52 protein-coding genes, 1 tRNA gene and 1 pseudogene (1 of these 54 cut by a window edge) are annotated in these 56296 nt (G+C 71.7%); 35 read left to right on the forward strand and 19 right to left on the reverse strand.

Annotated elements, in window-relative coordinates; translation table 11 throughout:
• The 3 genes from BM064_RS24155 to BM064_RS27140 form a co-directional block, all read right to left on the reverse strand.
• On the reverse strand, positions 1 to 275 hold a 275-nt coding region (locus BM064_RS24155; protein ID WP_143103436.1), incomplete at its 3' end, for a transposase.
• Positions 276 to 307: 32 nt separating this feature from the next.
• Positions 308 to 1309, reverse strand: coding sequence for an ATP-binding protein (locus BM064_RS24160; protein WP_143103437.1), 1002 nt, complete (start codon positions 1307 to 1309; stop codon positions 308 to 310).
• Between the two features lie 39 nt (positions 1310 to 1348).
• Positions 1349 to 2026, reverse strand: a complete 678-nt coding sequence (locus tag BM064_RS27140; RefSeq protein ID WP_143103438.1) for a hypothetical protein — start codon at positions 2024 to 2026, stop codon at positions 1349 to 1351.
• A 292-nt stretch (positions 2027 to 2318) separates the two neighbouring features.
• On the opposite strand from BM064_RS27140, the gene BM064_RS24170 reads away from it, so the two are divergent.
• The 10 genes and pseudogenes from BM064_RS24170 to BM064_RS28530 form a co-directional block, all read left to right on the forward strand.
• The gene (locus BM064_RS24170) at positions 2319 to 2777 is read left to right on the forward strand and encodes a hypothetical protein (RefSeq protein ID WP_092865315.1); all 459 of its coding nucleotides are present in this window, start codon (positions 2319 to 2321) and stop codon (positions 2775 to 2777) included.
• Positions 2778 to 2919: 142 nt separating this feature from the next.
• The gene (locus tag BM064_RS24175; RefSeq protein WP_092865318.1) at positions 2920 to 4131 is read left to right on the forward strand and encodes a hypothetical protein; all 1212 of its coding nucleotides are present in this window, start codon (positions 2920 to 2922) and stop codon (positions 4129 to 4131) included.
• Positions 4128 to 4658 (forward strand): hypothetical protein, encoded by a 531-nt coding sequence (locus tag BM064_RS24180; RefSeq protein ID WP_092865321.1) that lies wholly within the window; start codon positions 4128 to 4130, stop codon positions 4656 to 4658. The genes BM064_RS24175 and BM064_RS24180 overlap by 4 nt, the downstream gene beginning before the upstream one ends.
• A complete protein-coding gene (locus BM064_RS24185) occupies positions 4655 to 5032 on the forward strand; it encodes a hypothetical protein (RefSeq protein ID WP_092865324.1) in 378 nt (125 codons plus the stop codon). Before BM064_RS24180 ends, BM064_RS24185 begins: the two co-directional genes overlap by 4 nt.
• Positions 5029 to 5289, forward strand: coding sequence for a hypothetical protein (locus tag BM064_RS24190; protein WP_092865327.1), 261 nt, complete (start codon positions 5029 to 5031; stop codon positions 5287 to 5289). The genes BM064_RS24185 and BM064_RS24190 overlap by 4 nt, the downstream gene beginning before the upstream one ends.
• Before the next feature lie 4 nt (positions 5290 to 5293).
• Entirely contained in the window at positions 5294 to 6910 is a 1617-nt protein-coding gene (locus BM064_RS24195) for a type IV secretory system conjugative DNA transfer family protein (RefSeq protein ID WP_092865330.1), read from the forward strand.
• Complete coding sequence (locus tag BM064_RS24200; RefSeq protein ID WP_092865333.1) at positions 6907 to 7311, forward strand: hypothetical protein; 405 nt, start codon at positions 6907 to 6909, stop codon at positions 7309 to 7311. Before BM064_RS24195 ends, BM064_RS24200 begins: the two co-directional genes overlap by 4 nt.
• A 137-nt stretch (positions 7312 to 7448) precedes the next feature.
• A complete protein-coding gene (locus tag BM064_RS24205) occupies positions 7449 to 7841 on the forward strand; it encodes a hypothetical protein (protein ID WP_092865336.1) in 393 nt (130 codons plus the stop codon).
• Positions 7842 to 7936: 95 nt separating this feature from the next.
• Positions 7937 to 8254 carry a hypothetical protein gene (locus BM064_RS24210; RefSeq protein WP_092865339.1) on the forward strand — a complete coding sequence of 106 codons (318 nt, stop codon included), beginning with the start codon at positions 7937 to 7939 and terminating at the stop codon, positions 8252 to 8254.
• Between the two features lie 5 nt (positions 8255 to 8259).
• A pseudogene (locus tag BM064_RS28530) lies at positions 8260 to 9267 on the forward strand (recombinase family protein); the annotation flags it as partial.
• A gap of 499 nt (positions 9268 to 9766) precedes the next feature.
• On the opposite strand, the gene BM064_RS24230 reads toward BM064_RS28530, so the two are convergent.
• From BM064_RS24230 to hisB, 7 genes are all read right to left on the reverse strand, one after another.
• Positions 9767 to 9843 (reverse strand) — tRNA-Arg (locus BM064_RS24230).
• A 57-nt stretch (positions 9844 to 9900) separates the two neighbouring features.
• Complete coding sequence (locus BM064_RS24235) at positions 9901 to 10218, reverse strand: phosphoribosyl-ATP diphosphatase (protein WP_177236394.1); 318 nt, start codon at positions 10216 to 10218, stop codon at positions 9901 to 9903.
• Between the two features lie 68 nt (positions 10219 to 10286).
• On the reverse strand, positions 10287 to 11045 hold the full coding sequence (gene hisF / locus BM064_RS24240) for an imidazole glycerol phosphate synthase subunit HisF (RefSeq protein WP_092865351.1): 759 nt from the start codon (positions 11043 to 11045) through the stop codon (positions 10287 to 10289).
• A gap of 205 nt (positions 11046 to 11250) precedes the next feature.
• Entirely contained in the window at positions 11251 to 11883 is a 633-nt protein-coding gene (locus tag BM064_RS24245) for a hypothetical protein (RefSeq protein ID WP_143103439.1), read from the reverse strand.
• Between the two features lie 179 nt (positions 11884 to 12062).
• Positions 12063 to 12785 carry a 1-(5-phosphoribosyl)-5-[(5-phosphoribosylamino)methylideneamino]imidazole-4-carboxamide isomerase gene (hisA, locus tag BM064_RS24250; protein WP_092865356.1) on the reverse strand — a complete coding sequence of 241 codons (723 nt, stop codon included), beginning with the start codon at positions 12783 to 12785 and terminating at the stop codon, positions 12063 to 12065.
• A gap of 394 nt (positions 12786 to 13179) precedes the next feature.
• Positions 13180 to 13818 carry an imidazole glycerol phosphate synthase subunit HisH gene (gene hisH, locus BM064_RS24255; RefSeq protein ID WP_092865358.1) on the reverse strand — a complete coding sequence of 213 codons (639 nt, stop codon included), beginning with the start codon at positions 13816 to 13818 and terminating at the stop codon, positions 13180 to 13182.
• Complete coding sequence (gene hisB / locus BM064_RS24260) at positions 13815 to 14402, reverse strand: imidazoleglycerol-phosphate dehydratase HisB (protein ID WP_092865360.1); 588 nt, start codon at positions 14400 to 14402, stop codon at positions 13815 to 13817. The genes hisH and hisB overlap by 4 nt, the downstream gene beginning before the upstream one ends.
• Before the next feature lie 218 nt (positions 14403 to 14620).
• On the opposite strand from hisB, the gene hslV reads away from it, so the two are divergent.
• From hslV to BM064_RS24290, 6 genes are all read left to right on the forward strand, one after another.
• Positions 14621 to 15178 (forward strand): ATP-dependent protease subunit HslV, encoded by a 558-nt coding sequence (hslV, locus tag BM064_RS24265; RefSeq protein WP_092865363.1) that lies wholly within the window; start codon positions 14621 to 14623, stop codon positions 15176 to 15178.
• The gene (locus tag BM064_RS24270) at positions 15168 to 16292 is read left to right on the forward strand and encodes a hypothetical protein (protein WP_092865366.1); all 1125 of its coding nucleotides are present in this window, start codon (positions 15168 to 15170) and stop codon (positions 16290 to 16292) included. Before hslV ends, BM064_RS24270 begins: the two co-directional genes overlap by 11 nt.
• Positions 16293 to 16351: 59 nt before the next feature.
• Positions 16352 to 17653: an ATP-dependent protease ATPase subunit HslU gene (gene hslU, locus BM064_RS24275; RefSeq protein WP_092865370.1), complete on the forward strand. Its 1302-nt coding sequence runs from the start codon at positions 16352 to 16354 to the stop codon at positions 17651 to 17653.
• Positions 17654 to 17953: 300 nt separating this feature from the next.
• Positions 17954 to 18673 (forward strand): glycosyltransferase family 25 protein, encoded by a 720-nt coding sequence (locus tag BM064_RS24280; RefSeq protein ID WP_092865373.1) that lies wholly within the window; start codon positions 17954 to 17956, stop codon positions 18671 to 18673.
• Between the two features lie 65 nt (positions 18674 to 18738).
• On the forward strand, positions 18739 to 20211 hold the full coding sequence (locus BM064_RS24285; RefSeq protein ID WP_092865376.1) for a cytochrome P450: 1473 nt from the start codon (positions 18739 to 18741) through the stop codon (positions 20209 to 20211).
• Between the two features lie 352 nt (positions 20212 to 20563).
• The gene (locus tag BM064_RS24290) at positions 20564 to 20899 is read left to right on the forward strand and encodes a hypothetical protein (protein WP_143103440.1); all 336 of its coding nucleotides are present in this window, start codon (positions 20564 to 20566) and stop codon (positions 20897 to 20899) included.
• Between the two features lie 246 nt (positions 20900 to 21145).
• On the opposite strand, the gene BM064_RS24295 is transcribed toward BM064_RS24290, so the two are convergent.
• From BM064_RS24295 to BM064_RS24305, 3 genes are all read right to left on the reverse strand, one after another.
• Complete coding sequence (locus BM064_RS24295) at positions 21146 to 21757, reverse strand: GNAT family N-acetyltransferase (protein ID WP_143103441.1); 612 nt, start codon at positions 21755 to 21757, stop codon at positions 21146 to 21148.
• 122 nt (positions 21758 to 21879) lie between these two features.
• Positions 21880 to 23286, reverse strand: a complete 1407-nt coding sequence (gene leuC / locus BM064_RS24300; RefSeq protein WP_092865382.1) for a 3-isopropylmalate dehydratase large subunit — start codon at positions 23284 to 23286, stop codon at positions 21880 to 21882.
• Between the two features lie 477 nt (positions 23287 to 23763).
• Positions 23764 to 24663: a VOC family protein gene (locus BM064_RS24305; RefSeq protein ID WP_245779277.1), complete on the reverse strand. Its 900-nt coding sequence runs from the start codon at positions 24661 to 24663 to the stop codon at positions 23764 to 23766.
• Positions 24664 to 25189: 526 nt separating this feature from the next.
• Between BM064_RS24305 and BM064_RS24310 the strand changes: the two genes are divergently transcribed.
• Both BM064_RS24310 and BM064_RS24315 read left to right on the forward strand, forming a co-directional pair.
• A complete protein-coding gene (locus BM064_RS24310; RefSeq protein ID WP_092865385.1) occupies positions 25190 to 25603 on the forward strand; it encodes a universal stress protein in 414 nt (137 codons plus the stop codon).
• A gap of 118 nt (positions 25604 to 25721) precedes the next feature.
• A complete protein-coding gene (locus tag BM064_RS24315; RefSeq protein ID WP_092865388.1) occupies positions 25722 to 27359 on the forward strand; it encodes a BCCT family transporter in 1638 nt (545 codons plus the stop codon).
• A 355-nt stretch (positions 27360 to 27714) separates the two neighbouring features.
• Here BM064_RS24315 and BM064_RS24325 read toward each other — a convergent pair whose 3' ends face one another.
• On the reverse strand, positions 27715 to 28416 hold the full coding sequence (locus tag BM064_RS24325; RefSeq protein WP_092865391.1) for a GntR family transcriptional regulator: 702 nt from the start codon (positions 28414 to 28416) through the stop codon (positions 27715 to 27717).
• A gap of 242 nt (positions 28417 to 28658) precedes the next feature.
• Between BM064_RS24325 and BM064_RS24330 the strand changes: the two genes are divergently transcribed.
• The 9 genes from BM064_RS24330 (at position 28659) to BM064_RS24370 (ending at position 39299) form a co-directional block, all read left to right on the forward strand.
• Positions 28659 to 29429: a class II aldolase/adducin family protein gene (locus BM064_RS24330; RefSeq protein ID WP_092865394.1), complete on the forward strand. Its 771-nt coding sequence runs from the start codon at positions 28659 to 28661 to the stop codon at positions 29427 to 29429.
• A 1-nt stretch (position 29430) separates the two neighbouring features.
• Positions 29431 to 30417 carry a 2-hydroxyacid dehydrogenase gene (locus BM064_RS24335; RefSeq protein ID WP_092865397.1) on the forward strand — a complete coding sequence of 329 codons (987 nt, stop codon included), beginning with the start codon at positions 29431 to 29433 and terminating at the stop codon, positions 30415 to 30417.
• Between the two features lie 85 nt (positions 30418 to 30502).
• Complete coding sequence (locus tag BM064_RS24340) at positions 30503 to 32146, forward strand: amidohydrolase (protein WP_092865400.1); 1644 nt, start codon at positions 30503 to 30505, stop codon at positions 32144 to 32146.
• Positions 32143 to 33081, forward strand: coding sequence for an ABC transporter permease (locus BM064_RS24345; protein WP_092865403.1), 939 nt, complete (start codon positions 32143 to 32145; stop codon positions 33079 to 33081). The genes BM064_RS24340 and BM064_RS24345 overlap by 4 nt, the downstream gene beginning before the upstream one ends.
• Positions 33078 to 33998, forward strand: coding sequence for an ABC transporter permease (locus BM064_RS24350; RefSeq protein ID WP_092865406.1), 921 nt, complete (start codon positions 33078 to 33080; stop codon positions 33996 to 33998). The genes BM064_RS24345 and BM064_RS24350 overlap by 4 nt, the downstream gene beginning before the upstream one ends.
• Positions 33999 to 34084: 86 nt before the next feature.
• Complete coding sequence (locus BM064_RS24355) at positions 34085 to 35653, forward strand: ABC transporter substrate-binding protein (protein ID WP_092865410.1); 1569 nt, start codon at positions 34085 to 34087, stop codon at positions 35651 to 35653.
• A gap of 117 nt (positions 35654 to 35770) precedes the next feature.
• Positions 35771 to 37225 carry an amidohydrolase family protein gene (locus tag BM064_RS24360; RefSeq protein ID WP_092865413.1) on the forward strand — a complete coding sequence of 485 codons (1455 nt, stop codon included), beginning with the start codon at positions 35771 to 35773 and terminating at the stop codon, positions 37223 to 37225.
• A complete protein-coding gene (locus BM064_RS24365; protein ID WP_092865416.1) occupies positions 37222 to 38220 on the forward strand; it encodes an ABC transporter ATP-binding protein in 999 nt (332 codons plus the stop codon). The genes BM064_RS24360 and BM064_RS24365 overlap by 4 nt, the downstream gene beginning before the upstream one ends.
• Positions 38217 to 39299, forward strand: coding sequence for an ABC transporter ATP-binding protein (locus BM064_RS24370; protein WP_092865419.1), 1083 nt, complete (start codon positions 38217 to 38219; stop codon positions 39297 to 39299). Before BM064_RS24365 ends, BM064_RS24370 begins: the two co-directional genes overlap by 4 nt.
• Before the next feature lie 240 nt (positions 39300 to 39539).
• On the opposite strand, the gene BM064_RS24375 is transcribed toward BM064_RS24370, so the two are convergent.
• From BM064_RS24375 to BM064_RS24390, 4 genes are read right to left on the reverse strand one after another with little or no spacing between them, the layout of a single operon-like run.
• On the reverse strand, positions 39540 to 41168 hold the full coding sequence (locus tag BM064_RS24375) for a dipeptide ABC transporter ATP-binding protein (RefSeq protein WP_092865422.1): 1629 nt from the start codon (positions 41166 to 41168) through the stop codon (positions 39540 to 39542).
• Between the two features lie 2 nt (positions 41169 to 41170).
• Positions 41171 to 42064, reverse strand: coding sequence for an ABC transporter permease (locus tag BM064_RS24380; protein ID WP_092865553.1), 894 nt, complete (start codon positions 42062 to 42064; stop codon positions 41171 to 41173).
• Positions 42065 to 42069: 5 nt separating this feature from the next.
• Positions 42070 to 43095, reverse strand: coding sequence for an ABC transporter permease (locus BM064_RS24385; RefSeq protein ID WP_092865425.1), 1026 nt, complete (start codon positions 43093 to 43095; stop codon positions 42070 to 42072).
• A gap of 4 nt (positions 43096 to 43099) precedes the next feature.
• Positions 43100 to 44710 carry an ABC transporter substrate-binding protein gene (locus BM064_RS24390; protein ID WP_092865428.1) on the reverse strand — a complete coding sequence of 537 codons (1611 nt, stop codon included), beginning with the start codon at positions 44708 to 44710 and terminating at the stop codon, positions 43100 to 43102.
• 172 nt (positions 44711 to 44882) lie between these two features.
• Between BM064_RS24390 and BM064_RS24395 the strand changes: the two genes are divergently transcribed.
• Both BM064_RS24395 and BM064_RS24400 read left to right on the forward strand, forming a co-directional pair.
• Positions 44883 to 45395, forward strand: a complete 513-nt coding sequence (locus BM064_RS24395) for a hypothetical protein (RefSeq protein ID WP_092865431.1) — start codon at positions 44883 to 44885, stop codon at positions 45393 to 45395.
• Entirely contained in the window at positions 45395 to 46324 is a 930-nt protein-coding gene (locus tag BM064_RS24400; protein WP_092865434.1) for a LysR family transcriptional regulator, read from the forward strand. The genes BM064_RS24395 and BM064_RS24400 overlap by 1 nt, the downstream gene beginning before the upstream one ends.
• Positions 46325 to 46328: 4 nt before the next feature.
• On the opposite strand, the gene BM064_RS24405 is transcribed toward BM064_RS24400, so the two are convergent.
• A complete protein-coding gene (locus BM064_RS24405) occupies positions 46329 to 47021 on the reverse strand; it encodes a fumarylacetoacetate hydrolase family protein (RefSeq protein WP_092865437.1) in 693 nt (230 codons plus the stop codon).
• 116 nt (positions 47022 to 47137) lie between these two features.
• Between BM064_RS24405 and BM064_RS24410 the strand changes: the two genes are divergently transcribed.
• The 6 genes from BM064_RS24410 to BM064_RS24430 form a co-directional block, all read left to right on the forward strand.
• The gene (locus tag BM064_RS24410) at positions 47138 to 50932 is read left to right on the forward strand and encodes a P-loop NTPase fold protein (protein ID WP_092865440.1); all 3795 of its coding nucleotides are present in this window, start codon (positions 47138 to 47140) and stop codon (positions 50930 to 50932) included.
• Between the two features lie 277 nt (positions 50933 to 51209).
• Positions 51210 to 51749: a TRAP transporter small permease gene (locus BM064_RS27670; protein ID WP_177236391.1), complete on the forward strand. Its 540-nt coding sequence runs from the start codon at positions 51210 to 51212 to the stop codon at positions 51747 to 51749.
• Positions 51746 to 53059 (forward strand): TRAP transporter large permease, encoded by a 1314-nt coding sequence (locus tag BM064_RS24420; RefSeq protein ID WP_245779278.1) that lies wholly within the window; start codon positions 51746 to 51748, stop codon positions 53057 to 53059. Before BM064_RS27670 ends, BM064_RS24420 begins: the two co-directional genes overlap by 4 nt.
• 86 nt (positions 53060 to 53145) lie before the next feature.
• Positions 53146 to 54246, forward strand: coding sequence for a TRAP transporter substrate-binding protein DctP (gene dctP, locus BM064_RS24425; RefSeq protein WP_092865443.1), 1101 nt, complete (start codon positions 53146 to 53148; stop codon positions 54244 to 54246).
• A gap of 306 nt (positions 54247 to 54552) precedes the next feature.
• Positions 54553 to 55869: a winged helix-turn-helix domain-containing protein gene (locus BM064_RS27150; RefSeq protein ID WP_143103443.1), complete on the forward strand. Its 1317-nt coding sequence runs from the start codon at positions 54553 to 54555 to the stop codon at positions 55867 to 55869.
• On the forward strand, positions 55755 to 56296 hold the 5' portion of the coding sequence (locus BM064_RS24430) for a helix-turn-helix transcriptional regulator (RefSeq protein WP_092865446.1). Its footprint extends 910 nt past the window's final position; only the first 542 of its 1452 coding nucleotides appear in the window; the start codon lies at positions 55755 to 55757; its stop codon lies beyond the right edge, outside the window. The genes BM064_RS27150 and BM064_RS24430 overlap by 115 nt, the downstream gene beginning before the upstream one ends.

Below are 56296 nucleotides of genomic sequence, written 5' to 3' on the forward strand. Positions count from 1 at the left end.
GAGGCTTTCCGTAAAAAATCCCGTTCCACCACCAGCTCGCCGATCTTCGCGTGCAGCTTCGACAGCTCCGCCTCCCGGTCCGCCGTCGCCGCCTCGGCCTTGCCCGAGAACACCGTCGACATCCCCTCCACGGCCTGCCGCTTCCACGTGTGGATCAGCGTCTGATGCACCCCGTGCTTCGCCACCAACTCGGCCACCGTCAGGTCGCCCTTCAGCGCCTCAAGCGCGACCTTCGCCTTGAACTCCGCGCTGTAGCGCCGCCTCTTCCCCGTCATCCCGTTTGTCCTCGATCCTCGACGAACCAAGCTTAGCCGCCTGTCCGGATTTCGGGGACCACCTCACGGAACCAGGCCGCAGCTCCGTCGGAGGGAGCGAGCTGAAGTGGACTCTCGGCCTTATACATGCCGGTTGCATGGTCCTGGGACGGGCTGAGACCGCCCTCCGGCCAGGCTTGGCGCTCGACCAGAAGAAACCGCACCTTGTGCAGGACTTTCCGGTCCGGCCGGGCCAGCGCCTCCATGGCATCGCCGATCAGCCGCTCGATCCCGAGAACGTAGTCGAAGACCACCAGCGTCGGTCCATCAGGCGTCCAGTCCGCCCAGGTCCCGGCCAGCGCAGGCATGTCCGCCGCACGCAGGAAGCCGGAATGCCAGCCGCGCCGATCGGCGCGCCGTATCAAGTCCCAGGCGAGGCGGCTCTTGCCTTGGCCGCCGTCGCCGGCGAGCTGCATCCAACGAAAGTCCGGCGAGGCTCCGTCATCGAGGAATGCGTTCAGGATCTTCACTTCGTCGTCGCGGCCAAGCACGTCGATGATGTCTTGGGAATAGTGGTTGGGGTTGCTAGACGCCGTAGCGATTTTCAGCGGCAGACGCGGACGCTCGAACCGGGGGAGCGATAGCGCACCGGGAAGGGTCGTCTGAACGTCAATGTTGAACGCTGGGTCATCCTCGCGCGGTAGGAACTTAGCCTGAAAGGGACTTCCGAACACGAGCTCATCGATTTTCTTGGCTCGGTCCGGGTGAGTCAGATGCAGCCAGTAATAGACCATCACCAGGACGTCTCTGCTCCCCTTTCCTTGGCCCCAGCTTTCGCAGTGCCCTGGGGTGAATTTGGGGCCGGAATTCAATCCGGGCCTGAACACGTCGTTGTTGATGACCTGCGCCAAACGCTTCATTTTTTCCGGAACAGTGCCATTGCCAAGCTCAGTCCTGGCAATCTCCTTCAGCTCCTTCGCAACAGCTTTTCTTGCGCGCTCATCAATGCGCGAGGCAACTTTCGCCGTGAAATCATCAAAACCCACTTTGCGCACGTGAAACCCCTTTGGCGTGCGGAACGGATTCTGAGTGTTTTAGGGTTCCAGCGCCCGGTCAATATCTGCATGCGGCCCCCCGACCTTTTCCCCATCCCGCCAGTATTCCGTGCTTGTCACCTCCCCGCTTTCCGGGTCCCTATCAACGATGGCAGGGCCCTGAGCGGCATGTCGTTGACCATGCTTCCAATGCTCTTCGCGGTAAACGATGCCGGTGGCGCCGTCGCGATGGATGATTGCGGCTTGAGGGCCGTCGCGATGCGGGCTCCCATTCAAGAACCACTCTTCGACCGTGACCAGACCAGATATCGGGTCCCGCTCGATGACCATTGGACCGTCCTCGCAATGCAGCAGGCCGTCGAACGCACGGTCCTCCAGAGTCAGAACTCCCGATACGGGTGAGCGTTTCCAATGCGCGACGAGATGGGTCTTGCCTCGGTTGGTGTGATTATCGCGGCAATAGCGCTCCTCGATCTTTGCGCCGGTGTCAGGATCCCAGCATTCGACAGCAGGTCCGTCCCTACGGTCCATACGTCCGTGGAGGAAGTAAACCCGCCTGGCTAGCCTGCCGGTGGTGGGGTCGAACTCCTGCAACGCAGGTCCATCGTCCCGATGCAATTCGCCAGAGGCATCCACCCATTCTTCGCGAACGAGTCGTCCAGTCTCTCGATCTCTCTTGCGGCGAACCTCTAAAACTTCAACATTGAAATCACTCATTCTCAACTTATAACAGAAACTTTATGTATTTTCAATAACTCCTTTTTTACAATCGCTTATGGGCTCCAGAATGGTTCCAGAATTTCTCCGGAGCCTCCGGATTAATTCCGGTGGTTGTCCTGAACCACCTCGGGCATCTCCAACGCAGTCCCGATCGGATCTTTCGTCTGAACCCAGGTGAAGCGCTTCTCCGCCACGCCACGGAGGTGAATTCATGGCGTATCATCCCCCTGTCGCCGACTTCGGTCGGCGTGTTCGGAACGCGTGGCCGGTCCCCCTGCCGGACGGCCGCATGACCCTCGTCGACCGTCCTCTGGCCCGCGTATGCGAAGACGACGTGTGGTGCGATCCCGAAGCCATGCTGAGGGACCCCGCCTATGAACAAGGCATCGCCCTGTTCTTCGACGCCCTCGCCCGGGCCGGCTTCTGCGGTCGGTCCGCGACGAGCCGCTTTGACTGGGTGGTCGAGCAGCTCGGCGAGCGGGCGGCCGGCGACCTCTTCGACTGGAACCGGATCTTCATCGACCGGGAGGCGGTCGCTCGCCGGCCGGAGGAGGAGCGGACGGTCTGCGACGCCTTCGGGGTCGACCTGCGCCGGGCGATGAACCGGCTGCGGGCGCGGGCGGAGGCGCCGCGGGGCAAGCGGCTCGACCGGCCGCTGCTGGCGCGGATGTGCTGGCTGAGCCTGGCGCGGAAGGTCTGGCTCGCCCGCGCCGGCCATCCCGAGTTCCTCGAACCCCTGCAGCCCTGAAGCGCCGCCCGGCCCGGCTTACCGCCGGGGCGGGCGAAGCGCGGCGAAGGGCGCTCCGGAATGCGCCCGCGCCACAATCCGCTTCGGGCGAATGACCTGATGCGGCTTTCCGCGGTCCGACACCCGATCCTGGAGGTTCGACATGAGCGAATCCGATCACGACGACTGGAGCCGCCGAGGCGCGGCAGATCCGTTCGCCGGGGAGGTTCCGGCAACCCGCCGCTTCCGCAAGAAGCCGGCGCTGCACTACACGACCTGGCTCGTCCCGGTGCAGGCTCTGGCTGCCGCCGGGCTGATGGGCCTCGCGGCGCCGGCGCTGCTCGGGGCGGAGGGGCTGGTCGACCATCTCAAGTGCGGGCTGCTGACCGTCGCCGCCGCCGCGGTGGTCTTCGGCGTCAATCGGACGGCCCTCGACCGCGGCGCGCCCTATGCGGCGATGGGCAGCCGGCTCGCCATGGGCGCGAGCCTTTCGGCCATGCTGGTCGTGGGCGCGGGAACCGCGACGGCCACTTTCGGCGGGCTGACCATCGAGAAGACCGGACAGGTCCGCATGGAGGCCTTCGGCGCCGAGCAGGCGGCCTATGCGGAGGCGCAGGGCCGCGTCGCCCTCGAGGCGGCGCAGGCGGAGGCCGCGCTTCAGTCGATCATTGAGGAGATCGAGGAGACGGCGCGCTGCGAGAAGGTCTCGAGCTGCGTGAGCCGTTCGTCGCAGACCGGCGAGGGGCCCGTCCATTTCGCGCTGCACGGCGAGTGGCAGCGCGCCGGCGCGGTCGCGACCCAGCTGCGCGAGGGGCTGATGGCCGCGGACCAGCTGACCGACCAGCTTGAAGCTCTGAACGTGGACTATGCCCGCGTGGTCGCCGACGAGACGCTGGATCCGAAGACGCGTCGGGGCGAGGCGCAACGCCTCGCCTCGCGGATATCGCAGGCGGCGGCGGGCATCGGCCAGGCGGCGCCGGTCGCGCTGCTGCGCGGCTACGCCGAGGAGCTCGAGCGGGGCGTCGCCGTGCCGGGCAACCCGGAGGCGGCCGCCCGCATCGGGCGGATGATGCAGGGCCATGCCGACGGGTTGAAGGCAGTGCTGGGCGAGATCCGGCCGGTGGAGGCGACGCTTCCCACCTTCCCCTCCCAGACCGGGGTCGCGGACACGCTGTCGGAGATCGGACGCTTCCTGCCGCTCGCCATCCTGCTGCTGGCGACGGAGATCGCGCTGCCGCTGCTGCTCTGGACCCTCGCTTTCGTCAGCTTCCGCGACCGGCTGGAGCGGGAGGAGGACGAGGCCGAAGAACCCGCCCCGGCCGCGCCGCGGCGCGGGCGGCCGGCCGGGTCCCGGCGCGGGGAGGGTTCGGCATGATCGATCTGGGACGTCTCCCTGTCGACGGCGGTTTTCTTCTCGGCGTCGCGCTCTACGCGGGCGCGAGCCTGCTCGGCGGCCAGTTGGTCGCCGGGCGCATGGTCGAGCAGGCGGGCTGGCGGCCCGCCTGCGAGGCCCGGATCAAGGCCTCGGTCGTCGCCCGGACCCCGGCGGCGGAGCGGCCTCGGCCGACCGACTGCGCGGCCAAGCTCGGCTGGCTGCATCCCGACATCGCCCGCCTTTGCCATCAGTTCGGCAATCCCGATCTGGAAGGGCCGGCGGAGCAGGCCCGGAAGCTCCGGCGCGCGGCGGAGGCGCGCCGCCTGGAGTGGGAGGCAGCGGGCGCAGGCTCGCGCTGCGAATGCGCCGGCCTCGTCTACGCCCGCGAGGCGATGATCCCCTTCGCGGTCTACGCGGGCTCGGCGCGCCTGATCTCCCTGCCGGAGGTCGAGGCGATGGAGGGTGGCCTGCGGGCGGCGCTGGATGCGCCCGCCTGCCTGCCCTTTGCGGGGGAGGGGCGGCCATGATCTTCGGCTCGGTCAGCGTGTCCTCAAGCACGGTGGAGACGCATCGCGACAGCTACCGCCTCGCCGGGATCAGCGTGATCTCGGTCCGGCGGCCGCTGCTGCCCGGCGGGGTGATGCTCGCCAGCGGCGGGAGCGGGTTCGGCCTCGCCTTCGGCGACCTGCTCCATATCCACGAGGTCGTGCTCCTAGCGCTGGTCATCGCGGGCGGGCTGCTGGCGGGGACCCGGGTGGCGCGGATGCAGTTCCTGAGCCGCGACCTGCGCGGCTCGGACCTCGCGTGCGTGATCTGGGGCTCGCATGGCCGCCTCGCCCTCGTGCGCCGCGAGATCGTCGCGGCGATCCAGACGCTGGAGGGAGGAGGGGCCGCGTCGTGAAGCTATTCACCTTTGCGCTCGGCCTCGCCGCCGCCGTCGTGGCGCTGCCGCAGGCGAGCGAGGCGACGCTGCCCTGGCTGCTCGCGACCGTGGGCGACGGCTACGGCGCGGGCTCCGCCCGAACTCTGGGCCTCGTCTGGCAGGGGATCCTCGCGGTCCTGATCTTCGCGGGCGTGCGCTTCGGCGTCTCGCTCGTTGTCTCCGCCCTGTCCCTGGCGGCCGCGCTGCGCCTGCTGCCCCGATCGAGAAGGAGGTGAGCCCATGAACCGGGAAGATCGGGAATGGCATCGCCACGGCTCCGCGCGGTTCGCTGAGCGCGCCGACCTGCTGCGCGCGGGCATGCTGACCCAGACGCCGACATCGCTGTTCCCGGGGTTCTGCGGGGGGAGGCCGATCTGGTGCGATGGCGACGGCGGCCTGCTGATGGTCGCGGGGGCGCGATCGGGGAAGCTGCGGGACATCCTCGCCTACAACCTGTTCAGCGGCATCTGCAGCCTCGAGACCATTCTCCTGCTCGATCCCAAGGGCGAGCTGGCGGCGATCTCTCAGAACCAGACGCCGGACGGCAAGCACTGCCGATACTGGAACCCGCTGGCGCTCCACGGGCTGCCGCAGGACCGCGTCAACCCGGTCGGCCATCTGAAGTGGTCGAGCCCGACCCTCTTCTCCGACATGAAGGTGTTTCAGGAGCAGTTCCTGCCGCGGAGCGGCTCGGCGAACGGGGTGTATTTCGAGCTGAACGCGCGGCGCTGGGGCGAGGCCATCGGCCTCGCGCTTGTAAAACGCAACGGCGTGCTGACGCTGCCGGACTATTTCCGGGCGATCTCCTCAATCCCCGAGGGCGGGCGGGACTGGCTCGACCTCGCCTGGGAGATGCACGCCTCCGGCATCGACGCCTGCCGGAGCGTCGAGGCAGAGATCCACGCCGGCCGCGAGGATTCCAGCGGCGGCTTCCGCGGCATCCTCGGCGAGCTGCAGAAGTCGGTCGCCTGCCTCTCGGATCCGGTGCTGCGCGACTCCGTCTCCCCGCCCTTCGACTTCGACCTCGCCGACCTCTGTCGCAGCGCGCCGGCGATGCAGGTCTATCTGATGGCCCCGCCCGAGATGATCTCGCCCTGGGCGCCGGTCATCAAGGCGATCTTCACCACCGCCATGGTGCTCAAGTCCCGCGCCCCGCAGGCGCTGCGGCAGACCTGGATCCTGGACGAATGCGCTCAGCTGAAGGGTTTCGACCTCGTGCCGAAGCTCTTCGCCTATGGCGCGGGCATCGGCGTCCGCCCCTGGGCGGTGTTCCAGACCGAGCAGCAGATGAATGCGCTGGGAAAGGACGCCCGCAGCATCATCTGCTCCAGCGCCAGCGTGCAGTCCTGGTTCGGCCTCCGCGATCTCGAGAGCGCGAAGCGCGTCTCGGAGATGATGGGGGCCGAAACCCTCGACTACGACGACCCCCTTGCGCAGGGCCGCGCCGGCGTGGAGGCCCGGCGCCTGCTGGGCGACGTCCTCTCGGGCGGGGACGCCTTCCGCGCTGCCCCCCGGCTCGCCCAGCAGATGCACGCCGCCGTCCACCGCGCCGTGCAGCGGCGCTCGATCCTCACTCCCGACGAGGTCATGCACCTGCCGCCTGACCGCCAGCTGATCTTCGCCGACGGGTTGCCGGGTCCCATCTATGCCGGCCGCGCCCCTTACTGGACGCAACGCTGGCTGGCGGGGCGCTACCACCCGAACCCCTACCATCCGCCGCTCGACAGCGTGCTCGTGCAGACCCGCTTCGGCCCGCGCCGGCGGCCTGTGCTCACCGGGAACGTGCCCGCCGCCTTCGCGGACCTCCCCCAGTATCGCGACGGAACCTGGTCCTGGATCGGAGACGAGCCGACATGAGCGAGACGAACGAGCGCCTCCGCAACGACGAAGTCCGGAGCTTCGCCGCCGAACGCCGGCACGAACTGCCGGCGCGCGACCTCCCCTTCCACGCGGATATCGGCCAGGCGCGGGCGGCGTTCGACCGCGCCCGCGCCGCCGCGACCGGCCGCAGGGCCGAGGCGCGGGATCCGGACGACGGCGCCGGCCAGGAGCTGAGACGCCCCGCCTTCGGCCTTCCCGACCCCCACCCCTCCTTCGCGCCGCCGAACCGGCGGCGTGGAGACGAGCCCAAGTGGCCGGGCGAAGATGAGACTGGTCGGACTTTCAACGACGACGCGCGAGCGAAGTTTCTGCGAAGCCGCGCGGCGACGCGCGAAGTCGAGCTGCGCTCCCGCTGGGAATTCGATCGTATTCGATAGACGATATTTGCATGAATTGCTTGCGATAAGTTCATAAACCGTGATATGTTCGCGTTACGTTCGCAGTCGATGGCCTCCAGGCCGTCTTTCGAACGCCTCCCAACCCTCACCCAAAGCCTTCGAAAGGAGACACGCCCATGACCGAAGACCGTTCCACCAACGCCCCGATCCAGACCCTGCGCGACGGGCGCCTCAAGGCCGCCATCTGGCAGAACGACAGCGACAAGGGACCGTTCCACACCGTCACCCTCACCCGCATCTACGAGGACAGCGCCGGCAGGCTGCAGGAGAGCGCCTCGTTCGGCGCGAACGAGCTGCTCCGCGTCGCCGAGCTCGCCCGCGAGTCGCATGGCGTGATCCGCAACCTGCGCCGCGACCTGCAGGCCGATCGCGAGACCCTGATCGACCGGGACGACGATCATCCCCCCGCGCGCGACTCCCGCGACGCCCGTGGTCGCGAGCCCCGCGCCCCCAGAGACGAACGCCCCGCCCGGTTCCGCGACCGCCCCGCGCCCGGGCCGCAGCGATGATCCCCTGCGCGGCCGCCCGCAAGCCCTGGGCAGCGGCCGCGTCTTTCCCGCTCGCGCGGACAGGGCCCAACGCCAACCCCATCAAAAGGACGACCATGGAGCAACAGGACCGGCCAGCGCCGCCCCCCGCCGCAGCCGACGCGGATCGCATCGACGGCGACCGGCTCCTCGCGCGCTACGGCGACCTCCTCGAAGAAGAGAGCGACGCCGCGAGGAAGCGCGAGCTTCTCCTCGCGCTCTGGCGCATCCTTCAGGGCTTCGTCGACCTGGGCTTCAGCGTGAAGCCCGGCGCGCCGATCGGCCCGGGCGCGACCTTCGGGGTCGACCATGTGCTGCAACACATCCTCGATACGCCCGAGCCCGACCGGCTCGGCCCCCGCTTCGAGGCCGCCGGCAGGGAGGACCGCGAATGAGCCCCATGTCCCGCCCCGCGGTGATCTACTGCCGCGTCTCCAGCCTCAAGCAGACCACCCGCGGGGACGGCCTGAACTCGCAGGAGACCCGCTGCCGCGAATACGCCCGCTACAAGGGGCTGGAGGTCGTCCAGGTCTTCGTCGACGACATGTCCGGCAGCCTGACGGCTCGCCCCGGCATGACCGCCATGCTCGCCTTCCTCCGCTCCCGCCGGCGCGACTCTCACGTGGTGATCATCGACGACATCTCCCGCCTCGCCCGCGGGCTCGAAGCCCACCTGAAGCTGCGCGCCGACATCGCCCGCGCCGGCGGCAAGCTGGAGAGCCCCTCGATCGAGTTCGGGGAGGATTCCGACTCCGTGCTGGTCGAGAACCTGCTCGCCAGCGTCTCCCAGCACCAGCGCCAGAAGAACGGCGAGCAGACCCTCAACCGCATGCGCGCCCGCACCCTCAACGGCTACTGGTGCTTCCAGGCGCCCGTCGGCTATCGCTATCAGCGCATGCAGGGCCACGGGAACCTGCTGGTGCGCGACGAGCCTCGCGCGAGCATCCTCGCCGAGGCGCTGGAGGGCTTCGCCTCCGGCCGCTTCGAATCGCAGGTGGAAGTGAAGCGTTTTCTCGAAGCCCAGCCCGACTTCCCCCACGACCTGCCCGACGGCCAGATCCGCAACCAGCGGATCACCGAATACCTCACCCGCATCCTCTATGCCGGCCATATCGAGGTGCCCGGCTGGAACGTCTCGCGCCGCGAGGCCCGCCACGAAGGCCTGATCTCCTTTCAGACCTGGCTGAAGATCCAGGAGCGCCTGCACGGCCCCCGCAAGGCCCCCGAGCGCGCCGATCTGGCCGAGGCCTTCCCGCTGCGCGGCTTCGTGACCTGCGGCGACTGCGGCCGGCCGCTGACCGCCAACTGGTCGCGCAGCAAGACCGGCAAGCGCCACCCCTACTACCTCTGCTTCAACCGCGCCTGCGCCAGCCGCGGCAAGTCGATCCCACGCGACGCGCTGGAGGGCGACTTCGAAACGCTCCTGCAGACCCTCCAGCCCGCGCCCAGCCTCGTGCGCGTGGCGCAGGCCATGTTCCGCGACCTCTGGGACGACCGCCTCGCCCGCGCCGAGCAGGCGACGACATATGCGAAGGCCGAGACCGACCGCATCGAACGCCAGACCGCCCAGCTCCTCGACCGCATCGTCGAGGCCGACAATCCCACCGTGATCGCCGCCTACGAGCGGCGCATCGCCAGGCTCGAGACCGAGAAGCTGCTGCTGCAGGAAAAGGCCCTCGCCGCGGGCCAGCCGAAGCGAGGCTTCGGCGAGATGTTCGAACTCTCCATGCGTTTCCTCGCAAACCCCTGGAAACTCTGGGCTTCAGGGCATCTGGAGCTGCGCCGCCTGGTCCTCAGATTGGGCTTCCGGGACAGGCTCGCCTATGTACGCGGAGAGGGGTTTCGAACCCCGAAATTCTCCAGCCCGTTCAAGGCGTTGGAGGCGTTCAGCATGGCGAGAAGTGAGATGGCGCACCCGACAGGATTCGAACCTGTGACCTCTGCCTTCGGAGGGCAGCGCTCTATCCAGCTGAGCTACGGGTGCTTCGAGGGCGGTGTATAGCGTCCGCCGCGGGGCGGTGCAACGCGCGATCTGCGGGGGTCAGCCCTTCGGGCGCGAGGCCTTCTCGGCCACGCCCGAGACGCCCTCGCGGCGCTCCAGCTCGGCCAGGACCTCGCCGAAGGGGACGTCGCGCGCGGCCAGCATCACCAGCAGGTGGTAGAGCGTGTCGGCGGCTTCGGACTTCAGCTCGGCGCGGTCGTTGGCGGCGGCGGCGATCACCGCCTCGACCGCCTCCTCGCCGAACTTCTGGGCGCACTTGCGCGGACCCTTGGCGAACAGCTTCGCGGTGTGGCTGCTCGCCGGATCGGCCCCCTTGCGCGAGCGGATCACGGCGTCGAGCCGCGCCAGCACCGACAGGTCCAGGGCAGGGGCGGAGACGGACGCTTTGGGCATGGCGGGGCTCCTCGCGGGCGCAGGCGGGCGGGTCACAGGCGCACGGGGATGCCGGCCGCGGCCATCGCCGCCTTCGCCTCCCCGATCGTGTGGTGGCCGAAGTGGAAGATCGAGGCGGCGAGCACCGCCGAGGCATGGCCCTCGGTCACGCCCTCGACCAGGTGCTCGAGCGAGCCGACGCCCCCCGAGGCGATCACGGGGATCGAGACGGCGTCGGCCACCGCGCGCGTCAGGGGCAGGTTGTAGCCCGCCCGCGTGCCGTCGCGGTCCATCGAGGTCAGCAGGATCTCGCCCGCGCCGCGCCGTTCCATATCGAGGGCGAATTCCACCGCGTCGAGGCCGGTGGCGGTGCGCCCGCCGTGGGTGAAGATCTCCCACCGGCCGGGGGCGACGGTCTTGGCGTCGATGGCGACCGTGATGCACTGGGCGCCGAATTTCTCGGCGGCGGCGTCGATCACCTCGGGGGTGTTCACGGCGGCGGTGTTGAAGCTGACCTTGTCGGCGCCGGCCAGCAGCAGGTTGCGCACGTCCTCGACCGTGCGCACGCCGCCGCCGATGGTGAGCGGCATGAAGCACTGCTCGGCGGTGCGCGCGGCGATGTCGAGGAGGGTGCCGCGGTTCTCGTGGCTGGCGGCGATGTCGAGGAAGCAAAGCTCGTCCGCGCCGGCGGCGTCGTAGGCGCGCGCGGCCTCCACCGGGTCGCCCGCGTCGACCAGGTCGACGAAGTTCACGCCCTTCACCACGCGGCCGCCGGCGACGTCGAGGCAGGGGATCACGCGGGTCTTGAGCATGGGGAGGTCTCCGGGCGGGCGGCGGCGCGCCTCCCTATAGCCCGGCGGGCGGGGGAACCGAAAGGGGGCGGGCGGCCTGCGACGCAGTGCTCCGCCCGGCCGCGCAGACCCTGCGCGGCCGGGCGGCCGCGCCCCTCGGGACGGCCGCGGCGCGGGCTCCGGGGCGGGGCCCGGCCCCGGCGCCCGGGGGCGGGGCGCCCCTCTCTCAGACCGCCGCGCGGTCGGCGTGCGCGGCGGGCGCCGTGCGGCCGCGCCGGCGCGAGGCCAGGCCCAGCAGGAGCGCGCCCGCCCCCAGCAGCGGCAGCGCCGCGGGCGCCGGGACCGCGGAGGCGCGCAGGGTCAGGGCTCCCATCTCGCTGGACACGGCGCCGCTGTAGTAGGTGTCGAACGGGAACTCGTTCGGCCGCTGGTCGTTGAAGCCGATCGCCGAGCCGGCGACGTCCCACAGCAGCAGGGTTTCCGGACCCGTGGGCGCGAGGCCGGCGTAAAGCTCCTGCTCGATCCCCAGGGCGAAGCTGGCGAAGCCCTCGCCGGTCGCGTCGACCACCATCTCGGCCCAGATCCAGCTCAGCTCCGCCAGGGCGAAGGTCAGCTCGAGCCCGCTCCAGGAGACGACGAAGGACAGGTCGACCAGGTCGGCCGCCGTCAGCGTTGCGTTGGGGGCGAAGCTCGCGTCCGAGATCGCGATGTAGCCGGTGATCGGCCAGGCGTAGGTTCCATAGCCGCCGCCGTCGTAGATCGTGGGGCCGAGGTAGTCGAACACCACGCTCGCCGCGGCGGGCGCCGTGCCTGCCGCGCAAAGGGCGGCCGCGAGGGCCGCCATCCTGAAAGACTGCATCGCTGGTCCCGTTTCAAAAGCGAAAATCGACAGGGCCGTCCTGCCGAATCGCTGCGCCGCAGCCGCTCCCCCGGCAGTTCCCCCTGCGGAAAGAATAGTCACAGCGTGAAACGGTCTTCCATCATTATCTGCGGGGCGCCGTCGCCGGCCGCCCCGGAGGCCCGCGCCGGCGCCGCCGGTCAGGCGGCGAGGATCGCCGCCGCCTCGGCCGGATCCAGCCGCCCGTCGTAGAGCGCGCGACCCGAGATCACCCCGTCCAGCGGCGCGCCGCAGGCCTTGGCGGCGCGGATGTCGTCCATCGAGGAGACCCCGCCCGAGACGATCACCGGGATCGAGACCGCGTGCGCCAGCGCCGCCGAGGCGGCGATGTTGGGCCCCTGCATGGCGCCGTCGCGGTCGATGTCGGTGTGGATGATGGCGGCGACGCCGGCGTCCTCGAAGCGGCGGGCGAGGTCCACGGCGGCGATGTCGGTGGTCTCGGCCCAGCCCTCGACCGCGGCCATGCCGTCGCGGGCGTCGATGCCGACGGCCACGCGGCCGGGGAAGGCGCGCGCGGCGGCCTTGACGAACGCGGGGTCGCGCACGGCGGCGGTGCCCAGGATCACCCGGGCGACGCCGCGGGCCAGCCAGGCCTCGACCTGGGCCATGTCGCGGATGCCGCCGCCGAGCTGCGCGGGGATGGCGATTGCGCCCAGGATCTTCTCGACCGCGTCGGCGTTGGCGGGCCGCCCGGCGAAGGCGCCGTCGAGGTCGACGATGTGCAGCCAGGCGCAGCCCGCGTCCTGGAAAGCGCGCGCCTGCGCGCCGGGATCCTCGTTGAAGACGGTGGCGCTCTCCATCTCGCCGCGCAGCAGGCGCACGCAGCGGCCCTCCTTCAGGTCGATGGCGGGGTAGAGGATCATGGCGCCGGTCTCCGGGATCTGCAGCGGGGCGGGGGCGGCGGAGATTTGGACCGGCCCGCCCCCGAAGGCAAGCCACGAGCCCCGCCGGGAGCGCCTGTTCTCCGGAGCCGTCTCTCGCTGATGCCGATCAGAGCGACTCGGCCGGAGGGGTCAAGGATCGCGAAGCGACCGGCGAAGCCGGCTCGTCCTTGAGCCCTCCGGCCGAGTCGCTCAGGCATCTTCAGCGAGAGACGGATCCGAGGAACAGGCGCGGGCCCTGTTCTTGGGTGAGTCAGGAGCCCGCCGGAGGCTCCCGCCCTCCGTGATCTTCCCTGCTTTCCCCACACGCGCGACGCAGCCAGGCCCGCCCGCAGGGCGCCTGCAGACCGCCCGCGCCGCCGTCAGGCGGCGCGCTTCAGGGCTTCCAGGCGAGGAAGTTGGCGATCAGGCGCAGGCCGGTGGCCTGGCTCTTCTCCGGGTGGAACTGGGTTCCGGCCATGTTGTCCCGGCCGACCATCGCCGTCACCGCGCCGCCGTGCATCACGTGGGCGAAGCGGGCCCCGGGGTCCTGGGGCGTCATGTGGAACGAGTGCACGAAATAGGCGTGGTCGCCGTCGGAGATCCCCTCCAGCAGCGGGTGCGGCCGGTCGATGACCAGCTCGTTCCAGCCCATGTGGGGGATCTTCAGGGCGGGGTCGTCGATCTCGATCGCCGCCACGTCGCCGGCGATCCAGCCGAAGCCGGAGTGCACGCCGAACTCCAGCCCCCGGTCGGCCATCAGCTGCTGGCCGACGCAGATGCCCAGGAACGGGACGCCGGCGGCGACGCGCTCCTCGATCGTCTCCCACATGCCGGGGACGGCGCGCAGGCCGGCCGCGCAGTCGCCGAAGGCGCCGACGCCGGGCAGGACGATGCGGTCGGCGCGGCGGACGGCGTCCGCGTCGGCGGTGACCAGGATCGGGCCGCCGGCGCCGGTCTCGCGCGACATCCGCTCGAAGGACTTCGCGGCCGAGTGCAGGTTGCCGGAGCCGTAGTCGACGATGGCGGTGCTCACAGGGCCCCCTTGGTGCTGGGCAGGGCGCCCTTCTGGCGCGGGTCCTCCTCGACCGCCTCGCGCAGGGCGCGGGCGACGGCCTTGAAGGCGCTCTCGGCGATGTGGTGCGCGTTCTCGCCGTCCAGCTTCGCCACGTTCAGCGTCATGCGGGCGTTCATCGCGAAGGCGGTGAAGAACTCGCGCACCAGCTCGGTGTCGAAGGTCCCGATCTTCTCGGTCGGGAACTCGACCTTCCACACCAGGAAGGGCCGGCCCGAGAGGTCGAGGGCGGCGCGCACCAGGCTCTCGTCCATCGGCAGCAGGCAGGACCCGTAGCGGCGGATGCCGCGCTTGTCGCCCACCGCCTGGGCCAGCGCCTGGCCCAGCGCGATGCCCACGTCCTCGACCGAGTGGTGGTCGTCGATATGCCGGTCGCCCGAACAGCGCACCGTCATGTCGATCAGCGAGTGGCGCGCCAGCTGGTCGAGCATGTGGTCGAAGAACCCCACGCCGGTGGCGCAGTCGTGCGCCCCGGTCCCGTCCAGGTTCAGCTCGACCGAGATGTCGGTCTCGTTGGTCTTGCGCGTCAGGCTCGCGGTGCGCATCGGGGCCCCCTTTGCTGCGGACGGCGCCGGTATAGCCGCGCCCGGGGCGGTCGGAAAGGCGCCGAAGGCCCGCAGGCTGCGGGGCAGGGCGGGCGAGGGCGCAGGCGCCCCTTGCGTCATGCCGGGTGGCGCCGCCGGAACGCCCCGCCTATATGGCCGCTCGAACCCTGCAACGCTCCCGGTCCCCCGCGGTCGGGCGCCCGAGACCCGGAGACCCCATGAGCGCAGACGACTTTCCCGGCTGGCACGGCACCACCATCCTCGCGGTCCGGCGCGGCGGCAAGGTGGTGGTCGCGGGCGACGGACAGGTCTCGCTCGGCAACACGGTGATCAAGGGCACGGCGCGCAAGGTGCGCCGGATCGAGCCGGGCGGCGCGCCGGTGGTGGTGGGCTTCGCCGGCTCGACCGCCGACGCCTTCACCCTGCTCGAGCGGCTGGAGACCAAGCTCGAGGCCCAGCCCGGCCAGCTGATGCGCGCCTGCGTGGACCTCGCCAAGGACTGGCGCACCGACAAGTACCTGCGCAACCTGGAAGCCATGCTGATCGTCACCGACGGCGCGCAGCTTTTCGTGATCACCGGCGCCGGAGACGTGCTCGAGCCCGAGCACGACGTCGCCGCCATCGGCTCGGGCGGCAACTTCGCCATGGCCGCCGCGCGCGGCCTGATGGAGACCGACCTCGACGCCGAGACCATCGCCCGCAAGGCCATGGCCATCGCCGCCGACATCTGCGTCTTCACCAACGGCAAGCTCACGGTCGAGACCCTTGACGGCTGATCCCGCGCCCGACGCCCCCGCCCCCGACGCCGTGACGGACGTCGCCCTCGACGCCGCCGACCTGCGCGCCGCGGTCGGGGCGGGGCTGATCGACGAGCGGCAGGCGGTGCGGCTCGCGGCGCTCGGCGAATCCCGCCGCGGCCTGCGCGCCCATGTCGGCGACGAGCCGTTCGAGCTGTTCCGTGGCCTCAACGACGTGTTCGTGGCCGCGGGCGTGGCGATCCTGGGCATGGGCGGCTGGCTGATGGGCCTCGCCTTCGGGCAGTTCGGCCCGGGGCTGATGGGGGTGATCGGCGCCTGGGCGCTGGCCGAGTATCTCACCCGCCGCCGCCGCATGACGCTGCCGAGCCTGCTGCTGGCGATCGGCTTCACGGTCTCGGCGGGGATGGTGGCCACGGGGCTCTTCGTGGAGGCCGCGGACCTCGCGGGGCCGGGGCCGTCGATCCCGACGCTTGCCGCGGTCACCGGCACGGCTCTGGCGGCCGCCATCGTGTTCTTCCTTCGGTTCCGGCTGCCTTTCGCGCTGTTTCTCGCGGCGCTGGCGGCCTATGCCTCGCTGCTGATCCTGCTGGCGGGCGACGGCGAGGCGGCGGTGCAGGCGATGATCGCGGGCGGAGGGGCGGCGGCGCTGTTCGACCTCGGCGTCTCCTCGGCCTTCGCCATCGGCACGCTGGTATTCGGGATCGCCTGCTTCGCGCTGGCGCTCAGCTTCGACCTGCGCGATCCGCACCGGGTCACGCGGCTGTCGGCCTGCGGGTTCTGGCTGCACCTCGCGGCCGGACCCGCCATCGTCAACACCGTGGCGCTGAGCCTGCTGCGCGAGCCCACCGCCCTCTCCGGCGCGCTGATGGCGCTGTTTCTCGCGCTGCTCGCGGCGCTGGCGCTGGCGCTGGACCGCCGGTCGCTGCTGCTGGCGGCGGCGGCCTATCTCGCCTCGATGGTGTGGAGCGTGGTGGACGCGGCCGGCCTCGGCGCCGCCGGCGGGCTGATGCTCCTGGGCGCGCTGATCGTCGGGCTGGGCGCCGGCTGGATCACGCTTCGCAACGCCCTGATGCGCGCGCTGCCCAGATTCCCCGGCAAGGAGCGTCTGCCCCCCTGGAGCGCCCCCGCCTGACCCCCTCCCTTTCCCCCGCGCGCGCCCTCGGCGGCCGCCGCGCGTACCTAAGGACCGACATGACCGACCTGACCCCCCGCGAGATCGTCTCGGAGCTCGACCGCTTCATCATCGGCCAGCAGGAGGCCAAGCGCGCCGTCGCCGTGGCCCTGCGCTCGCGCTGGCGGCGCCGGCAGCTGCCCGCGGACCTGATGCATGAGGTGACGCCCAAGAACATCCTGATGATCGGCCCCACCGGCGTCGGCAAGACCGAGATCTCGCGCCGCCTCGCGAAGCTGGCGCAGGCGCCCTTCATCAAGGTCGAGGCCACCAAGTTCACCGAGGTCGGCTACGTCGGCCGCGACGTCGAGCAGATCATCCGCGATCTGGTCGAGGCCGCCATCGTGATGATCCGCGAACGCCGGCGCGAGGAGATGAAGACCCGCGCCCACGGCGCGGCCGAGGACCGGGTGCTGGACGCGCTGACCGGATCGGGCAGCCGCGATTCCACCCGCGACATGTTCCGCCGCAAGCTGCGGGCGGGGGAGCTCGACGACACCGAGATCGAGCTGGAGATGGAGGACACCTCCAACCCCTTCGCGGGCTTCGACATTCCCGGCCAGCAGCCGGGGCAGATGGCGGACCTCGGCTCGATCTTCGGCAAGGCGCTGGGCGGGCGGACCCGCAAGCGCAAGGTGAAGGTGAAGGACAGCTACGAGCTGCTGATCGCCGAGGAGGCCGACAAGCTGGTGGATCAGGAGACCGTGACCCGCGACGCCATCGAGGCCGTCGAGCAGTCCGGCATCGTGTTCCTCGACGAGATCGACAAGGTCTGCGCGCGCGAGGGCGCCAAGGGCGCGGACGTCAGCCGCGAGGGCGTGCAGCGCGACCTGCTGCCCCTGATCGAGGGCACCACCGTCACCACCAAGCACGGCGCGGTGAAGACCGACCATGTCCTCTTCATCGCCTCGGGCGCCTTTCACGTCTCGAAGCCCTCGGACCTGCTGCCGGAGCTTCAGGGCCGCCTGCCGATCCGCGTCGAGCTGAAGGCGCTGACCGAGGCGGATTTCGTGCGGATCCTGACCGAGACCGACAACGCCCTCACCCGCCAGTACACGGCCCTGCTGGAGACCGAGGGCGTGTCGGTGGAATTCTCGCAGGACGGGGTCGCCGCCATCGCCGAGTTCGCGGCGGAGGTGAACCGCTCGGTCGAGAACATCGGCGCGCGGCGCCTGCACACGGTGCTGGAGCGGGTCTTCGAGGAGCTGAGCTTCGAGGCGCCCGACCGCGGCGGCCAGGCGGTGACCATCGACCGGGCCTATGTCGAGGACCGCGTCGGCGCGCTGGCCCATTCCGCCGACATGAGCCGCTACGTCCTCTGATCCCCGCCGGGCGCATGCGCTCCGGGGCAGGGGGCGGGGACGGCTCGCGGGCGTCGCGCCCGGCGCGCGCCCCCGCCCCCGGCCAGCCTCCCGCCCGCCCACCCCGGCCGGCCGGGGGCGGGGGTGCGCGCCTCGCCGCGGAGGGCGCGCCGCGGGGGCGTCCCGGGGGCGCCCGGGAGGCCCCCTGGGCGAGGTTCCGCAACGGCAGGACCGGCGGGTCCCGATTGCGCCCGGTCCCGGATCGCGAAACACTGCGCCCCGGCGAGCGGCCGGGGGGCGCCGCCTGACCGGGAGCCTTTCGTGGACGTCAGCCAGGACTTCGCGCAGATCTTCGAGCGGATCTACGTGGTCAATCTCGACAGCCGCCCCGACCGCCTGCGCGGGGTCGAGGCGCAGCTCGCCCGCGTGGGGCTGCGCATCGACGGCGGGGTCGTGCGCCGGCTCCCGGCCGTGCGGCCGGCCGAGAAGGGGGACTGGCCCTCGCTGGGGGCGCTGGGCTGCTACATGAGCCACCTGACGATCCTGCGCGAGGCGCGCGACGACGGGCTGGGGGCGGTGGCGATCGTCGAGGACGACCTCGACTTCTCGCGCACCTTCCTCGCGCACCCCGGGCCCTATCTCGCCGCGCTGCGCGCCCCCGACTGGCGCATGTTCCACTGCGGCGCGGTCGAGGAGCCGGCCGGCCGCCGCCCGGTGCGCGCCCTGGCGCCGGGCCCCGACGAGGCGATGCGCTGCACGCATTTCGTGGCCTTCCGCGCGCCGGTGATCGGCGCGCTGGTCGACCAGCTCGAGCTTTTCGCCACCCGCCCCAACGGCCACCCCGAGGGGGGGCCGATGCACGTGGACGGCGCCTATCACACCTACCGGATGCGCCATCCCGAGACGCCGCTGCTGACCTTCGACCCGCCGCTGGGGGTGCAGCGCTCCTCGGCCAGCGACATCACCCCGGCCTGGCACGATCGCCTGCCGATCCTGCGCCGCGGCCTTGCGGTCGCGCGGCGGTTGCGGCAGGCGTTATAGCGCAACCGAGACCCGACCCCCTCGCCGCCCCGGAGCCGCCGCGCCGGCACGAAAGGACAGAGGCCATGAAGGATCTGGACCCCGCCGGACACGCGGTCACGCCCGCCGAGCGCGCCGCGCTCGAGCGGCCGCAGCTCTACGTGCCCGCCAGCCCCCCGCCCTCGATGGCGCGGCTGGAGCGCTCGCGCCTGCTGCGCAAGCTCAACACGGTGCGGATGATGTGGAAGGGCTCGCGCAACCTGCTCGACCTGATCCACCCCGAACTGGCCCAGCGGCGCTGGAACGTGGTGCGCGCGGGCGGCGAGACCATCGTCACCGTCAACGACGCCGACTTCGCCCGCCACGTGCTGCAGGGCAATCCCGACGCCTACGTGAAGGGGCGGCTCTACGAGATCATCTTCTCGCGCTTCCTGCGCAAGAGCTCGCTGACCATGGACGGCGAGACCTGGCGCCAGCGCCGCCGGCTGATCTCGCCCGCCTTCAACGCCCGCGCGATCAAGGGGGTCGAGGCCGTCGTCGCCCGCCATGTCGAGGCGATGCTGCAGGGGTGGGGCGAGGCCGCGGACGCGGGCCGCGCCGTCGACCTGACCCACGACGTGGGCGAGCTGGCGATGCGCATCGCCATGGAGGCGTTCTTCTCCGCCGACATGGGCGACGACCCGGCCCGCATCGGCGCGCTGATGGACAAGGTGATCACCGACGCCGGCTCGCCGCCCTTCGCCGACATCATGAACCTGCCGGGCTGGTTCCCCCGCCGCTCCCGCCGGAAGGCGATGGGCTGGCTGGCGGAGCTCGACGCCTGGCTCTACCCGCTGATCGACGCGCGCCTCGCCCGGCGCGAGGCGGGCGAAGAGGAGCCCGAGGCGCCGGACCTGCTCGACATCCTGGTCCACGCGAAGGACGAGGAGACGGGCGCCTTCCTCGACCGCGCCTCGATCCGCAACGAGGTGCTGACCCTCTTCGCCGCGGGCCACGAGACCACGGCGCTGAGCTTCGCCTGGGGCCTCGACCGTCTGTCGCGCGAGCCCGAGCGGCAGGAGCGGCTGGCGGCCGCGGCGGCCGAGGCCGAGGCGGAGGCGGGCGGCCCGCTCGACCCCGCCGCGGCCCGCGCGGTCCCGCTGCTGCCGGCGGCCTACGACGAGATCCTGCGGCTCTACCCGCCGGCCTTCTCGATCGGGCGCCAGGCGGTCGCCGCGGACCGGTTCGAGGACGTCGAGATCGCGCCCGGCACGCGCATCCAGATCGTGATCGGCATGATCCACCGCAATCCGCGCTACTGGGAGCGGCCGGGCGTCTTCGATCCCGAGCGGTTCCTGCAAGCGAACCGCGCCGGCCGGCATCCCTTCGCCCACATCCCCTTCGGGGGCGGGCCGCGGATCTGCGTGGGCCTGGCGCTGGCGCGGCTGGAGGGGGTGATGGTGCTGGCCCGGGCGCTGCCGCGCTTCCGCCTCTCCCCCGACGGTCCGCCGCCCGAGCCGGTCGGCAAGATCACCCTGCGCACCCGCGCGCCGGTCCGCATGCGCGTCGCGCGCCGCTGAAGCGGGCGGGCGCCCCGCCCGGGCCGCCGGCCGCCCGCCTCCCGCGAGTCGGAGACGGCCGCGCGCCTCCGGCCGCTCGGGCTCGAGCGCCCGCCGTTCGGGCGCGGGCAGGGGCGCAGGGCCTGCGTGCTTTCTTGACGTCTCCGTCCGGTCGAATGCCCGGCGGGCGCGCAAACGCTCGCCTTTCCGGCCGGCGCGTGCTTGGGTGTCGGTCTGCAACGCGTCGTCGCGCCCTCGGGCGGCGGCGCCTGGGGCCGGGCGTGAACCCGGTCTTCAGGCATTCCGGGGCAGGGTGGCGTCGGGTGGGGTCCGGGCGCCGTCCGGACCGAGGCAGCAAGGACTGGGACCAGGAATGAGCAAGCGATCCACCCGTGCGGCGATGCCGCCGGGATACGCCGAGATGATGGCGCCCTGGATGCTGATGACCGAGATGTGGCGGTTCCAGTACGAGACCTCCGCGGCCGCGGCCGAGGTGATCCTGCGCCGCACGCTGCTCGCCGCCACCGGCGCGATGAGCCTGCAGGAGGCGGTGGGAATGGTGATGGAGAAGCCCGCGGCCTTCTCCAACTCGCTCGAGGCGATGGCCAGGGCGATGGCCGACGGCGCCGCGCCCCAGGAGGCGCTGCGCGCCGCCGCCGCCCCGATGTCGCGCCGCATGCGCGCCAACGCCGCCCGCCTGCGCGGCTGACGCCGCCCGGCGGGAGACCCGGGACGCGGCCGCCCAGGGGCGACCGCGGGACCGGCCCCCCTTCGACGCATCCCCCGCCCGAGACCCGCGCCGCCCGCGCGACGGGACGCCTGACGACCGGCGCCGCTTCGCGTCTGCGCGCCTCCAAGACCAATCCACGCAGGCGCCTCGCGCCCGGAACGCCCGACGAGACTCTCGCGCAGGAGGCTCGCAAGGCCTTGCGGGCGGGGAGCGCGATGCGCGCGCTCAGGCCTCGTCGGGGCGATCCTCGGCGCAGAGCGCCGCGAAGCGGCCGCGGGTGACGGCGAAGGCGGAGCTGCGGTCCTCGACGTCGGCGACGGCCCGGTAGAGGGCGCGGGGCCCGGGCATCGCGTCCATGTTCATCCACCACAGGAAGTCCCCGCCCTCCTCCCGCGTCAGCCGCGCGAGGCGCGCGATCAGGGCGCGGGCCACGCCGCGCCGGCGGAAGGCCGGGTCCACGGCGAGGTCCTGCAGGTAGCGCCCGCGCGCGGCGTAGGCGGTCTCGTAGGCGGGCTGGTGGACGGCGACGCCGGCGGGGGCGCCGTCGATCTCGGCCAGCAGCACCCGCAGGGTCATCGCGCCCGACAGCACGTCGCGGCGCACGATCTCGGGCGTCATCGCGCCGGGGCCGCCGCTGATCTCCGATCCCAGCAGGTTCATCAGCCGCGCCACCGGTTCGGCGTCGGCCTCCGTCGCCTCGCGGATCGCCAGGCCGGCGGGCCGGGGGCCGGGGGGCGCGAGGGGCGGATCCTCGGGCCAGGGCGGTCCGTCCGCGGCGCCGGCGGCGGGCGGGGGGGCGTTCGGGGGGCCGATCGGGGCGTCGGCGCGGTCGGGCATCGGCGGGGCTCCTCGCGACCGGGCGCGGAAACGGAAACGGGCGGGCCGATCCTTGCGGAGATCGGCCCGCCCGTGAAGCGGCGGCCAGGTCCGCGTCCCGGCGGGACGCGGGCGCCCTTGCGTCAGGACAGCTCGCGCACGTCCGTCAGGCGGCCGGTCACCGCGGCGGCCGCGGCCATGGCCGGGCTCAGCAGGTGGGTGCGGCCGCCGCGGCCCTGACGGCCCTCGAAGTTGCGGTTCGAGGTCGAGGCGCAGCGCTCGCCGGGCTTGAGCTGATCGGGGTTCATGCCGAGGCACATCGAGCAGCCGGCCATGCGCCACTCGAAGCCGGCGTCGATCAGCTTCTGGGCGATCCCCTCCTCCTCGGCCTGGGCGCGCACGAGGCCCGAGCCGGGGACGATCATCGCGCGGATGCCGTCCTTGACCTTGCGGCCCTCCATCACCTTGGCGACTTCGCGCAGGTCCTCGATGCGGCCGTTGGTGCAGGACCCGATGAACACCGTGTCGATCTCGATGTCCTTCAGCGCCTGGCCGGGCTTCAGGCCCATGTACTCCAGCGAGCGGGTCGCGGCCGAGACCTTGCCGCCCTTGAAGCTGTCGGGCGAGGGGACCACGGCCGAGATCGGCAGCACGTCCTCGGGCGAGGTGCCCCAGGTGACCACGGGCTCGATCTCGGAGGCGTCGAACTCGATGACCTTGTCGTAGTGGGCGCCCTCGTCGGACTTGAGGGTCTTCCAGAACGCGATCGCCTGCTCCCAGGCGGCGCCCTTCGGCGCGTAGGGGCGGCCCATCACGTACTGGAAGGTCTTCTCGTCGGGCGCGATCAGGCCGGCGCGGGCGCCGCCCTCGATGGCCATGTTGCAGACCGTCATGCGGCCTTCCATCGAGAGGGACTCGATGGCCTCGCCCGCGTATTCGATGACGTAGCCGGTGCCGCCCGCGGTGCCGGTCTTGCCGATCACGGTCAGGGTGATGTCCTTGGCGGTGACGCCGAGCGGCAGCGTGCCGTTCACCTTCACCAGCATGTTCTTGGACTTCTTCTGGATCAGCGTCTGGGTGGCGAGCACGTGCTCGACCTCCGAGGTGCCGATGCCGTGGGCGAGCGCCCCGAAGGCGCCGTGGGTCGCCGTGTGGCTGTCGCCGCACACGATGGTCATGCCGGGCTGGGTCAGGCCCTGCTCCGGCCCGATGATGTGCACGATGCCCTGGCGGACGTCGTTGACGTCGAAGTAGGTCACGCCGAAGTCGGCGGCGTTCTTGCGCAGGGTGTCGATCTGCAGCTTCGCCTCGGGGTCCGAGATCTCGCCGGTGGCGCGGCCCACGTCGGTGGGCACGTTGTGGTCGGGCACGGCCACGGTCAGCTCGGGGCGGCGCACCGGGCGGCCGGCCATGCGCAGACCCTCGAAGGCCTGGGCGGAGGTGACCTCGTGGGTCAGGTGCATGTCGATGTAGAGGAGGCAGGTGCCGTCCTCGGCCTCGTGCACCACGTGGGCGTCCCAGATCTTGTCGTAGAGGGTCTTGGCGGTCATCGGTCGTCTCCGGAATTGGCGTCGGGCTGGGGTCGTCATGCGCGCGTCGGCGCGCGGAACTCTGGCGCGGGGGCGGTCAGCCCACGGCGGGGAGTTCGGCGAGGCGGCCGAAGAAGCGCCACGGCAGGCGGGCGCGGTCGGTCATGACGAGGGGTCCGGACATGGCGCGGAAATTATGTCGCGCGTTCGCTGGCCGCAAGCGGGGAATCGCAGGGGACCGACGGGCGGGGCCCGGGCCGGGGCCGGCGGGGCGGCTCTGCCGTCCGCTGCGCGGCCGGGACGCCCGCCCGCCGACCCCGTCGCGGGATCGCCGCGGCGGGCAGGGCGCGGCGGCGGGGTGGGCGGGCGGGAACGGGGGAGGGGATTCGCCCGCCGGGTCCGGGATCGGAGCGCCCGGGGGACCCGCGAGGGTCGCCGAGCCCCGTCGCGGCCTCCGCAAGGGCGGCTGCGGCGGGACCGAGGTCGGTCTGCGCGGGTTCAGGCCGCCAGGACCACCAGGCCGCCCCAGGGGTCGCGCAGGGCCGCGAGGCCGTCGCGCGTCTCGGGCGCGAGGCCGGCGGCCTCGGCGCGGGCCAGGAGCGCCTCGCGCGCCGCGGCGTCGCGGGGCACGATCTCGACCCGGTCGAGGCCGGCCATCCCCTCGGGCCGCCGGCCGGCGCCGCGGCTGTTCCAGACGTTGCCGGCGAGCTGGTGGTGGTAGCCGCCCGAGCCGTAGAAGCGCGCGCCCGGGTAGTCGGCGGCGACGTCGAAGCCCAGCACGTCGCGATAGAACCCGTCGGCCGTGCGCGTGTCGCCCACCTGCAGGTGGACGTGGCCCACGATCAGCCCCTCGGGCGCCGCGTCGTAGGCGCCGCCGCCGCCGGTCTGGACCAGCGCCTGCGCGTCGAGCGGCAGGGTCGCCATCTCGACCGCGCCCGAGGGCGTGCGCCAGGCGGCCTGGGGCCGGTCGGCGTAGACCTCGATGCCGTTGCCCTCGGGGTCGGAGAGGTAGATCGCCTCCGACACGATGTGGTCCGAGGCGCCCTCCAGCCGCACCCGCGCGGCGGCGGCATGGCCCAGCCAGCGGCCCAGGTCGGCGCGCGAGGGCATCAGGAAGGCGGTGTGGAAGAGCCCCGCCTGCCGGCGGTCGAGCGGCGCGAGGCGCGCGTCGCCCGAAAGCTCCAGCAGCGGGCGGGGACCGCCCGGCCCCGGCGCGCCGAGCACGGACCACCCCGCCCCCCGGTCGAGCGTCTCGAGCCCCAGCAGCGCCTGGTAGAAGTCGGAGACGCGGGCGAGGTCGCGCACCCGCAGGCGCACCCGGCCCACGTGCAGCGGCGCGGCCTGCATGTCGAACATCGCGCCCTCGGCGGCGGAAACGGCGGAAGCGGCTTGGGTCATGGTCGGGCTCCGGGACGGAGGGGGCGTCGCAGGACGGTCGCGCATCGGCCGCCCGGCATCAAGATGGGCCAATCCGCCGACGGCGATAATATGCCGGAGGTGGAATTTATTGTGGCGGGCGCGGAAACGCCAGGGCCGGCCGCGCGCCGCCGCCCGGCGCGCGGCGCGCGGAGGCGGCCGCGGCCCGCATCCGTCGCATTCCACCCGCCGATGGTCGCGCCCGTGGCGCGCGCCGGGCGGCGGCGGTGGTTCCCTTGAGGTCATCCCGCAACGTCCACCGTAATGGTCGAGCGGATGAAGGACCATGGGTTGCCTTCGGCGCTCGGCGCCCTAGGCTCCCTCACGCCGCGTTTGAAATGCAAGCGACTGAATGCAATATTCAGGTCGCGCATCGCGGAGATCGTCGGGGGAAGATCCCAGGGTTCATCTTCCCGAGCGGTCGTCGAGTTCGATGGGCGACGCGGAAACCGCGTCGCCTGTTCGAAACGAATCTGGAACCGGGCCCCCGGCCCGGAGGAGGGGAGCCGTGTATTCCAGCATCATGACGCCGGTCGACCTGGGCCATCTCGAGCGGCTGCGGAAGTCGCTCGACGTGGCCGCCGGGCTCGCCCGGCAATACGACGCGCCGATCACCTATGTGGCCGTGACCTCGCCGGAGCCCGGCGCGGTCGCCCACAGCCCCGAGGAGTTCGCCGCCAAGCTCGAGCGCTTCGCCCGGAGCGAGGGCGAGAGCCAGGGCGTGAAGGCCGCCGCCAAGGCCATGGTCAGCCACGACCCCCGGGCCGACCTCGACAAGAAGCTGCTCAAGGCGGTGGACGAGATCGGCGCCGACCTGGTGGTGATGCAGAGCCACGTGCCCAACCTCGCCGACTACCTCTGGCCGTCGAACGGCGGCTCGATCGCGGCCCATTCGCGGGCCTCGGTCTTCGTCGTGCGGTGACGCGCCCGCGCGCCGCCCCCGCGCCGCGGCGCGCCGGTCCGGCGCCGGCCGCGACGCACGACCCGAGCCCAGGCGTCCCGGCCCGTCCGCCGACGCCCAACAGAACAGGAAGCCCCCCATGAGCGACTCATCCGACTCCGAGGCGATCCCCGCCCCGGAAGGCCCCGCGAACCTGATCGAGACCGATTTCGAGATCGGCCAGGACAACATCCAGCCGAAGATCGGGCCCTTCGGGCTCGACATCCACAACCCGGTGTTCGCGATCTCGGCGCTGGTGGTCATCGCCTTCGTGGTGGTGACGCTGGCCTTCCAGAACTCGCTGGGGCCGATGTTCAACGACCTGCGCAACTGGCTGACCGCCTCGCTGGACTGGTTCTTCCTGATGGCGGGCAACATCTTCGTGCTGGTGTGCCTGGGCATCGTGGTCTCGCCGCTCGGCCGGGTGCGGCTGGGCGGCAAGGACGCGACGCCCGATTATTCCTACTTCGGCTGGTTCGCGATGCTGTTCGCCGCCGGCATGGGCATCGGCCTGATGTTCTTCGGCGTCCTCGAGCCGGTCTACCACATGGCGATTTCCGAGCCGCTGGGCGTGCCCTCGCCCTTCGCCGAGGACGGCTCGCTGATCCCCGAGAACCTCGACGCCGCGCGCGCGATGGGCATGGCGGCCACCATCTACCACTGGGGCCTGCACCCCTGGGCGATCTACGCGGTGGTGGCGCTGGCGCTGGCGCTGTTCGCCTTCAACAAGGGCCTGCCGCTGACCATCCGCTCGATGTTCTACCCGATCTTCGGCGAGAAGGTCTGGGGCTGGCCGGGCCACATCATCGACATCCTGGCGGTGTTCGCGACGCTGTTCGGGCTCGCGACCTCGCTGGGCTTCGGCGCGCAGCAGGCCAACGCGGGGCTGGCCTTCGTGTTCGGCATCCCCAACTCGATCGAGGCGCAGGTGGTGCTGATCCTGATCATCACCTCGGTGGCGCTGATCTCGGTGCTGCGCGGCCTCGACGGGGGGGTGAAGCTGCTCTCCGAGGTCAACATGGTGCTGGCCATGGCGCTGCTGCTGTTCGTGGTGCTGGTGGGGCCGACGCTGTCGATCTTCTCGGGCTTCGTGGACGGGCTGATCGCCTACGGGCGCGACCTGATCCCGCTGTCCAACCCGGTGGGGCGCGACGACGATTCCTACCGCCAGGGCTGGACCGCCTTCTACTGGGCGTGGTGGATCTCCTGGTCGCCGTTCGTGGGCATGTTCATCGCCCGCGTCTCCCGCGGGCGCACGGTGCGCGAGTTCATCGTCTGCGTGCTGATCATCCCCACCGTCGTCTCGGTGTTCTGGATGTCGGCCTTCGGCGGCACCGCCATCGAGCAGGTGGTCGAGCTGGCGGACAGCCAGGTGAAGGAGCACGTGATCGACAGCTACAGCCCCGAGCTGTCGCTGTTCGGGATGCTGGCGGACCTGCCGCTGGCCTCGATCACGTCCGTCCTCGCGGTGGTGCTGGTGATCGTGTTCTTCGTGACCTCGTCGGACTCGGGCTCGCTGGTCATCGACACGATCACCGCGGGCGGCAAGGTCGACGCCCCCGTCTCCCAGCGCGTGTTCTGGGCGAGCTTCGAGGGGCTGGTCGCCATCGCGCTGCTGGTCGGCGGGGGCCTGGGCGCCCTGCAGGCGATGGCGGTCTCCACCGGCTTCCCCTTCGCCATCGTGCTGCTGGTCGGCTGCTGGGCCATCGTGAAGGGTCTGATGGACGAGCCGCGCTGAGCCGCGCCTCTCCCCGGAAGATCGAAGGGCGCCCGCATCGCGGGCGCCCTTTTTCGTTCGGCCCCGCCTCAGTCGTCGCGGCCGGGCTCGTCGGGCTCGGCGGAGAGCAGCGCGATCTTGTTGCATTGGGGGTTGCGCAGGCAGCCCATACAGAAGTCCGGCGCGGGGAAGTCCGGCGCGGGCGGGGCGCCGGGCGCCGCGGGCAGGACGAAGCTCGGCCCCTCCGGCCCCTCCTCCAGCGCGTAGCCGTGGGGCAGGAGCTGCGCCGCGTAGAAGCGCCTCGCGCGCGGGAGGTCGTCGGCGCCGACCGTGACGCAGGCGATCGTCGGGGGGCGCCTCCGCGTACGCGCCGCGCTCAGGCCACGCTGGCGGCGAGGTAGAGGGCCACGACGTGCTCGCGCGCGTCCTCGAGGTGTTCGCGCAGCTCCGCCTCCAGCCGGTCGCCGTCGCGGGCGCGAATCGCCGCGATCAACGGGTCGTGGGTGGCGGCGATCTTCGCGGGGTCGTCGTAGAGCCGCCCGACGATGGCGATTCCGGCGCGAAGCTGGGTCGCGAGCTGGTCGAAGATCCGCAGGATCTGGCCGTTGCCCCCCAGCTCGCACAGCATCCGGTGGAAGGCGTAGTCCTCGACCACCTGCTCCTGCGCCGCGCCGGCGCGGCCGAGCCGGTGCAGCGTCTCGATCTGCGCCTCGAGCCGCGCGAGGTCCGCGTCCGTCATCCGCTTCAGCGCCAGGCGCGCGGCGTGGATCTCCAGACACTCCCGCAGGTCGTAGATGTCGTGCATCTCCTTGCTGTCGTAGGCGTGCACGAAGAAGCCGCGGCGGGGGTGGGAGACGATCAGCCCCTGGCTCTCCAGCAGCCGCAGCGCCTCGCGGGCCGGCGCGCGGGAGGTGCCGAGCTCGCGCGCCAGCTTCGCCTCGGCCACCTTCTCGCCCGGGCGCAGCCGGCCGTCGCCGATGGCGCGGACCACCTGGTCGGCGATGCGCGTGACCAGATCGTCGGGCTGCAGCGCCTGGAACTTCGGCGGGTCGGACGGCTCGGGGAATTTCTCGAACATCTTGGAAACGCTTCCTCTTCCGCCTCCCTGACGGGCTCCTCCGGCGGCGCCCGGCCGCCTTCGACCCCCCGCGTGCGCTGCTGCGGACGGCGGCCGGCGAGCATCGTGCGAGTCGGATCAGGGAACGCTGAAAAAAAGAAACTGTCGACAGTTGATTTGTCGAAAAATCTTCATCATCGTGTTTTGCGACGCAGCAGAGTCGTCCGGACAACAGCGGACGGCAAGCCTTTTCGGAGTCCGCCATGACGATCCAGACCCAGGTGTCCACCGCCCAGCCGGTGGAACGGGTTCACCTCGCCGCCGCCTACCGGCTGATCGCCGAGTTCGGCATGGACGACTCGATCTTCACCCACATCTCGGCCAAGGCCCCGGCGTCGGAGGGCAAGGACGCCTTCCTCATCAACCCCTACGGCCTTCGCTTCGACGAGGTGACCGCCTCCAACCTCGTCACCGTCGACCTCGACGGGAACATCCTGCGCGACGACTACGGGCAGGGGATCAACAAGGCGGGCTTCACCATCCACTCGGCCGTGCACATGGCGCGCCCCGACGTGCATTGCGTGCTGCACACCCACACGGTCGCCGGCGTCGCGATCTCCTCGACCGAGGAGGGGCTGCTGCCGCTGAACCAGTGGTCGCTGGAGTTCTACGACCGCATCGCCTTCCACGACTACGAGGGCATCGCCCTGAACCTCGAGGAGCGCGAGCGCCTGATCGCCGATCTGGGCTCCAAGATGATCATGATCCTGCGCAACCACGGCCTGATGACCTGCGGGACCTCGGTCGGGGATGCGTTCAAGGCGATGTACAATTTCGAGCGCGCCTGCCAGGCGCAGCTCGCGATCATGGCCTCGGGGATGAAGCCCCGCTTCGTGCCCCACGAGCTGGCCGAGTTCACCGCGGGCCAGGGCGAGGCCTGGGCCGCCAAGCACGAGGCCTCGGGCAAGCCCGATCCGGAGTGGGAGGCCTACCTGCGCCTCGCCAAGAAGCGCTGCCCGGATTTCGATAGCTGAGATGAACGCGATCCCGCCCCTCCAGCCGACGCCAGAGGGCGAGGCGGGCGCCGGTCCCGCGATCGGCGTCTACCTCTCCAGCCAGCTCGACCTGATGGCGATCTTCGGGGAGGCGACCGACCCGCGCCTCGTCCTGCTCCGCCCGGAGGAGGTCGAGGACCCGGCCGCCGTGACCTGCGCCCTGTGCTGGCAGGCGCCCGCCGACGGGTTCGCGCGCTATCCCAACCTGAAGGTGGCGGGCTCCATCGCGGCGGGGGTGGACCATATCCTCGCCTGCCCCTCGCTGCCCGAGGACGTGATCGTCACCCGGGTGCGCGACGACAGCCAGGCCGATCTGATGGCGGGGTTCGCCGCCTTCCACGTGGTCTGGCACCACCGGCGGATGGACGATTTCGTCGAGTGGAACCGACAGGGCCGCTGGGTGCGCACCGACCGCCCCGCCGAGCCCTGCGAGACGACCGTGGGCGTGCTCGGCTACGGCCTGATGGGCCGGGCGGTGGCGCGCGCCGTCTCGGCCATGGGCTTCGCCGTGGTCGCCGCCGCGCGCAACCCCGCGCAGGGCGAGGCGGGCGTCGAGGTGATCGCGGGCGAGGACGCGCTGGGCCGGGTGGCCGAGCGGTCGCAGATCCTGATCAACGTCCTGCCGCTGACCGAGGCGACCCGCGACGTGCTCGACGCCGCCCTCTTCGCGCGGATGCCCAAGGGCGCCTGCCTGATCCACATCGGCCGGGGCGAGCAGATGGTGGAGGAGGACCTCCTCGCCGCGCTGGACTCCGGCCGGATCGCCGCCGCCTCGGTGGACGTGTTCCGCAAGGAACCGCCGGGCGACGACCATCCGTTCTGGGCGCATCCGCGGGTCTTCGTGACCCCGCACCGCGCCTCCGACACCTCGCGCCACGCCACCGTGCGCCAGCTCGCCGACGCCATCTCCGCCGTCGCCGAGGGGCGCGAGCCCGCCAACCGCGTCGACCGCCGCAAAGGCTACTGAGCGCGCCCCTTGCCCCCTCCCCCCTCCCGGAGCCGACCCCCATGACCCGACCCGCCGCCGCCGCCGCCCTCCCGGAGCGCCTCGCATGACCGAGACCGCGGACCGCATCCTGGTGAACGGCAAGATCTGGGCCGGCCTGAACGAGGGGTTCTTCGAGGCGCTGGCGATCAAGGGCGACAAGGTGCTGGCGACCGGCACGCGCGCCGAGATCGAGGCGATGGCGGGCGACGACACCGAGGTGATCGACCTGGGCGGCAAGCTCGCCACGCCGGGGCTGAACGACAACCACATGCACCTGCACATGTACGGCTTCAACATGAAGCAGGTGGACCTGCGGGCGCGGGACGGCGTCCGCTCGGTCGAGGCGCTGCTGGACCGGATCAAGGAGGCCGCCAAGACCGCCCAGCCCGGCGAGTGGATCGTGGGCCGCGGCTACGACCACGACAAGCTCGCCGAGCAGCGCCACCCTCACCGCCGGGAACTGGATGCGGCGGCGCCCGACAACCCCGTCTACATCGTGCGCGCCTGCGGGCACGTGGGCGTGGCGTCCTCGAAGGCGCTGCAGCTCGCCGAGATCGGGCACAACACCCCCGATCCCTTCGGCGGCGCCATCGGCCGGGCCGAGGGCGAGCTGACCGGCTGGCTCGCCGAGACGGCGCGCGAGCCCGTGCAGAAGGCGATCCCCTCGGCGACCGTCGACGACATCGTCGAGGCGATCGAGACCGCCGGCCGCGACCTGCTGACCTACGGCATCACCTCCTGCATGGAGGCCGCCATCGGCATCCGCGACGACATGGCGGAGATGCGCGCCTACCAGAAGGCCCATGCCGAGGGCCGGCTGCCGGTGCGCGTCGCGGGCGTGCTGATGGGCGACCTCGACCGCAACGTCGTGGACCAGTGCTACGAGGAAGGGCTGGTGACGGGCGTCGGCGACGACATGTTCCGCATCGCCGGCGTGAAGATCTTCCTCGACGGCTCGGCCGGCGGGCGCACCGCCCTGATGTCCGAGCCCTACGAGCCGGAGACCGAGGGCGCCCCCGCCAACTACGGCCTGCAGTGCCAGACGGCGCAGCAGACCGAGGACTTCGTGATGAAGTATCACAAGTGGGGCTACCAGGTGACGCCCCACGCCATCGGCGACCAGGCCATCGAGCAGATGCTGGTCGCCTACGAGAAGGCCTACGCCGCCCATCCCGCCGAGGACCGCCGCCACCGGATCGAGCATTGCGGCTGGCTCTCCCAGTCCCAGATCGACCGCATGGCCGCGATGGGCATCGTGCCGGCGCCGCAGCCCAGCTTCATCTACTTCTTCGGCAACGGCTACGAGGCGTGCCTGGGCAAGGAGCGTCCGCAGTTCTGCTATCCGATGAAGGCCTTCCTCGAGGCGGGCGTGCACCCCTCGGCGTCCACCGACTGTCCGGTCTGCGATATCGACCCGTTCGCGAACATCTATGCTATGGTGACCCGCAAAACCGATACGGGCGTGGTGCTGGGCGAAGATCAGCGCCTGACCATGGCCGAGGCGCTGCACTGCTACACTTACGAGGCCGCCTATGGCGTCCACGCCGAGGAGAGAAAGGGCCGGCTGATCCCCGGCCAGTACGCCGACGTCGCCGTCTTCTCGAAGGACTTCTTCGAGATCGACCCCGAAGAGATCCTGACCACCGTCTGCGACATGACCCTGCTGGGCGGCGAGGTGGTCTTCGACAGGGAGGCCCTTCCCGCATGATCTCCACGATCACCGATCGGCTGCTGCTGTCGATCCCGGTCCTGTTCGGCGTGCTGCTGTTCGGGTTCCTGCTCCTGCAGCTCGTCCCCGGCGACCCGGCCCAGGTGGTGGCGGGGCCCATGGCCGCGCCCGACGTGGTCGAGGCGATCCGGGTCCAGATGGGCCTCGATCAGCCGATGATCTACCAGTTCTGGGCCTATCTCGAGCGCATGGCGCAGGGGGACATGGGCCGCTCGATGATCTCCAACAAGGCGGTGACCGAGGAGCTGTGGTCGGCCATCGGCCCGACGGTCGAGCTGATGGTGGCCTGCCTGTTCTGGTCGGTGCCGCTGGGCATCGCCATGGGCACGCTGGCGGCGGTGCTGCGCGGCTCGCTCGTCGACCGCTTCATCATGGGGCTGTCGGTGGCGGGCGTGTCGCTGCCGATCTTCTTCATCGGCCTGCTGGCGGTGCAGTATTTCGGCGTGCTGTGGTTCCAGCTGCCCTTCATCGGCCGCGGCGGTCCGCTGTGGTCGGCCGAGGGGCTGCTGCACCTGATCCTGCCCGCCGTCTCGCTGGGCGCGATCATGATCGGGCCGGTGGCGCGCATGACCCGTTCGTCCGTGCTGGAGGTCCTGAAGCTCGATCACGTGCGCACCGCCCGCGCCAAGGGTCTGACCGAGACGCAGGTGATCCTGCGCCACGGCCTGCGCAACGCGCTGATCCCGGTGGTGACGCTGATCGGCCTGCAGGCGGGCTACCTGCTGGGCGGCGCGGTGGTGACCGAGACGATCTTCTCCTGGCCCGGCATCGGGCGGCTGACGGTGGGGGCGATCCTGAGCTCGGACTTCACCGTCGCGCAGGGGGCGATCCTGGTGTTCGCGCTGGCGTTCATCATCATCAACCTGATCGTCGACATCCTCTATTCCCTTCTCGATCCGCGGGTGCGCCGATGACCCTGGCCGAAGCCTCCACCGCCCCCGCCGCCGCGGCGGCCGCCGCCCCGCCCGAGGACGCCGCCCCTCCGCGCCGCAAGTCCTGGTTCCGCCGGCTCCTGAGGGACAAGGCCGCCGTCGCGGCGATGACGGTGCTGGGGATCATCATCTTCGGCGCGATCTTCGCGCCGCTGCTGGCGACCCACGACCCCTACGTGAACTCGCGGTCCGTGATGACCCCGCCGGTCTGGCAGGCGGGCGGCGAGGCCGAGCACCTGCTGGGCACCGACGGGCAGGGCCGGGACATCTTCTCGCGCATCCTCTACGGCTCGCGGCTGACGCTGCTGATCGGGCTCGTGTCGGTGGGCATCGGCGGCTTCATCGGCTCGATGATCGGGCTGCTCTCGGCCTTCTACACGCGGCTCGACGCCTGGCTGATGCGCCTGATGGACATGATGCTGTCGTTCCCCGCGATCCTGCTCGGCCTCGCGCTGGTGGCGGTGATGGGGCAGGGGGCGGTGCCGGTGATCATCGCGCTGGCGGTCAGCTCGATCCCCGACTGCGCCCGCATCAGCCGCGGCATCGCGGTCGGCGTGATGAAGATGGAGTTCATCGAGGCGGGCCGCGCGGTCGGCCTCTCGGACCGGGACCTGTTCCGCAAGTACCTGCTGCGCAACTGCATCTCCTCGATCATGATCTTCATCTCGCTCCGCTTCGGGCAGGTGATCCTGATCGGCGCCGCGCTGAGCTTCCTCGGCCTGGGCGCGCGCCCGCCGATGGCGGAGCTGGGCATGATGGCCTCCCAGGGACGCGACTATCTTCTGTTCGCGCCGCACATCGCGGTGATCCCCTCGGTGGTCATCTTCATCATCGTCCTTTGCGCGAACGTCGCCGGCGACGCGCTCCGCGACGTGCTCGATCCGCGGCTTCAGGCGTAGGCCGCGGCAACCCCGCATCGCGGACCGGGGCGCAAGACCCCGGCCGCTTTCGCAACCCGAACGTGCCGACAAGGAGGGCCCGTTAGATGACCAAGAAGATCCTGGGACTGGGGGCGGCGCTGGCCGTCTCGCTCCCGGCGCTGGCGACGGCGCAGACCGTCACCATCGTCCGCGAGCTCGACTCGAACAAGTACGACCCCCCCGCGATCACCGCGCTGGCCGGGTCCGAGGCGCTGTTCATGATGGGCGATACGCTCGTCGCCCTGAACGAGGACATGCAGACCATCGAGCCGCTTCTGGCCGAGAGCTGGGAGGTGTCGGAGGACGGCAAGACCTACACCTTCAAGATCAAGGAAGGCGTGACCTTCTGCGACGGCAAGCCGATGACCGCCGAGGACATCGCCTATTCGATCAACCGCTGGGTCAGCCCCGAGATCAAGTCGGGCGTCGCCTGGCGCGCGGGCGACATCAAGGAGGTGGTCGCCCTCGACGACTACACCCTGAAGTACGAGCTCAACGCCCCTTACTCCGAGCTGCTCTACCAGCTGGCCCAGTCCTTCGGGACCGTGGTCGACAAGGAGAACGTCGAGGCGCTGGGCGCGGACTTCGGCGTCACCGGCTTCAACGGCACCGGCCCCTTCTGCTGGGAGAGCTGGGAGCCGCGCAACCAGCTCGTGATGACCCGGCATGAGGGCTACAACTGGGGCCCGCCGATGTACGGCGAGGGCGGCGCCAAGGTCGAGAAGATCGTGTGGAAGACGGTCCCCGAGGCCGCGACCCGCACCGTCGCCCTGCTGACCGGGCAGGCGGACGTGTCCTACTACGTGCCCTTCATCGGCATGGAGAAGATGCGCCAGGCCCCGAACATCGAGGTCGTGCGCTCCGACGCTGCGTTCTGGACCAACTTCATCGGCTTCAAGGTCGACAAGCCCGGCATGAACGACCCGGCGGTCCGCAAGGCGATCAACTTCGCGGTCAACCGCGAGGCGATGGCCGAGGACCTGTTCTTCGGCGAGGTCGACCCGGCCTACACCTACGTCTCGTCGGGCGCGCTGGACTACAACCCGGCGGTCGAGGAGTTCGTCTTCAAGTACGACCCCGAGCAGGCCAAGAAGCTGCTTGACGAGGCCGGCTGGACCGTGGGCGCCGACGGCGTGCGCGAGAAGGACGGCGTGAAGCTGGAGCCGACGATCTACTCCTTCATCGGCGAGTGGGCGAAGACCTCGGAGATGGTCCAGGCGGACCTTCTGAAGGTGGGCATCAACCTGCAGATCCAGACCTTCGACCCCACCGTCATCTGGGGCAAGCTGGCGACGCAGGAGTTCGACGTCTTCACCATGGGCTTCCCCTACGTGTCGGCGGGCGACGCGCTGAACCTCTACTTCCGCTCGTCCAACATCCCCTCGCCGAACCGGATGAACTGGAACGACCCGGAGACGGACGAGCTGCTCAAGACCGCCGCCGCCGCCACCACGGACGCGGCGCGCGCCGAGGCCTACGGCAAGGTGCTGATGAAGGTGCAGGAGGCGGTCACCTGGCTGCCGATCTACGAGCGCCCGATGCAGATCGCCTACGTCTCGAAGCTGAAGCCGATCAAGCCGCACAACATCTACGGCGCCGGCCTCTACAAGGGCCTGCAGCTCGAGTTCAAGTGAGCCCGAGCGCCTGATCCCCGCGCCGGCCCCCTCCGGGGCCGGCGCATCCCCTCCCGAATTTCCGCCCGCGCCGGCCGCTTCGCGCCGCCCGGGCCGCGACCCGAGGTCCGCCCCCAGATGACCGATGCCGCCCCCGTCACCGTGATCCGCAACGCCGCCTGGATCGTCGCCTGGGACGAGGCCAAGGGCCGCCACGCCTACCTCCACGACGGCGACGTCGCCTTCGCCGGCGACCGCATCGTGCAGGTCGGCGGCAAGTACGAGGGCGAGGCCGCGGTCGAGCTCGACGGCCGCGACCGCATGGTCGCCCCGGGCCTGGTGAACGTCCACTCGCACCCCTCTTCCGAGCCGATGAACAAGGGGATGCTGGACGAGCTCGGCTCGAAGCGCCTCTACATGTCCTCGCTCTACGAGTTCATGCCGCTGTTCCGGCCGGACCCCGAGGGGGTGCAGGACTGCGTGAAGGTGGCGCTCTCGGAACTGCTGATGTCGGGCGTCACCACGCTGGTCGACCTCTCGGTCCCCTACGAGGGCTGGATCGACCTGCTGGCGCAGAGCGGGATCCGCGCCTACGCCGCGCCCATGTATCGCTCCGCCCGCTGGTACACCAGGAACGGCTACGTCACCGAATACGAGTGGGACGAGGCCGCCGGCGAAAAGGCGATGGAGGAGGCGATGGCCGTCGTCGACGCCGCCGTCTCGCATCCCTCGGGCCGGCTCTCGGGCATCGTCTCGCCGAGCCAGATCGACACCTGCACGCCCGAGCTGATCCAGGCCTCCGCCGCCGAGGCCAAGAAGCGCGGGCTGAAGATGACCCTCCACGCCGCGCAGAGCGTGGTGGAGTTCCACGAGATCACCCGGCGCCACGGCATGACGCCGATCGAGTGGCTCGACAGCCTCGGCGTGCTCGACGACAACCTGATCATCGGCCACGGCATCTTCCTCAACGACCACGCCAACGCCAACTGGCCGCTGGGCAACGACTTCGAGCGGCTGCAGAAATCCGGCGCCGCGGTCGCCCATTGCCCCACCGTCTTCCAGCGCCGCGGCATCACCATGCGCACGCTGGGCCGCTATCTGCGCGGCGGCATCCCGATGGGGCTGGGCACCGACACCTACCCCCACAACATGATCGAGGAGATGCGCAACGCGCTGACCAACTCCCGCGTCATGGCCACCAACGTCTACGACATCCGCACCGCGCAGGTGATCGACATGGCCACCACCGGCGGGGCCGCGATCCTGCGCAACGACCAGATCGGCCGGCTGGCCCCGGGCCTGAAGGCCGACCTGTTCACCGTCGACATCCGTCACCGCGCCATGCGGCCGGTGCGCGATCCGCTGTCCTCGCTGGTCTACGTCGCCGCCGAGCGGGCCGTGCGCGACGTCTACGTCGACGGCCGCCAGGTGGTGAAGGACGGCGACTGCGTCGCCTTCGACCTCGATAAAGCGCTGGACGGGCTGGAAGCCGCCCAGCGGCGGGCCGAGGCGATGTTCCGCCAGCTCGATTTCGCCGGCCGCAGCCACGCCGAGGCGGCCCCCTACGTCTATGCCAACGAGGGCGCCGAATGACCGACCCCACCGACGCCCCCCTGCTGGAGGTCCGCGACCTCCAGGTCCATTTCGACACCGAAGGCGGCACCTTCCGGGCCGTGGACGGCGTGTCGTTCTCCGTCCGCCGCGGCGCCACGCTGGGCATCGTGGGCGAGAGCGGCTGCGGCAAGTCCGTGACCAGCCTCGGGGTCATGCGCCTGATCCCCCGCCCGCCGGGCCGCTATGCGGGCGGCGAGGTGCTGTTCGAGGGCAAGGACATCCTCAAGCTCTCCGAGAACGAGATGCGCAAGCTGCGCGGCGGCCGGATGGGGATGATCTTCCAGGAGCCGATGACCTCGCTGAACCCGGTCTACACGATCGGCGACCAGATCATCGAAAGCCTCCGCGCCCACGGCTGGAAGGACAAGGCCAAGGCCCGCGCCCGGGCCATCGAGATGCTGGACCTCGTGCGGCTGCCCTCGCCCGAGACCCGGGTCGACGATTTCCCCCACCAGCTCTCCGGCGGGCAGAGGCAGCGCGTGATGATCGCGCTGGCGCTGGCCAACGACCCGGAACTCCTGATCGCCGACGAGCCCACGACCGCCCTCGACGTCACCATCCAGGCGCAGATCCTGGAGCTGATGCGCGACCTGCGCGAGCGGACCGGCTCGGCCATCGTGCTGATCACCCACGACCTCGGCGTGGTGGCCGAGACCTGCGACGACGTCGTGGTGATGTATGCGGGCAAGGTGGTCGAGAAGGCGCCCGTCGCCGACCTCTTCGCCTCCGCCCAGCACCCCTACACCCTGGGCCTGATGGCGGCCGTGCCGCGGCTGGACGCGCGCACCGACCGGCTGGAGACGATCCCCGGCTCGGTGCCGCCGCCCTACCTGCAGCTTCCGGGCTGCCGCTTCGCCGGGCGCTGCCCGCTCGCCACCGACCACTGCCGCTCGGCCCCTCCGCCCCTCAAGGAGATCGGCCCCGGCCGCGCCGTCGCCTGCTGGCGCGCGCCCATCGAGGAGGCCGCCGCATGAGCACCCCGGTTCTCGAGGTCCGCAACCTGACCAAGCACTTCCCCGTCAAGTCCGGGATCTTCAAGCGCTCCACCGCCGCGGTGCAGGCGGTGACCGACGTCAGCTTCGCGGTCGGCGCCGGCGAGACGCTGGCGATCGTGGGCGAGAGCGGCTGCGGCAAGTCCACCACCGGCCGCGCGCTGCTGCGCCTGCTGGAGCCGGACTCGGGCGAGGTGGTGCTCGACGGCGAGGACGTCATCGCCCTCTCGCCCTCCCGCCTGCAGGGCGCGCGGCGGCACATGCAGATGGTCTTCCAGGACCCGTTCGGCTCGCTCAACCCGCGCATGACCGTGCGCGAGACGCTGATGGAGCCGATCCTGCTGCACCGCGTCGCCTCCGGGCCGGCGGCGGACAAGATGGTCTCCGAGTTGCTGAAGACGGTGGGCCTCAACGACTACCACGCCGAGCGCTATCCGCATGAGTTCTCGGGCGGCCAGCGCCAGCGGATCTGCATCGCGCGGGCGCTGGCGACGCGCCCGCGGCTGATCGTGTGCGACGAGCCGGTCTCGGCGCTGGACGTCTCGGTGCAGGCGCAGATCGTGAACCTGCTGCAGGACCTGCAGAAGCAGTTCGGCATGGCCTACGTGTTCATCTCCCACGACCTCGCCGTGGTGCGCCATATCGCCAAGCGCGTGGCGGTGATGTACCTGGGCCGCATCGTCGAGGAGGCGCCGGCGGAGGAGATCTTCGCCACCCCCCGCCACCCCTACACCCGCGCCCTGATCGAGGCCGCGCCCAAGCCCGTTCCCGGCGCCGCCGAGGGCCGCGAGATGGTGATGGGCGACGCCCCCTCGGCCCTGCGCCCGCCGTCGGGCTGCGCCTTCCACCCGCGCTGCCCGCTGGCCCAGGACATCTGCAAGCGCGAGCGGCCGGAGCTGCGCGCCATGCCCTCGGCTTCGGGAACCGCGGCGGCGGCGTGCCACTTCGCCGAGACGGTCGCGGCGATGCCCGCCGAGTCCACCCGCCCGACGCCCGAGATCCTGGCCCGCCGCCTCGCGGTCCTGGCCGAGGCCCGCGCCGCCCAGGCCGCGGCGGGCTGAGGCCCGGGCCCTCGCGCGACGACGAACGCCCCGGACCGCGGTCCGGGGCGTTTCGCGTTCCAGGCCCCGCCGGGGGCCGTCCGTTCCCCGTCATGCACGCCGCCCGCCCCACGGGCGCCCCGGGCCTGACCCGGGGCCTCTGGCAGGCGGCCGGGCGCGGCGGTGCAGGGGAGCGCGCTCGGCGAGGGCAGGAGAGGCCCCGGGTCGAGCCCGGGGCGCCCCCCCGGTCGCAGCGCCTCCTCAGGCCGCGTCGCGGGCGGGGGGCTTGGGGGCGGCCTCCAGCAGCTCGGCGGTGTAGGGGTCGGCGGGGGCGGTCATCACCTGCTCGGTCGGGCCCTGCTCGACGATCTCGCCGCCCTTCATCACCACCACGTGGTCGCAGAGCAGCCGGACCACGTGCAGGTCGTGGCTGACGAAGAGATAGCTCATCCCCAGCCGCGCCCGCAGGTCCACCAGCAGGTTCAGCACGATCGCCTGGATCGAGACGTCCAGCGCCGCCGTCGGCTCGTCCAGCACCAGGAAGTCGGGGTTCACCGCGATCGCCCGCGCGATCCCCACGCGCGCCTTCTGGCCGCCCGAGAGCTGGTGCGGGAAGCGGTCGAGCAGGGGGCGGGGCAGGCCCACGAGGTCGGCCAGCTCCTCGATCCGCTCGGCCCGGGCGCGGCCGCGCAGGCCCGCCATCGCCCGCAACGGCTCGGCGATGGTCTGGCGGGAGGTGTGGCGGGGGTTGAGGCTGTCGGTGGCGTCCTGGAACACCATCTGGATCTTCGCGCGCATCGGGTCCCGCGCGAAGCCGGCCGAGGGCCGCTTGGCCAGGTCCTCGCCCGCGAACAGGATCTGCCCCGAGGTCGGGTCCAGCAGGCGCACCACCATCGACGACGTGGTGGACTTGCCGCAGCCGGACTCCCCCACCAGCCCCACCGACTGGCCCGCCTTCACGTCGAAGCTGACGCCCTTGACCGCATGCACCGGGCCGGACTTGCCCGCATAGGTCTTCACCAGGTCGCGCACCGACAGCAGCGCCTCGTCGGAGATCCTGCGCGGGGGCTCGGGGGTGCGGACCTCGGCCGGCAGCAGCTCGCGGATCGAGGCGCCTTCGCGCGGCGTCGCGTCCACAAGCTTGCGGGTGTAGGGGTGGCCGGGGCGGGCGAAGAGGCGCACGGGATCCCCGGCCTCGACGATGGCGCCGTCCTTCATCACCACGATGCGGTCGCAGTATTGCGCGGCCAGACCGAGGTCGTGGGTGATCAGGATCGAGGACATGGATCGCTCGCGGATCAGCTCCGTGACCAATTCCATCACCGCCTTCTGGGTGGTGATGTCGAGGCCGGTGGTCGGCTCGTCCATGATCAGCAGCTTGGGGTCGCAGGCCAGCGCGATGGCGCAGACGATGCGCTGGCACATGCCGCCCGAAAGCTCGAACGGATAGGCGTCGTAGCGCGCCTCCGCGTCCCGGATTTTTACAGCTTCCATCGCCTCGATGGCTTTCGCCCGGGCGTTCTGCGCGTCGGCGCGGGCATGGCGGCGCAGGACGTCCTCGATCTGGTGTCCGACCTTGCGGATCGGGTTCAGGGCGGCGCGCGGGTTCTGGAAGATCATCGAGATCTCGCGGCCGCGCAGGCCCTGCATCTCGCGTTCCGAGGCGCGCTTGAGGTCGACGCCGGAGTAGACCGCCTCCCCCGCCTTGATCCGCCCGCCGGCGTCGAGGATGCGCATCAGGGCGTAGGAGGTCACGGACTTGCCCGAGCCGCTCTCGCCGACGATGCCCAGCGTCTCGCCCTCGGCGACCTCGAAGGAGACGCCGCGCACCGCGTTCACCTCTCCGCGCCTCGTGCGGAAGGAGACGGCCAGGTCCTTGATCGTGAGCATGCTCAAGTCCTCCGGCGGGGGTCGACCATGTCGCGCAGACCGTCGCCCAGCAGGTTGAAGGTGAAGACCGCGAACATCAGGCAGAGGCCGGGGAAGATCGCCAGCCACCACTCGCCCGAGACGATGAAGTTCGCGCCTTCGGCCACCATGATCCCCCACTCGGCCGTCGGGGGGCGCACGCCGAGGCCGATGAAGGAGAGCCCGGCCGCGTTCAGGATCGCCCAGCCGAGGTTCAGGGAGACCTGCACCATCATCGGGGGCAGGGCGTTGGGGAAGATGTGCATGGCCAGCACCCGCACGTCGGTGTTGCCTGCGAGCTTGGCGGCCAGCGCGAAGCCGGCCTCGCGGCGGATGTTGACCTCGGCGCGGACCAGGCGGGCGTAGAAGGGGACGTTGATGATGGCCGTGGCGTAGACGATGTTCTCGATCGTGTTGCCCATCGCGGCGACGATGCCCATCGCCAGCACGAACAGCGGGAAGGCCATGATGGTGTCGAGCACGCGGGAGAGCGCCACGTCGAGCCAGCCGCCCCAGTAGCCCGCGGCGGCGCCCAGCACCGAGCCGATCACGAAGCTCAGCGCCACTGCGGCGACAGAGATCAGCAGGTCGAGCCGCGTCGCCACGATGGCGCGGGAGAACACGTCCCGCCCCAGGTTGTCGGTCCCGAACCAGTGCGCGGCCGAGGGGGGCTGCAGCGCCTCGGAAGCGTTGGTCGCCAGCGGGTCGTAGGGGACCAGCGCGGGGCCCAGCACCGCCGCGGCCATCAGCACCGCGAACATGGCGAAGGCCAGCAGCGTCACCGGGTTGTCCTTGAGCACGTAGATCACGTGATCCAGCGCGCCCTTGCTCTTCGCCGGCGGAGCCTGGGGCTCGGCCACGGTCGGGATCTCGGTCATCGTGTTCATTTCGAGTCAAACCCAATGCGCGGATCGATCATCGAATAGGCGAGGTCGATCAACAGGTTGAGGGCGACGAAGAGGAGCGCCATGCACAGAACGAAGCCCTGCACGGCGGCGTAGTCCGAGGCGACCAGCGCCTCGACCGCGTAGGAGCCGATGCCGGGCCAGGCGAAGACCTTCTCCACCAGCACGTTGGCCCCCAGCGTGAAGCTGAAGACCATGCCCAGCGTCGTGACCACCGGCAGCAGGGCGTTGCGGAAGGCGTAGCCGAAGAGGATCTTGCGCGAGGTCAGACCCGCCGCCCGGGCGGTGCGGATGTAGTCGGACGAGAGCGCCGAGAGCATCGCCGCCCGCGTCATCCGCGCGATGGGCGCGAGGGTGAAGAGGGCGAGCGTCGCCGCGGGCAGGATCAGCTGCCGCAGGGCCGCGAACCAGGTCTCGGCGTCGCCCGCCAGCGCGGCGTCGATCAGGAAGAAGCCGGTGACCGAGGGCGGCTCGAGATAGATGAAATCCAGCCGGCCCAGCGGCGAGGGCGCCCAGCCGGTGAGGTAGTAGAACACGTAGATCAGGGCCACGCCGGTGAAGAAGGTCGGCAGGCTGACCCCGGCCGTGACCAGCAGGCGGCAGGCGTGGTCGACCCAGCTGCCCGGCCGGGTCGCCGCCAGCACCCCCAGCGGCACGGCGATCCCGCAGGAGACCAGCAGCGCCACCAGCGTCAGCTCCAGCGAGGCGGGCAGGCGTCGGGCCAGCTCCTCGACCACCGGCTGGCCGGTGGTCAGCGACTGGCCCAGGTCGCCCTGGGCCAGCTGCAGGACATAGAGGCCGAACTGCTCGGGCATCGAGCGGTCGAGGCCGAGCTTGACGCGCGTCTCCTCGATCGAGGCCGCGTCGGCGGCGTCCCCGGCGAAATAGGCCGCCGGGTCGCCGGGCAGGGCACGGGTCAGCAGGAAGCTGACCAGCACCACGCCCAGGATCACGGGAAGCGCCTGCGCAAGGCGCGCAAGGACCGCTCGCAGGCGCCGGTTCATGGGCCTAGCCCTTCGCCAGCTTGCGGGCGTCGAGCTCGCGGTGGAACCAGTACTCGTAGCCCGTGGCCCCGTTCATCGCCACCGACAGCGCCGGCTGGAAGAGGGGGATGCGGGGCAGGTCCTCGAAGGCGATCTCGAACATCCGCTTCACCTTGGGGGCGTAGTCGGGGTGCTCGACCGGCAGGTCGAGCGTCTCGGCGACCAGCTGCTCGATCTCGGGGTTGGCGTAGTTCGAGGAGTTGAACAGGTGCCCCTCCTGGTAGGCCCAGAAGAAGTAGTAGCAGGGGTAGTTCAGCCAGCCGCCGAAGGTCTCCAGCGCCAGCGGCAGGCGTTTCTCGACGAGGCTGGCGGTGCGCCAGTTGGCCCCCGGGATCTTGTCGATGGTCGAGGTGATGCCGAGCTTGGCGAGCTGCTCCTGGATCAGCAGCGCCGTCGGCTCCATCCAGTCCGACTGCCCGAGGTCGATCGAGAAGGGCACGTCGAAGCCGCCCGCGAAGGCGGATTTCTCCAGATGCTCCCGCGCCTTGTCGAGGTCGAAGACATAGGGGCTGGGCTGCGGCCAGTCGATGGTCTCGATCCCCGAGCCGCCCCACATCGGAACGCCCCGGCCATAGGCGGCGGTCTTGAAGATCTCCTCGTAGGGGATGGCGTAGGCGACGGCCTTGCGCACGTCGGGGTCCTGGAAGGGCTCGAAATTATAGTTCAGCGAGACGACGTAGATCGCGTTCTCGATGGGGGTCGAGTAGACCTCGACCTTGCCGTCGAGCTCGCTCGCGTCCTTGTTGGGGATGTTCCACGACATCTGCACGTCGCCGCGCTCGATCAGCGCGCGGCGGGTGGCCTGGGAGGGAACCTCGCGCAGCACCACGCGCTTGGCGCCGGGCAGGGGGCCGCCGGTCCACAGGTCGTTGCGCTCGTAGACCAGCTGCTGGCCGGGGTCCCAGCGCACCACCTTGTAGGCGCCCGAGCCGATGGTGTTCTTGTGCACGAACTCCATCGCCCAGGGGTCGGCGTCGGTGACGTGCTGCTTGGCGATCTTCGAGTTCAGGATGAAGGGCACCGGCACCGCGAGGTCGGGCAGCGCGAGCTTGGAGGGCTTGTCGAGGGTGACGGTGAAGGTCGCCTCGTCGACGGCCGCGAACTGGTCGGGGCGCAGCAGGCCGCCGGCGGCCATCTGGGTGGTCGGGAAGCCGCCCACCGAGACGGCGCGGTCGAAGGACCATTTCACGTCCTGCGCCGTCACCTTCGATCCGTCCTGGAACACGGCCTCGGGCTTGATCCTGAAGGTCAGGACCTTGCCGTCGTCGGAGACGGTCCAGCTCTCGGCGATCTCGGGGACGATGGTGGAGTAGTCGTAGGACAGCGAGCCGTCGGGCATGGTCTTGGTGCCGAAGCTGACCAGCCGGTCGTAGCAGTTGACCGCCACCTGGTAGGAGGGGCGGTTGGTCCCGGTGCGGTGCAGGTCGAGGCTGTTGATGGTCTGGCCCATCACCACGACGACCACGTCGTCGCCCGCGGCCTGCGCCGGCATGAACTTCAGGAACGGCAGCGCCGCCGCGCCCAGGGCGACGGAGCCGCCCTTCAGAAAACCTCGCCGGCTCGTGTCCAGGCCCATCGTCGCTCTCCTTGTCGGTCGTGAGGGATTCGCGGCCTTCTGCCGGACCGCGCCTTGGACGAAATCGTGCGGGCGAGGAGTGATCGCATCCATTGCTATTTTCGCAGACATCCGCTTCGATAAATGCAGCGGTCGAAGGCGGGCCGACGAAAGCGAGAGGGAGCGCAGGCGGATGGATGACTGGCAATGGGCGCTCCATGCCGGCCTCGGCCTGGCGATCGGCGTCGCCGGTTACCGGCGCAGCCGCCGCGCGGCCGAGGCGCCCGCCCGCCTGACCACCGGCGAGCAGGAGGCGCTGGGGCCGATGCGCGTGCAGGTCCTGAGGCTGTTCTGCGCAGCCTTTTTCGCCCTTGGCGCGATGTTCGCGCTGGCGATGGGCAAGGATCCCTGGATCGCCGCCGGCTCGATCCTCTTCGCCTTGGGCGGCGTCTGGATTTGGGGCGAGGTGGGCCGCCTCGAGCTGGTCTGGGACGCGCGCGGGTTGCTGCGCCGCTCGGCCTTGCGGGGCGAGCGGCGCTTCTCCTGGGACGAGCGGGAGGCGGTGCGCGTCGGCAACCTGATCTGGGGCGGCGACCGACTGTTCTTTCGCGGCGGACGCGGTCTGAGCGTGCCGAACAGCCTGACGAACCACACCGCCCTGTTTTCCCACGCCCGCGCCGTGCTCGCCGCCCGCGAGGCCCCCTGATGCGCCATTTGCAAACCCTGCGCCTGATCGAGGCGGTGGCGCGCGCCGGCTCGATCCGCAAGGCGGCGGAGGACATGGCGATCACCTCCTCGGCCCTCAATCGGCGCATCACCGGCTTCGAGGACGAGTTCGGCTATCCGATCTTCGAGCGTCTGCCGCGCGGCGTGCGCCTGAACCCGGCCGGAGAGCTGCTGATCCAGCACATCCGCGCCCAGACCTCGGACCTGGAGCGGGTGCGCGGCCAGGTGGCGGACCTCTCGGGGGAACGCCGGGGCCATGTCTCCATCGCCTGCTCGCAGGCGTTGCAGCCCTATTTCATGCCCGAGCAGATCTCCGCCTACCGGCGCGAGCATCCCGGCGTCAGCTTCTCGGTGCATGTGCGCGACCGCGCCTCGGCCGAGGAGGACCTGTCCAACTTCCGCTCCGACCTCGCGCTGGTGGTGGAGCCGGTCTACCTCGCCGAGTTCGAGGTGCTCTTCGCCCTGCAGCAGCCGATCCATGCGGTGATGGCGGCGGACCATCCGCTGGCCGCGCGGGCGGAGCTGCGGCTGCGCGACTGTCTCGCGGGGCCGCATGTGGTCCCGACCTCGCCCTACGGCGTGCGCCACCTGCTGGAGATCTCGGTGCGCGGCCGCTCGATGCGGCTCAGCCCCTCGCTGGAGGCCGACAGCTTCGAGTTCATGCGCCACTACGTGCTGCACGAGGGGGCGGTGGGCTTCCAGATCCCGGTGGGGCTGAAGGACGGGCCGGAGGTGGTCTCGCGCCCGATCTCGGTGCGCGACGTGGCGCCGGCGCACTTGCTGCTGGGCCAGATGCGCGGGCGCACCCTGCCGGTGGCGCCCGCCCGCTTCGCCCATCAGCTCCAGGCGACGCTGGCCGCGATGGCCGAGGCGACGGGAGCCGGGGCGACAGGCGCCCCGGTCCGCTGAGCCCTCAGCCCTTCGCGATGGTCAGGGTGGCCGAGGGCAGGCCCTCGATCTCGGTGGTGCAGACGTCGCCGGGGACCAGCGCGCCCACGCCCGCGGGCGTGCCGGTGTAGATCAGGTCGCCCGGCGCGATCTCCATCGAGCGGGAGAGGAACGCGATCACGCCGGCCACGTCCCAGATCATGTCGGCGAGCTGCGCCTCCTGCTTCACCTCGCCGTTGACCGACAGGCGGATGAAGCCCGAGGGCCGGCCCATCTCGGCCGCCGGCGCCAGCGGCCCGCACAGGGCCGAGCGGTCGAAGCCCTTGGCGAAGTCCCAGGGGCGGCGCATGTCCTTGGCCTGGTTCTGCAGGTCGCGCCGGGTCAGGTCGTTGCCCGCCGCGTAGCCCCAGACGTGGGAGAGGGCGTCGCCCTCGGCGATCTCGAACCCGGCCTTGCCGATGGCGACCACCAGCTCGCCCTCGAAATGCAGGTCCTTGGTCTCGGGCGGATAGGGGATCACGGCGCCGTCGTCGATCACCGCGTCGCCGGGCTTGGTGAAGAAGAACGGCGGCTCGCGGTCCGGATCGTTGCCGAATTCGCGGGCGTGGGCGGCGTAGTTGCGGCCCACGCAGAAGATGCGCCGCACCGGGAAGCGGGCGGCGGCGCCCGCGACGGCGACCGTCGGGGTCGGCGGGGCGGGAAGGACGAGCTCGGTCATGGGGAGGCTCCGGGGGCAGGTCGGGTCGGCGCGGCCGCCCGGCCGCGCGCGGGGCGCGACAGGCGGCGCCCGTTCGCGATAGCCTGCGCGGAGCGTGAGGGGAAGGAGAGATCGCGTTGGCCAGTCCGCCGCAACCGGAGCCCGAGGAGATCCTGCGCGCCGCCGTCGAGCGTCCCGGGGAGGGCACGCTGGGCGACCTCGCCCTCCAGGTCGACCGCGTGCTGGGGGTGCTGGAGAAGCTCGACGAGGCCGAGCTGCGCCGCAGCTACGCGACGCTGGCGCGCATCGTCGGCGGCGCCGACAAGGGCGAGGCGCCCGACGAGGGCGGCTCGCCGCTGCGCGCGCTCTCTGCGGTGCTGGAGCGGATGCGCATGGCCCCCGCCCGCCGCCCGCCGCCCGCCAGGTCCTCGTCCGAACCGACGGCGGAGGCGCCGCGCGCGCCTCGCAAGGCGCCCCGCGCCAAGACCGCCGCGCCGCGGGAGACGCGCGAGACGGCGCCGTCGGAGACGCCGCCCGAGACGACGAAGGCCGCCGCGCCCCCGGATACGGGGCGGTCCGCCGGGGCCCCCGAGACGAGCGGCTCCGCCGCGGGCCCCGAGACGAGCGGCTCCGCCGCGGCCCCGGAGACCGGTGCGGCGGACGCGCCTCCCGCCATCGACCTCGACCTCTGGTCCGATCTCCGCGCCAAGCTGCACGACGCGCTCGGCGTGGGCGACCTGCGCGTGGCGGGCCGGCAGCTCGTCATGTTGGGCACGCTGCTGGATTTGGCGGAGGAGTCCCCCGCCGCCGACGCGCGCACCCTCGCCCGCCTGCGGCGCGAGCGCGACGCGGCCGCCGAGGCGCTCGCCGCCGCCGAGGCCGAGGCGGAGTTTCCCAATCGCGCGCAGCCTGATCCCGCGGCGGACCCGCCGCCCGACCCCCGCGTGCGCCTGCTCGACGCCCCCGGCCGGGCCGTGGCGCTGCGCGATCTGGCGGAGGCGCGTGCGGGCGAGGGCGAGCCCCTCCTCGCCCCTCCGGCGCTCGACCTGCTCGAGCGCGCCTCGCGGCTGGCCGAGGCGCTGGAACTGCCGGCGCCCGGCGCTCCCGACCGCAGCCTCCTCGTCGTCACCCCCGCGGCCCTGCTGGCGGCGCTGCTGGCCGGCGAGCGGGAGGGCGGCGCCGTCGCCGGCCGCCTGCGGGAGTGGATCGCGGGCCGGCCCGGGGCCGAGGCCGCGCTCGCCCGCGCGACCCGGGCGCCCGAGCCGCCCCGCCGCGGGGGCGAGGCGGTGGCCGACGCGGCCACGCGCGCCCTGCTGGCGCGCGCGGCGGCGCTGGCGGGCGAGGTGCGCGGCGCCTCCACCGCGCCGGGGCGGGGGGTCCTGCTGGCCGCGCTCTGCCTGACGCCGGGCGGGCGGCAGGCCTTCCTCGACCTCGGCCTCGGCGGAGACGATCCGCAGGGGTTCCTCGCGGAGCTGGCGACGGTCCACATCGACCTCCAGCTCGCCGTCGACGTCGCCCACGACCGGACCGACTGGGCGCGCTGGCTGGAGGCGCACCCGCTGCCGGACCCCGACACGCTGCTCGACGGGCTGAGGCTGCGCCAGCCCCTGCGCCTGTCGGTGCCCGACTACGCCGCCGACGACGTGGCGCGCCGGCGGGGGACGACGGGCTCGATGCTCGAGGGCGACCGGCTGGGGGTGGCGGCGGACGCGCGGGCGCTGGCGGACCTGATCTGCCTCGAGGCCGCGCGCCCGCCGCTCGCCATCGGGCTGTTCGGCCCCTGGGGCTCGGGCAAATCCACCTTCATGCGCATGATCGAGGAGGCGGCCGAGGCCAACCGCGAGACCGCCCGGCGGATGCGCGAGGGGGGCGAGACGCCGCCCTTCGTCGAGAGCGTGGCGCATGTGTGGTTCAACGCCTGGCACTACCTCGACGCAAATCTCTGGGCCTCGCTGGTCAGCCACATCTTCCGGGAGCTGCACCGCCTGTCGCAGGGCCTCTCGGCGGAGGAGGCGGCGCGGATGGACTACCTGGTCCGCAAGCTCGCCTCCGCCGCCCAGGCCGAGACCGCGGCGCGCGAGGGGGTGCGCACCGCCGACGCCTCGGTGAAGCGGGCGCGGCGGCGGGTGGCGGCGGCGGACCGGCTGCGCGCCTGCCTGCGCCGCAAGCTCGCCGAGGCCGCGCCCCGCGCGCTCGACGAGCTGCTGGCCGAGGAGACCCGCCGCGGTCTCGCGGCGCTGCAGGCGGCCGGCGTCTCGGCCCCGCTGCAGAGCGTCGAACAGCTCCGGGACCTGCGGCGGGAGCTGTCGGGCCTGGGCGGGCGGCTGCGGCTGACGGGCGCGGCGATCCTGCGGGGCGGCGCGCGGACCTGGGGCGCGCTGGCGCTGGCGGCGGCGGCGCTCGCCGCGGGCGGGCTGGGGGCGGCCTGGCTGGGGCAGGGGGGCGCGGGGGCGCCCGCTTGGCTCGCGGCCTTCCTCGCCGAGGCCTCCGGCTGGCTGGGGGTCACGGGGGCGCTCGCCGCCGCCGTCCTGCCGCATCTGCGGCGCGCCAACGCCGCCATGGACGCGCTCGCCGCGGCCGAGGAGGAGGCGCGCGCCCGGCTCGCCGAGGCGGAGGCGGAGCGGCGACGGCTGGAGGCGGACCTCGCCCGGCTGGAGGCGGAGCGGCTGCGCGCGCAGGACGATCTCGACGCCCGCAGGCGCGAGCGGGAGCGGCTGGAGGCGATGCGCCGCGGCGAGCAGCCCGCCGAGCTCCTGGCCCAGTTCATCGAGGAGCGCGCCCGCGCCGAGGGCTACCGCAAGCACCTGGGCCTTCTCTCCCAGATCCGCGCGGATTTCGAGCTGATGGCCGACCTGCTGGCCCCGCGTACCCCCGCCGTGCGCGCGGACGCGGCGAAGCGGATCGAGGCGGACCCCGCCGCGCTCCCCCATATCGGGCGCATCGTGCTCTACATCGACGACCTCGACCGCTGCCGGGACGAGCAGGTGGTGGAGGTGCTGGAGGCGATCCACCTGCTGCTGGCCTTCGACCTGTTCGTGGTGGTGGTGGGTGTGGACGCGCGCTGGGTCGAGGGGGCGCTGACGCGTTTCTACGCCCAGCAGCTCAGCCCCGGGGAGACCGCGGACGGCCGCCCGAGCGTGGCCGACTACCTCGAGAAGATCTTCCAGATCCCCTTCCGCCTGCGGCCGATGGAGCTGGGCGAGGGCGGCGGCTATTCCCGCCTCGTCGCCGAGCTGGTGGGGCCGGTGCAGGAGACCGGAACCGGGCTCGCCGACGCGATGCCCGACGCGCCCGCGCCGGGCCCGGCCGGGCCCGCGCCTGCGCCCGCCGAGGACGAGGGCCCCGCGCCGCTGCCCGCCATCGACCTCTCCGCGGTCTGGCCGGCGGAGGAGACGCCCGCCCAGGTGCTGGAGCGCGTGACCCTCACCCGCCCCGAGCTCGAGGCCATCGAGGCGCTGGGCCCCCTCGTCGGCCGCTCCCCGCGCACGGCCAAGCGGTTCGTGAACCTCTATCGGCTGTTGAGGTCGCGCAGGCGGGGGGAGGAGCTGGAGGCGTTCCTCGAAGGGCAGCAGGGTCATGCGGCGCCGTTCCGCGGCGCACTGTTCTGGCTGGCGCTGGAGACGGGGCTCGACGCCCGGCAGTCCGACCTGCTTCGCGACGCGCTGTCCGGCGACCTGGTGTGGAGCTGGAACGATCTCGTCCAGGCGCGGAGCTCCGCGCTTCATGACGTACTGGATGACGCAGGGCCCCTCGCCGACGCCCGGATCGCGCTGCGGCGGCGCAAGGCGTTCTGGGACTCGATCGAGGGGCTTGAGCGTGAGGGCGTCCTGGTCGAGGGGTTCCAGACCCTCGATGCGCTCTGGCCGGATGCGCGCGCCGAAATCGTCGCCGAGGCCTCGCGCTATTCCTTCCGCTTCGGCGGAGCGTTCTGACCCCGACGCGGCGGTCGATCTCCCCGACGAGACGCGGCGCGCGCGGCGGACCGCGCGAGGCCCCGGGTCGAGCCCGGGGCGCCGGCCGGCCGCAGGCGGTTCGCCCGGAAGCCAGGCCGTGGGGGCGCGGGCGAGGTGGAGGGGCGTCCGCAGGAGCGCCAGACATCTTTCCGCCACGTCGCGCCCGCTCTCGTCGCTTCCGACGATCCGCGCCGTTTCGGGCTTCCTTAATCGTTCAACTAACCGACGCCCTCAATGCGTCGAACGGGAGGAAACCTTGACGTCGCTGCTCGACCTGCTCGACAGGACGGGGCTGTGGCTGTCGCGCATCGGCGCGGCGGGCACGGTCTTCGCCCTCGTCGCGATGATGCTGCACATCTGCGCCGACACGCTCGCGCGGTGGCTGTTCCACAGCCCCTTCACCGGCACCCTGGAGATCGTCGAGAACTACTACATGACCTCGGTCGTGTTCCTCGCGCTCGCCCTCGTGCAGCGCGCGCGCGAGCACATCAAGGTCGAGATCTTCGCCAAGTTCTTCCCCAGGGGGATGCTGCGGGCGACCGACCTGCTCGCCTCCGGCCTGACCGCGGTGTTCTGCACCGCCTTCGCCGTGGCCGCGATCCAGGAGACCATCGGCCAGACCGAGAAGGGCTCGTTCCGCGACGTGATCTTCTTCGACATGCCGATCTGGCCCTCCTACTGGATCATGGCCTTCGGCGGCGTGCTGATCGCCTTCGCCACGATCACCTCCTTCCTCGCCGACATCCTGCGCCCCCAGGGCGACGACCACCACGAGAACCCCGAGGCCTTCCTGTGAGCGACTCGATCCAGATCGTCCTGACGGCGCTGGGCGCGCTGCTGGTGCTCTTCGCCATCCGCGTGCCGATCGCGGTGGCGCTGGGCATCGTCTCGTTCCTGGGCATCGCCTACGTGCGCGGCTTCGGCGCCGCCTGGGGCGCGCTGAAGACCGCGCCCTACGAGTTCGGCGCCCACTGGTCGCTCTCGGCCGTGCCGATGTTCCTGCTGATGGGCGCGGCCGCGTTCCGCGGCGGGCTGACCTCCTCGCTCTTCGAGGCGATGCGGGTGTGGTTCGGGCGGCTGCCCGGCGGGCTCGCGATCGCCACCAACATGGCGTCCGCCGTGTTCGCCGCCGCCTCCGGCTCGTCGGTCGCCTCTTCGGCTGCGATGGCGCGGATCGCGGTGCCGGAGATGCTGAAGTCGAACTACAGCCCCGCGCTCGCCACCGGCGTGGTCGCGGCCTCGGGCACGCTGGGGGCGCTGATCCCGCCCTCGATCATCTTCGTGATCTACGGCTGGTACACCCAGACCTCGATCGGGACGCTGCTGATCGCGGGCATCATCCCCGGCCTGCTGACCGCGGGCTGCTACGGGCTGCTGGTGCTGATCATCGCGCTGTGGAAGCCCGAGATGGCGCCGCGCGACACGCGCGTCTCCTCCCTGGGGGAGAAGATGCGGGTGCTGGGCTCGATCTGGCCGGTGCCGGTGCTGATCGTGGCGGTGATCGGCTCGATCTACACGGGCGTGGCGACCGCGACCGAGGCGGCGGCGCTGGGCGCGGTCTCGGCGATCCTGCTCTGCGCGGTGCGGGGCACGCTGACCCGCCAGTCCCTGCGCGAGATGATCGGCGACACGGTCGGCGCGCTGGGCTCGATCTTCTTCATCGCGCTGGGGGCGTCGCTGCTGACGCGGTTCCTCGCGCTGTCGGGCTTCCCCACGTACATGATGATGATGTCCCAGGGCGCGGATCTCTCGCCCCTGATGATCATCCTGGCGCTGGTGGTGGTCTACCTGATCCTGGGCGCCTTCCTCGACCCGATCGGCATCATGCTGGTCACGCTGCCGATCCTGCTGCCGCTGTTCCGGGCGGCCGACCTCGACATGATCTGGATGGGCGTGATCGTGGTGAAGATGATCGAGATCGGCATGCTCACGCCCCCGGTCGGACTGAACGTCTTCGTGGTCAAGGCGGCGCTGGGCGAGCGGGTGGCGCTGGGCACGATCTTCAAGGGCGTGTCGTGGTTCCTGATGGCCGAGATCGTCATCATGACCCTGATCATCGCCTTCCCGGGGCTGACCCTCTGGCTTCCCGAGCTGATGTCCCGCTGAGGCGGGACGTCCAACAACACCGAGGCGGCGCTTCAGCGCCGCCCGCCCCCGGACGCATCCGTCCCTCACGAACAGGAGGAAACCTCATGTCCAGAACGACCCTGGCCTCGACCGTCGCCGGTCTCGCGCTTTCCGTCGCCGCGGCGGCCCCGGCGCTGGCCGCCGACATCGCCTACGCGACCCACATCCCCTCGACCAACGTCACGGTCGAGCCCGCGCTCAAGCCCTGGGCCGAGCGGCTGGCCGAGCACGACGTGAACGTCAACTTCTTCTGGGGCGGCACCGTCGCCAAGCACGCCGCCATGCCCCCCGCGATCCGCGACGGTCTGGCGGACATGGGCTTCATGGCGGACCTCTACGGCGCGCAGGACCTGCCGAACTCGGTGCTGGTCACCAACCTGCCGCTGGTGAACCTCGACGCCCGGGTGATGACCGCGGTCGCCGCCGAGGCCCGGATGATCGGCTGCGAGGGCTGCGAGGAGGAGCTCGCGGGCTTCGGGGCCTTCAACTACAACGTCTTCTCGCTGCCCTCCCAGTACCTGATGTGCCGCGAGCCGGTGGCCAACCTCGCCCAGCTCGAGGGCAAGAAGGTGCGCGCGACCGGCGTGCTGGGCCGGATGCTCGCCAAGTGGGGCGCGGTGCCCGTGGCGATGCCCGTCACCGACGGCTACGAGGCGCTGGAGCGCGGGCAGGTCGACTGCACCACCGGCATCGAGACCTTCATGATGGACTACTCCTGGTGGGACGCCACCAAGTATGTCCTCGACATGCCCCTCGGCCTCTTCGCAGGCGTGCTGACGATGATGTCGGAGGCGAAGTTCGAGAGCCTCTCCGACGAGCAGCAGCAGGCCCTGCTCGCCGAGCGCTCCCGCATGGCCGCCGACAGCGCCTACGCCTATTTCGACGCCAGCGAGCAGGCCCGCCGGCTGGCCAAGGAGGAGCACGGCGTGACCTACCTCGAGCCCGAGGCCGACATCCTCGCCGCGCTGGAGGAAGCCCGCATCGCCGAGCGCGACGAGGACCTCGCCCAGTCGCAGAAGCTGGGCGCCAAGGATCCCGAGGCGCGCATCGCAAACGTCGTCGCGCTGGCCGAGAAGTGGCAGGCGATCGTCGACGAGATCGACGGCGACAAGGAGGCGTTCATCGAGGCGATGGAGCGCGAGATCTACTCGAAGGTCCAGCCCTGAGCCGCCGGCCTGCGGGCCTGACGACCCGGCCCTGACCCGGTCCCTGTCCCGGTCGGGGCCCGGACCGCGGGCCGGGAGGGGCGCCTCCCCCTCCGGTCCCGGTCCCTGCCGCGGCGGCGGGTCCTCCCGACCGCCGCCGCGGCGGCCCAGCGCCCGCCCTGCGCGCGGCTCGAGGCTGGACCTCGGCGCGCGCGCAGGGCAGCTTCGCCTCCTTGGATTCGGTCCCGGTCGCCGCCCGTCGCAGCCGGTCCGCCGATCCCCGGTCGGAGGCGACGCCCCTTGTCCCGCGTCTACATCGGCGGAAAGTTGAGACCCCCTTCGATCACGTCGGACCACCTGTCGCGCCGGCGGCTGGCGGAGCGGTTCCTGGCCGCCCCCGGCGCCCGCCTGACGGTGCTGCGCGCCCCCTCGGGCTTCGGCAAGACCATGCTGATGGCCGAGTGTCGCGAGGCGCTGGCCGCCCAGGGGCTGCGCACCGCCTGGCTCGCCCTCGACAACGCCGACAACGACGCCTCCCGTTTCGCCGCCGGCCTGGTGCAGGCGCTGGCCGAGCTCGGCGTCGAGGCGCCCGAGGGCGAGGGGGCCGAGGGCTGGCTCGCGCTGCTCGACCGGCTGGCGCGCCACGGGTCGGCCTTCGCCCTCTTCCTCGACGATTTCGAGTTCATCTCCGACGACGCGGTGCTGTCGCTGGTGCGCGAACTGATCGGCGCCTTCCCGCCCGGCGCGCGGCTGGTCGTCGGCTCCCGCACGCCGCCCGACCTCGGCCTCGGCCGCCTGCGCGCGCAGGGCCTGCTGCAGGAGTTCGACGCCGGCGACCTGCGCTTTTCCGGCCCCGAGACGGCGGAGTTCCTGACCCGCGCCCGCGGCCTGCGGCTGGCGGCCGAGGATCTCGCCCGCCTGCAGGACAAGACCGAGGGCTGGCCCGCCGCCGTGCGCCTCGCCTCCATCGCGCTGGAGCGGCAGGGGGAGGGGTCGGACTTCGTCGCCCGCTTCTCCGGCTCCGACGGGGCGGTGGCGGAGTATCTGGCCGAGGACGTGCTCGCCGCCCAGCCGGCGGAGCGGGTGCGCTTCCTGCTGCGAACCTCGATCCTGCGCCGGCTGGACCCGGGCCTGTGCGACGCGTTGCACCCGCCCGGCGGTTCGGCCGCGATCCTCGAGGCGCTGGCGGCGGGCAACGTGCTGCTGACGCCCGACGACGGGGCGTTCCGCTACCATTCGCTCTTCGCTTCGTTCTTGCGCGCCCAGCTCGCCCGCCGGATGCCGGAGGAGCTGCCGGACCTGCACCGCGCCGCCGCGCGCTGGTATCTCGCGCAAGGCCGCCCCGCGCCCGCCATCGACCACGCCATCGAGGGGGGCGACGCCGCCTTCGCCGCCGACCTGCTGGGCAGGCACGCGCGCGGCTTCCTCGAGCAGGGGCGGATGCGGCTGCTGACCCGCTGGTTCGACGCGCTCGACCCCGCGGTCTTCGCCGGGCGGCCGGAGCTTCAGCTGGTGCGCGCCTGGGCGCTGTGCTTCACCCGCGGCCCCAGGCGACGGGGGAGCTGCTGGACGCGACCGGGGTCGAGGCCGACCCTCATCCCCAGATCGCCGCCGAGGCGCGCGCCGCGCGCATCCTGGTGCTGAGCATCTCCGACGACTACCCCGCCGCCGCGAAGCTCGCGCGCGCCGCGCTGGAGGGGCCGCGGCTGGAAAGCCGCTACGCCGCCGCGTCGCTGGCGAACTCGCTGGCCACGGTGTTCCTCGGCGTGGACGCCTTCGACGACGCCCGCCGCGCCCTGCTCGACGCGCGGCGCGAGGTGGGGGGCACCGCCGACCAGGCCGGGTTCAACGCCCTTTTCGCCGACGCGACCGAGGGGATCATCGACTGGCTGGAGGGGCGGCTGCGCGACGCCGGCGCCCGCTTCCGCCTGGCGCTGGCCGCCGGGCGCGACGACCCGCTCAGCCGCAACGGGGGCAACGCCTGGGCGGCGCTGCTGCACGCGACCTCGCTTTACGAGCGCAACGACCTGCGCCGGGCGGCGCATCTCTTCCACCTGCACCTGCCGACGGC

It is taken from the genome of Albimonas pacifica (assembly GCF_900113695.1).
Lineage (GTDB): Bacteria > Pseudomonadota > Alphaproteobacteria > Rhodobacterales > Rhodobacteraceae > Albimonas > Albimonas pacifica.

Excerpts from the sequence above, each read along its gene's own strand:
- leuC (WP_092865382.1), bottom strand. The coding sequence starts at position 23,286 with ATGACCGCCAAGACCCTCTACGACAAGATCTGGGACGCCCACGTGGTG.
- BM064_RS24390 (WP_092865428.1), bottom strand. The coding sequence starts at position 44,710 with ATGGGCCTGGACACGAGCCGGCGAGGTTTTCTGAAGGGCGGCTCCGTC.
- dctP (WP_092865443.1), top strand. The coding sequence starts at position 53,146 with ATGTCCAGAACGACCCTGGCCTCGACCGTCGCCGGTCTCGCGCTTTCC.
- BM064_RS24285 (WP_092865376.1), top strand. The coding sequence starts at position 18,739 with ATGAAGGATCTGGACCCCGCCGGACACGCGGTCACGCCCGCCGAGCGC.
- hisB (WP_092865360.1), bottom strand. The coding sequence starts at position 14,402 with ATGCGCACCGCGAGCCTGACGCGCAAGACCAACGAGACCGACATCTCG.
- BM064_RS24355 (WP_092865410.1), top strand. The coding sequence starts at position 34,085 with ATGACCAAGAAGATCCTGGGACTGGGGGCGGCGCTGGCCGTCTCGCTC.
- BM064_RS24395 (WP_092865431.1), top strand. The coding sequence starts at position 44,883 with ATGGATGACTGGCAATGGGCGCTCCATGCCGGCCTCGGCCTGGCGATC.
- BM064_RS24295 (WP_143103441.1), bottom strand. The coding sequence starts at position 21,757 with ATGCCCGACCGCGCCGACGCCCCGATCGGCCCCCCGAACGCCCCCCCG.
- hisA (WP_092865356.1), bottom strand. The coding sequence starts at position 12,785 with ATGATCCTCTACCCCGCCATCGACCTGAAGGAGGGCCGCTGCGTGCGC.
- BM064_RS24315 (WP_092865388.1), top strand. The coding sequence starts at position 25,722 with ATGAGCGACTCATCCGACTCCGAGGCGATCCCCGCCCCGGAAGGCCCC.
- BM064_RS24175 (WP_092865318.1), top strand. The coding sequence starts at position 2,920 with ATGAGCGAATCCGATCACGACGACTGGAGCCGCCGAGGCGCGGCAGAT.
- BM064_RS24180 (WP_092865321.1), top strand. The coding sequence starts at position 4,128 with ATGATCGATCTGGGACGTCTCCCTGTCGACGGCGGTTTTCTTCTCGGC.
- BM064_RS24170 (WP_092865315.1), top strand. The coding sequence starts at position 2,319 with ATGACCCTCGTCGACCGTCCTCTGGCCCGCGTATGCGAAGACGACGTG.
- BM064_RS24290 (WP_143103440.1), top strand. The coding sequence starts at position 20,564 with ATGAGCAAGCGATCCACCCGTGCGGCGATGCCGCCGGGATACGCCGAG.
- BM064_RS24365 (WP_092865416.1), top strand. The coding sequence starts at position 37,222 with ATGACCGACCCCACCGACGCCCCCCTGCTGGAGGTCCGCGACCTCCAG.
- BM064_RS24385 (WP_092865425.1), bottom strand. The coding sequence starts at position 43,095 with ATGAACCGGCGCCTGCGAGCGGTCCTTGCGCGCCTTGCGCAGGCGCTT.
- BM064_RS24245 (WP_143103439.1), bottom strand. The coding sequence starts at position 11,883 with ATGCAGTCTTTCAGGATGGCGGCCCTCGCGGCCGCCCTTTGCGCGGCA.
- BM064_RS24305 (WP_245779277.1), bottom strand. The coding sequence starts at position 24,663 with ATGACCCAAGCCGCTTCCGCCGTTTCCGCCGCCGAGGGCGCGATGTTC.
- BM064_RS24335 (WP_092865397.1), top strand. The coding sequence starts at position 29,431 with ATGAACGCGATCCCGCCCCTCCAGCCGACGCCAGAGGGCGAGGCGGGC.
- hslU (WP_092865370.1), top strand. The coding sequence starts at position 16,352 with ATGACCGACCTGACCCCCCGCGAGATCGTCTCGGAGCTCGACCGCTTC.
- BM064_RS24375 (WP_092865422.1), bottom strand. The coding sequence starts at position 41,168 with ATGCTCACGATCAAGGACCTGGCCGTCTCCTTCCGCACGAGGCGCGGA.
- BM064_RS24340 (WP_092865400.1), top strand. The coding sequence starts at position 30,503 with ATGACCGAGACCGCGGACCGCATCCTGGTGAACGGCAAGATCTGGGCC.
- BM064_RS24185 (WP_092865324.1), top strand. The coding sequence starts at position 4,655 with ATGATCTTCGGCTCGGTCAGCGTGTCCTCAAGCACGGTGGAGACGCAT.
- BM064_RS24345 (WP_092865403.1), top strand. The coding sequence starts at position 32,143 with ATGATCTCCACGATCACCGATCGGCTGCTGCTGTCGATCCCGGTCCTG.
- BM064_RS24330 (WP_092865394.1), top strand. The coding sequence starts at position 28,659 with ATGACGATCCAGACCCAGGTGTCCACCGCCCAGCCGGTGGAACGGGTT.
- BM064_RS24350 (WP_092865406.1), top strand. The coding sequence starts at position 33,078 with ATGACCCTGGCCGAAGCCTCCACCGCCCCCGCCGCCGCGGCGGCCGCC.
- BM064_RS24380 (WP_092865553.1), bottom strand. The coding sequence starts at position 42,064 with ATGACCGAGATCCCGACCGTGGCCGAGCCCCAGGCTCCGCCGGCGAAG.
- BM064_RS27140 (WP_143103438.1), bottom strand. The coding sequence starts at position 2,026 with ATGAGTGATTTCAATGTTGAAGTTTTAGAGGTTCGCCGCAAGAGAGAT.
- BM064_RS24360 (WP_092865413.1), top strand. The coding sequence starts at position 35,771 with ATGACCGATGCCGCCCCCGTCACCGTGATCCGCAACGCCGCCTGGATC.
- BM064_RS24325 (WP_092865391.1), bottom strand. The coding sequence starts at position 28,416 with ATGTTCGAGAAATTCCCCGAGCCGTCCGACCCGCCGAAGTTCCAGGCG.
- hslV (WP_092865363.1), top strand. The coding sequence starts at position 14,621 with ATGAGCGCAGACGACTTTCCCGGCTGGCACGGCACCACCATCCTCGCG.
- BM064_RS24200 (WP_092865333.1), top strand. The coding sequence starts at position 6,907 with ATGAGCGAGACGAACGAGCGCCTCCGCAACGACGAAGTCCGGAGCTTC.
- BM064_RS24370 (WP_092865419.1), top strand. The coding sequence starts at position 38,217 with ATGAGCACCCCGGTTCTCGAGGTCCGCAACCTGACCAAGCACTTCCCC.
- BM064_RS24195 (WP_092865330.1), top strand. The coding sequence starts at position 5,294 with ATGAACCGGGAAGATCGGGAATGGCATCGCCACGGCTCCGCGCGGTTC.
- BM064_RS24405 (WP_092865437.1), bottom strand. The coding sequence starts at position 47,021 with ATGACCGAGCTCGTCCTTCCCGCCCCGCCGACCCCGACGGTCGCCGTC.
- hisF (WP_092865351.1), bottom strand. The coding sequence starts at position 11,045 with ATGCTCAAGACCCGCGTGATCCCCTGCCTCGACGTCGCCGGCGGCCGC.
- BM064_RS24210 (WP_092865339.1), top strand. The coding sequence starts at position 7,937 with ATGGAGCAACAGGACCGGCCAGCGCCGCCCCCCGCCGCAGCCGACGCG.
- BM064_RS24205 (WP_092865336.1), top strand. The coding sequence starts at position 7,449 with ATGACCGAAGACCGTTCCACCAACGCCCCGATCCAGACCCTGCGCGAC.
- BM064_RS24400 (WP_092865434.1), top strand. The coding sequence starts at position 45,395 with ATGCGCCATTTGCAAACCCTGCGCCTGATCGAGGCGGTGGCGCGCGCC.